The 43,746-nt window shown below is 70.3% G+C and carries 36 protein-coding genes, 1 tRNA gene, 1 pseudogene and 2 riboswitches; of the genes and pseudogenes, 21 read left to right on the plus strand and 17 right to left on the minus strand.

All coding sequences use genetic code 11. The features are described from left to right. Window positions 1-1,571: DUF6600 domain-containing protein (locus MBSD_RS01905; RefSeq protein ID WP_148667790.1), on the minus strand; the 1,571-nt coding region annotated here is incomplete at its 3' end. Between the two features lie 1,042 nt (window positions 1,572-2,613). Between MBSD_RS01905 and MBSD_RS01910 the strand changes: the two genes are divergently transcribed. The 10 genes from MBSD_RS01910 (at window position 2,614) to MBSD_RS01950 (ending at window position 11,297) form a co-directional block, all read left to right on the plus strand. Then, a tRNA-Gly gene (locus MBSD_RS01910) sits at window positions 2,614-2,687 on the plus strand. Between the two features lie 16 nt (window positions 2,688-2,703). Then, window positions 2,704-3,087 carry a reverse transcriptase N-terminal domain-containing protein gene (locus tag MBSD_RS15695; protein WP_237071722.1) on the plus strand — a complete coding sequence of 128 codons (384 nt, stop codon included), beginning with the start codon at window positions 2,704-2,706 and terminating at the stop codon, window positions 3,085-3,087. Then, complete coding sequence (locus MBSD_RS01915; protein ID WP_237071723.1) at window positions 3,084-4,328, plus strand: group II intron reverse transcriptase; 1,245 nt, start codon at window positions 3,084-3,086, stop codon at window positions 4,326-4,328. The genes MBSD_RS15695 and MBSD_RS01915 overlap by 4 nt, the downstream gene beginning before the upstream one ends. 220 nt (window positions 4,329-4,548) lie before the next feature. Then, window positions 4,549-5,430 carry a 30S ribosomal protein S6--L-glutamate ligase gene (rimK, locus tag MBSD_RS01920; RefSeq protein ID WP_062534545.1) on the plus strand — a complete coding sequence of 294 codons (882 nt, stop codon included), beginning with the start codon at window positions 4,549-4,551 and terminating at the stop codon, window positions 5,428-5,430. Window positions 5,431-5,558: 128 nt separating this feature from the next. Then, the gene (locus tag MBSD_RS01925; RefSeq protein ID WP_062534547.1) at window positions 5,559-6,047 is read left to right on the plus strand and encodes a hypothetical protein; all 489 of its coding nucleotides are present in this window, start codon (window positions 5,559-5,561) and stop codon (window positions 6,045-6,047) included. Between the two features lie 2 nt (window positions 6,048-6,049). Then, on the plus strand, window positions 6,050-6,574 hold the full coding sequence (locus MBSD_RS01930; protein ID WP_187300535.1) for a hypothetical protein: 525 nt from the start codon (window positions 6,050-6,052) through the stop codon (window positions 6,572-6,574). Window positions 6,575-6,736: 162 nt separating this feature from the next. Continuing rightward, the gene (locus MBSD_RS01935) at window positions 6,737-7,135 is read left to right on the plus strand and encodes a BlaI/MecI/CopY family transcriptional regulator (RefSeq protein ID WP_062534551.1); all 399 of its coding nucleotides are present in this window, start codon (window positions 6,737-6,739) and stop codon (window positions 7,133-7,135) included. Continuing rightward, on the plus strand, window positions 7,135-8,943 hold the full coding sequence (locus MBSD_RS01940; protein ID WP_062534553.1) for a M56 family metallopeptidase: 1,809 nt from the start codon (window positions 7,135-7,137) through the stop codon (window positions 8,941-8,943). The genes MBSD_RS01935 and MBSD_RS01940 overlap by 1 nt, the downstream gene beginning before the upstream one ends. A 385-nt stretch (window positions 8,944-9,328) precedes the next feature. Further along, window positions 9,329-10,018, plus strand: coding sequence for a response regulator transcription factor (locus tag MBSD_RS01945; protein WP_062534555.1), 690 nt, complete (start codon window positions 9,329-9,331; stop codon window positions 10,016-10,018). Next, entirely contained in the window at window positions 9,999-11,297 is a 1,299-nt protein-coding gene (locus MBSD_RS01950) for a sensor histidine kinase (RefSeq protein ID WP_062534557.1), read from the plus strand. Before MBSD_RS01945 ends, MBSD_RS01950 begins: the two co-directional genes overlap by 20 nt. Window positions 11,298-11,323: 26 nt before the next feature. On the opposite strand, the gene MBSD_RS01955 is transcribed toward MBSD_RS01950, so the two are convergent. The 5 genes from MBSD_RS01955 to ahcY all read right to left on the minus strand — a co-directional run bounded on the left by MBSD_RS01955 (window position 11,324) and on the right by ahcY (window position 15,589). Continuing rightward, on the minus strand, window positions 11,324-12,247 hold the full coding sequence (locus MBSD_RS01955; RefSeq protein ID WP_062534559.1) for a branched-chain amino acid transaminase: 924 nt from the start codon (window positions 12,245-12,247) through the stop codon (window positions 11,324-11,326). A gap of 63 nt (window positions 12,248-12,310) precedes the next feature. Continuing rightward, window positions 12,311-12,871: a hypothetical protein gene (locus MBSD_RS01960; protein ID WP_062534561.1), complete on the minus strand. Its 561-nt coding sequence runs from the start codon at window positions 12,869-12,871 to the stop codon at window positions 12,311-12,313. Between the two features lie 36 nt (window positions 12,872-12,907). Beyond that, window positions 12,908-13,759 (minus strand): methylenetetrahydrofolate reductase [NAD(P)H], encoded by an 852-nt coding sequence (gene metF, locus MBSD_RS01965; protein WP_062534563.1) that lies wholly within the window; start codon window positions 13,757-13,759, stop codon window positions 12,908-12,910. After that, window positions 13,756-14,127, minus strand: coding sequence for a four helix bundle protein (locus tag MBSD_RS01970; protein ID WP_062534564.1), 372 nt, complete (start codon window positions 14,125-14,127; stop codon window positions 13,756-13,758). The genes metF and MBSD_RS01970 overlap by 4 nt, the downstream gene beginning before the upstream one ends. A gap of 34 nt (window positions 14,128-14,161) precedes the next feature. Next, window positions 14,162-15,589 (minus strand): adenosylhomocysteinase, encoded by a 1,428-nt coding sequence (gene ahcY / locus MBSD_RS01975; protein ID WP_062534565.1) that lies wholly within the window; start codon window positions 15,587-15,589, stop codon window positions 14,162-14,164. Between the two features lie 19 nt (window positions 15,590-15,608). Further along, window positions 15,609-15,688, minus strand: a riboswitch (S-adenosyl-L-homocysteine riboswitch). A gap of 103 nt (window positions 15,689-15,791) precedes the next feature. Here ahcY and ppc point away from each other — a divergent pair. Beyond that, window positions 15,792-18,497: a phosphoenolpyruvate carboxylase gene (ppc, locus tag MBSD_RS01980; protein WP_062534566.1), complete on the plus strand. Its 2,706-nt coding sequence runs from the start codon at window positions 15,792-15,794 to the stop codon at window positions 18,495-18,497. A 185-nt stretch (window positions 18,498-18,682) separates the two neighbouring features. On the opposite strand, the gene MBSD_RS01985 is transcribed toward ppc, so the two are convergent. After that, entirely contained in the window at window positions 18,683-20,596 is a 1,914-nt protein-coding gene (locus tag MBSD_RS01985) for an ATP-binding cassette domain-containing protein (protein ID WP_062534568.1), read from the minus strand. Between the two features lie 206 nt (window positions 20,597-20,802). Here MBSD_RS01985 and MBSD_RS01990 point away from each other — a divergent pair, with 206 nt between their 5' ends. The 5 genes from MBSD_RS01990 to MBSD_RS02010 all read left to right on the plus strand — a co-directional run bounded on the left by MBSD_RS01990 (window position 20,803) and on the right by MBSD_RS02010 (window position 27,891). Continuing rightward, window positions 20,803-21,888 (plus strand): Fic family protein, encoded by a 1,086-nt coding sequence (locus MBSD_RS01990; RefSeq protein ID WP_237071724.1) that lies wholly within the window; start codon window positions 20,803-20,805, stop codon window positions 21,886-21,888. A 14-nt stretch (window positions 21,889-21,902) separates the two neighbouring features. Next, window positions 21,903-23,420 carry a site-specific DNA-methyltransferase gene (locus tag MBSD_RS01995; RefSeq protein ID WP_062534571.1) on the plus strand — a complete coding sequence of 506 codons (1,518 nt, stop codon included), beginning with the start codon at window positions 21,903-21,905 and terminating at the stop codon, window positions 23,418-23,420. A 1-nt stretch (window position 23,421) separates the two neighbouring features. Next, entirely contained in the window at window positions 23,422-26,091 is a 2,670-nt protein-coding gene (locus MBSD_RS02000) for a DEAD/DEAH box helicase (protein ID WP_062534573.1), read from the plus strand. A 16-nt stretch (window positions 26,092-26,107) separates the two neighbouring features. Then, a complete protein-coding gene (locus MBSD_RS02005) occupies window positions 26,108-26,656 on the plus strand; it encodes a DUF6933 domain-containing protein (RefSeq protein ID WP_062534575.1) in 549 nt (182 codons plus the stop codon). A 485-nt stretch (window positions 26,657-27,141) separates the two neighbouring features. After that, the gene (locus tag MBSD_RS02010; protein WP_201797441.1) at window positions 27,142-27,891 is read left to right on the plus strand and encodes a GSU2403 family nucleotidyltransferase fold protein; all 750 of its coding nucleotides are present in this window, start codon (window positions 27,142-27,144) and stop codon (window positions 27,889-27,891) included. Window positions 27,892-27,951: 60 nt separating this feature from the next. Here MBSD_RS02010 and metK read toward each other — a convergent pair whose 3' ends face one another. From metK to dusB, 3 genes are all read right to left on the minus strand, one after another. Further along, window positions 27,952-29,151 (minus strand): methionine adenosyltransferase, encoded by a 1,200-nt coding sequence (gene metK, locus MBSD_RS02015; protein ID WP_062534577.1) that lies wholly within the window; start codon window positions 29,149-29,151, stop codon window positions 27,952-27,954. A 118-nt stretch (window positions 29,152-29,269) separates the two neighbouring features. Next, entirely contained in the window at window positions 29,270-30,511 is a 1,242-nt protein-coding gene (locus MBSD_RS02020) for an acyltransferase family protein (RefSeq protein WP_082306422.1), read from the minus strand. Then, window positions 30,511-31,497 (minus strand): tRNA dihydrouridine synthase DusB, encoded by a 987-nt coding sequence (dusB, locus tag MBSD_RS02025; protein ID WP_062534582.1) that lies wholly within the window; start codon window positions 31,495-31,497, stop codon window positions 30,511-30,513. The genes MBSD_RS02020 and dusB overlap by 1 nt, the downstream gene beginning before the upstream one ends. 63 nt (window positions 31,498-31,560) lie before the next feature. Here dusB and MBSD_RS02030 point away from each other — a divergent pair, with 63 nt between their 5' ends. Both MBSD_RS02030 and MBSD_RS02035 read left to right on the plus strand, forming a co-directional pair. After that, window positions 31,561-32,931: an NfeD family protein gene (locus tag MBSD_RS02030; RefSeq protein WP_062534584.1), complete on the plus strand. Its 1,371-nt coding sequence runs from the start codon at window positions 31,561-31,563 to the stop codon at window positions 32,929-32,931. Continuing rightward, the gene (locus MBSD_RS02035; RefSeq protein WP_062534586.1) at window positions 32,931-33,683 is read left to right on the plus strand and encodes a slipin family protein; all 753 of its coding nucleotides are present in this window, start codon (window positions 32,931-32,933) and stop codon (window positions 33,681-33,683) included. Before MBSD_RS02030 ends, MBSD_RS02035 begins: the two co-directional genes overlap by 1 nt. A gap of 93 nt (window positions 33,684-33,776) precedes the next feature. On the opposite strand, the gene MBSD_RS02040 is transcribed toward MBSD_RS02035, so the two are convergent. The 5 genes from MBSD_RS02040 to MBSD_RS02060 all read right to left on the minus strand — a co-directional run bounded on the left by MBSD_RS02040 (window position 33,777) and on the right by MBSD_RS02060 (window position 40,113). Next, the gene (locus tag MBSD_RS02040; protein ID WP_062534588.1) at window positions 33,777-34,919 is read right to left on the minus strand and encodes a PepSY-associated TM helix domain-containing protein; all 1,143 of its coding nucleotides are present in this window, start codon (window positions 34,917-34,919) and stop codon (window positions 33,777-33,779) included. Continuing rightward, on the minus strand, window positions 34,919-37,027 hold the full coding sequence (locus MBSD_RS02045) for a TonB-dependent receptor (RefSeq protein WP_062534590.1): 2,109 nt from the start codon (window positions 37,025-37,027) through the stop codon (window positions 34,919-34,921). Before MBSD_RS02045 ends, MBSD_RS02040 begins: the two co-directional genes overlap by 1 nt. Window positions 37,028-37,117: 90 nt before the next feature. Next, entirely contained in the window at window positions 37,118-38,098 is a 981-nt protein-coding gene (locus tag MBSD_RS02050; protein ID WP_062534592.1) for a ribokinase, read from the minus strand. A 13-nt stretch (window positions 38,099-38,111) separates the two neighbouring features. Then, window positions 38,112-39,386, minus strand: a complete 1,275-nt coding sequence (locus MBSD_RS02055) for a nucleoside permease (protein WP_062534594.1) — start codon at window positions 39,384-39,386, stop codon at window positions 38,112-38,114. A gap of 169 nt (window positions 39,387-39,555) precedes the next feature. Further along, window positions 39,556-40,113, minus strand: a complete 558-nt coding sequence (locus tag MBSD_RS02060; protein WP_062534596.1) for a TMEM165/GDT1 family protein — start codon at window positions 40,111-40,113, stop codon at window positions 39,556-39,558. 70 nt (window positions 40,114-40,183) lie between these two features. Then, window positions 40,184-40,289: riboswitch (yybP-ykoY riboswitch) on the minus strand. A 104-nt stretch (window positions 40,290-40,393) separates the two neighbouring features. On the opposite strand from MBSD_RS02060, the gene MBSD_RS02065 reads away from it, so the two are divergent. The 3 genes from MBSD_RS02065 (at window position 40,394) to MBSD_RS02075 (ending at window position 42,265) form a co-directional block, all read left to right on the plus strand. Then, entirely contained in the window at window positions 40,394-41,365 is a 972-nt protein-coding gene (locus tag MBSD_RS02065; RefSeq protein WP_062534598.1) for an aldo/keto reductase, read from the plus strand. A 72-nt stretch (window positions 41,366-41,437) separates the two neighbouring features. After that, on the plus strand, window positions 41,438-41,641 hold the full coding sequence (hemP, locus tag MBSD_RS02070) for a hemin uptake protein HemP (protein ID WP_062534599.1): 204 nt from the start codon (window positions 41,438-41,440) through the stop codon (window positions 41,639-41,641). A gap of 60 nt (window positions 41,642-41,701) precedes the next feature. Continuing rightward, window positions 41,702-42,265, plus strand: coding sequence for a ChuX/HutX family heme-like substrate-binding protein (locus MBSD_RS02075; RefSeq protein WP_062534600.1), 564 nt, complete (start codon window positions 41,702-41,704; stop codon window positions 42,263-42,265). A gap of 2 nt (window positions 42,266-42,267) precedes the next feature. Here MBSD_RS02075 and MBSD_RS02080 read toward each other — a convergent pair whose 3' ends face one another. Together MBSD_RS02080 and MBSD_RS15300 are read right to left on the minus strand one after the other, a co-directional pair. Further along, window positions 42,268-43,392 carry a PDZ domain-containing protein gene (locus tag MBSD_RS02080; RefSeq protein WP_062534602.1) on the minus strand — a complete coding sequence of 375 codons (1,125 nt, stop codon included), beginning with the start codon at window positions 43,390-43,392 and terminating at the stop codon, window positions 42,268-42,270. Window positions 43,393-43,403: 11 nt separating this feature from the next. Further along, a pseudogene (locus MBSD_RS15300) lies at window positions 43,404-43,746 on the minus strand (hypothetical protein); the annotation flags it as partial.

The following is a 43,746-nucleotide window of genomic DNA, read 5'->3' on the forward strand; positions in this document are numbered from 1 at the left end:
ACGACGCGCGGGGCGGCGTCGGGCGCGGCGGCGCCCGGCGCCTGCGTGCGGATCTGCCGCAGTTGCGCGCGGTCCAGCGGCGCGCCGCCGTTGCGCTCGATGGCGGCGCGGCGCTCGGCGAAGGCCGGCGGCGCCGGCGGCGGTGCGTGGCGCGCCACCACCGGGCGCTCGAACACCTGGCGCGGCGGCAGGCTGCCGCCGACCATGCGCTCGCGCACGCCGAGACTGGCCTCGGTCGGCATCAGGCGCGGGCCGCGCAGCAGCGGCGCGCGCGCGATGTCGGCGGGATTCACGTCGCGCACCCGCGCCGCGCCCACCGGACGCGCGCCGACGAAGGTGTCGCGCGAGACCACGGTGACGGCGTGCGGCGCGCGCAGGTTGGGCGAGCGCGCGTAGTCGTTGCGGCGGTCGGCCTGCAGGTTGACGTAGGTGTTGTTGATCACGGTCTTGTTGATGACCGTGACGTTGGTGACGTTGACGTTGGTGAAGTAGCGGCGCCCGCAGCGGTAAGGCGGCACGTAGACGTCGCGCGGACCGAGCGGGAACCAGCCGATCGGGCCGTCGCCGAAGCCGATCGACAGGCTCCAGCCCGAGCCGCCGACGAAGGCGACCAGCGCCGGCGCGTACACCGGCCGCACGTACACCGGCCCCGGCAACCAGCCCCAGCGCCCGCCGACGTAGACCCAGCGGCCGTAGTGGAACGGCGCGAAGCCCCACGGCGCGTCGTCCACCCAGGTCCAGCCCCACGGATCGATCCAGGTCCAGTGGCCGTAGCGGTAGGGCGCCCAGTCGGCGACCACGGTGGCGGGGAACCAGACGTGGCCGTACTCGCGCACCTCGGTCCAGGTGCCGTAGTCGTCGAGGTCGTCGGCGCCGATGACGTCGGCGGCGACGTAGCGCCGCGACAGGCTTTCGCCGCTGCGGCGGTCGCGGTCGAAGCACCAGCGGTCGAAGGCGTCCGGCGCGGGCACGCCGGCGACGTCGACCTGCCGCAGTTGCGGGTCGTCGAAGCGGCAGGAGCGTCCCGCCTGCACCGGATAGTCGACGCCGCCCTCGCCGTAGACGGTGGCGTCGCCGTCGAACACGGTCACCATCGAGCCTTTGCCGTCCGGAGCGATGTCGACGCGGTATTCGCCCGGCCGCGTCACCACCAGGGCCAGCGTCGGCGTGTCGACCTCGTAGCGCTGGCCGGCGTCGAGGCGGCTGACGCGCAGATTCAGCGTGCCGCTGGACAGCTCGGCCTGGGCGACGTCGTCGTCCAGGGCGAGGAAATTGAACGCGCTGCGCTGGCCGAGGCGGATCTGCGCGCCGCCCAGCTCCAGCACCGCCCGCGAGGCGTCGCCGCTGAGCAGGCGGTCGCCCTGCACGACCGGGCGGTTGATGCTGACCTGGCCCCAGTCGTCGCTGCCGGCCGGCGCGAAGCTGACGTCGCCGTCGAGGTAGCTCAGGCGCGCCACGCGGTCCGGCGGATCGACGTCGGCGTCGGCCGTCTGCGCGCGCGCCGGCAGCGCCAGCGCGCATGCGCACAGCACTCCGCACCACGCGGCACGCAGCAGGGACATCGCACTCATAACGCCTCCCGAAGGTCGCCGGCACGCGGGCCGGGCGACAGGCCGGGGCGGACGCGGTCGCGCCGGGGTCCGGCAAGCCCATCACAGCGCAGCGGCGCTGAATGCGGACTGGATGGCGGCAGCCCCGCAACCCGCCGTTCAGCGCGCGGTGGCCGCGTTGCCAGCCGCCGGCCCTGTGGCTAACATCCCCGGGCCGGGCGGGTGTAGCTCAATGGTAGAGCTGTAGCTTCCCAAGCGTGCGACACGAGCCGCGTGTCCCACGCTCCAGCCGCGAAAGCGGCCGACTCTCCGTCGTAAACTGGAGCGACTGTCGGATCGATCTCCGACTTAACCGGACCTGTCCGGAAAGGGTGGCCCTGAACCTGTTAAACGGTACAGGGTCCACGCGGCGAAGGCCGCGCGAGTAATTGCCTGCTTTCCCCACAAGGGATTGCGCAGGCCCGGTGTTCAGCCACCGGTAGCCTAGGAGCAGCGCGGGATTGGCAACAATCCTGTGCCGAGCGCTCTGACAATGTAGCCACCTCTCGGGGTACGCTGAACCCCGTGAGGGGTCGGCGTGATTCTGGAAGATGCATCCGGATGAGGCGCTAGGCTGGGTTGAAGGGTTAGTGCAAACGAACTGTCGCTCCATCGTCGTCAAGCTATGAAGGGCTTAGGCATCTGACAAGCCCTGCCCAAAACGGGATAAGACCGGATGCGCCGCTGCTTGGTCGGCGCACGCTGACACCACGGTCTTCGGCGAAAAGACAGAACCCTCCCAACTCTGTTACTTGTGCGGAACGTGGTAACTCCGTTGGTGCGTTGCCCCGCACTTGGGCAACTAGGCGACCCGCGAGGATCGCTGATGCGCCAGCGGAAAGAGGAACGCGGAGAAAGCGAATGCCCGACGGTAATAGTCGGGATAGGGGATGAAACGATCGCCCCGACCCGAAAGGGTGCAGACTTCCGCGTGGTGGCCTGTCGCTAGACAGGTCTGACAACCGACTCCCGATGGGGTGACGAATCCCCACCGGGGGAGGCGTCCATCCCCAAAGGGTCATGGGCGGGCGTAGCTCAATGGTAGAGCTGCAGGTTCCCAACCTGCTGACGAGGGTTCGATTCCCTTCGCCCGCTCCAACTTTGGAGGACTGATATGGACGCCATTTCGAGTGGCGATGTCGCCTCCACGCGCTGGACCGACTGGCACACGATCCCGTGGGCCGAGGCGTTCCAGCACGTCAGGAGGTTGCAGGCACGCATAGCGAAGGCAGCGGAGGACGAGAACTGGCGCAGCGTCAAACGGCTGCAAAAGTTGCTCGTCCGCTCGACCACCGCACGAGCAGTCGCGGTGCGCCGAGTGACGGAGAACCAAGGCCGAAAGACCCCCGGTGTGGATGGCATTACCTGGTCCACGCCCGCGGAGAAGTGGAAAGCGGTATCGACGCTGGAATCGCGGCGGTACCGCCCTAAGCACTTCGCAGGATCCACATCCCGAAGGCCAGTGGCGGAAAGCGGCCCCTCGGCATACCGACGATGAAAGATCGAGCCATGCAGGCGCTGTACTGGCTTGCGCTCGATCCCGTCGCGGAAACCCGAGGCGACCCGAACTCGTACGGCTTTCGTTCCGGACGCTCAACAGCGGATGCCATCGCTCAGTGCCACAACGCACTGAGCAGGAAGCACTCGCCAAAGTGGGTGCTGGAAGGCGACATCAAAGGTTGCTTTGACAACATCGGTCATGACTGGCTGGTGGGCAACGTGCCGATGGACCGGCGCGTGCTGTCTAAGTGGCTCAAAGCCGGATTCGTGGAGGGTCACAAGCTCTTTCCGACGGACGCAGGCACGCCGCAAGGCGGGATCGTCTCCCCGTGTTTGGCGAACCTGGCGTTGGACGGCATGGAGGGGCTGTTGAAAGACAGCCTTCCACGCCGGGCCAAGATCAACTTCATCCGATACGCGGACGACTTTGTCGTGACTGGTGCCTCGAAAGAGGTGTTGGAAACGCAGGTCAAGCCGATGCTCGTGGGGTTTCTCGCCGAGCGTGGTCTGCAACTCTCGGCGACGAAAACGAAGATCACCCATGTGACGGAGGGGTTCGACTTCCTTGGCTGGCATGTGCGGAAACACAAGGCGTTTCTGCGCATCGTCCCGTCAAAGCGAAACGCGACGACGCTCTACGCGAAAGTCAGAGACCGACTGCGCGAGCTGCGTGGTGCAAAGCAGGATGACGTGGTAGGAGCCCTTAACCCGATCCTTCGGGGGTGGGGCAACTATCATCGAGTCGTGCACGCATCGCGTCCGTTCGCAAAGATGGATTACCTGATCACGCGCGCGTTGTGGCGCTGGGCGGTACGTCGGCATCCCATGAAGGGCAAGCGTTGGATCAAACGCCGCTACTTTCGGGCGAACGGCTCACGCGACTGGCTCTTTCAGACGGATCGTTTCAGTTTGGTGCGGCTGGCCAGCATTTCCGTGGACAAGCACATCAAGGTGAGGGCCGACGCCAATCCCTATGACCCCAAGGACGAGGCCTACTTCGACGAGCGTTTAACTCGGCGGATGCGGTCTACGCTGCAAGGACGCAGGCGGTTGTATTGGCTTTGGGACAGGCAGGAAGGGCTTTGCCCGGTCTGTGCTGCCAAGATCACGAAGGCAACGGGGTGGCACGTCCACCATGTGGTCTGGCGGGTCTATGGTGGTCCGGATCGGCTGTCCAACTTGCAATTGCTCCACCCGACGTGTCACGTGCAGTTGCACGCACGCGCCACGAAAGGATAGGCTGCCGCTCGACTGGGTGACCGGATCGAGTCCAAGGCTGCTTGAGCCGTATGAGGCGAAAGTCTCGCGTACGGTTCTGAGGGGGGAGGGTGGCCGCGAGGCCACCTTCCCACCCGACTACTGACGAGGGTTCGATTCCCTTCACCCGCTCCATCTCCCTCCTGTCACGCATCGGCGACCGGCGGCAGCGGCGCGACGGCACGCCGTTACCGGAGCGCGCATGAAGATCGCCATCCTCTCGCGCAACCCGCGCCTGCACTCCACCGTGCGCCTGGTCGAGGCGGCGCGCGCGCGCGGCCACGTCGCCCGCGTGCTGGACCCGCTGCGTTGCTACATGCGCATAGCGCCGGGCGCGTTCGCGGTGCACTACAAAGGGCGCGAGCTCGCCGGCTTCGACGCGGTGATCCCGCGCATCGGCGCCTCGATCACCTTCTACGGCACCGCGGTGGTGCGTCAGTTCGAGCTGATGGGCGTGTACACGCCGAACGGTTCGGACGCGATCCTGCGCGCGCGCGACAAGCTGCGCTGTCTGCAGCTGCTGGCCGGCGAAGGCCTCGGCATGCCGACCACGGTATTCGGCGACAACCCCGACGACACCGCCGACCTGCTGGCCATGCTGGGCGAACCGCCGCACGTGATCAAGCTGAACGAGGGCGCGCAGGGGCAGGGCGTGGTGCTGGCCGAGAAGCGCGCCGCCGCGCAGAGCGTGATCGAGGCGTTCCGCGGCATGTACGCCAATTTCCTCGTGCAGGAGTTCATCCGCGAAGCGCAAGGCCGCGACCTGCGCTGCTTCGTGGTCGGCGGCAAGGTGGTGGCGGCGATGCAGCGCGAGGCCTCGCCCGGCGACTTCCGCTCCAACCTGCACCGCGGCGGCAGCGGCACGCGGGTGCGCCTGAGCGCGGCCGAACGCGCCGTGGCGCTGCGCGCGGCCGAAGTGCTGGGGCTGGAGGTGGCGGGCGTGGATCTGCTGCGTTCGGCGCGCGGCCCGCTGGTGCTCGAGGTCAACGCCTCGCCCGGCCTGGAGGGCATCGAGGCCGTCACCGGGGTGGACGTGGCGGCGGAGATCGTCGCCTACCTCGAGCGGCGGGTCGGTCGGCGCTGAACGACGAAGTGGTTAGTACGAAAGTCGTCGTTGACAAGCCCCGTGACCCGTGTCTAGGATCGGCCGGTCGGCGCTGGCGATGGGCGCGGCGGCCGGTGGATCCATAACGTCAAACGGGGGAAATTCCCATGAAGTTCGGCAAAGGTTGGGTGGTCGCCGGCGTGCTGGCGGCGCTGTACGTCGGCAGCGCGTTCGCGGCGGACAAGATCGATGTGGTGACCAAGGGCGACACCAAGGACAACTTCGAGGCGGTCGCCGCCGCCGTCCGCAAGCAGATGGGGCCGGGCGGCTACTATCAGTACGTGCAGAACGACGAGCGCCAGGCCGTGGAAGCCCGACTGGACGACATGCAGGCGCTGTTCAACCGCCGCGGCACCGTCGGCCAGATGACCGCGGACGAGAAGGTCCAGCTCGCCAACGACCAGGAAGCGATCAACGCGATCCTGGCCAAGCGCGACAGCCGCCGCGTGATCTGCGAGCGCGTCCAGGCGACCGGCTCGCATCTGACCAAATCGGTCTGCAAGACCTACGGCGAGATCGAGCGCGAGCGCCGCGATTCCGTGCAGTACTTGCAGGATCGCCAGAAGCAGGCGACCCAGAACATCAGCGGCGGTTGAGCGTGGCCGGCACGGATACGGGGCCCGAAGGTGCGATCATGAACATTGCCAAATGCGTTGCGTGGATGCTGGCGGCGGTGCTGGCCGCGATGGCCGGTGCAAGCCGGGCGGACGAACCCAAGCAGATCGTCAAGGCGGACAATGCCCAGGATTTCGCCGTGGTCGTCGCCGCCGTGCGCCAGGAAATGCAGACGGGCGGCCGTTACGAGTTCGTCCCGGAGGCGGAGCGCAGCACCATCGACACGCGGTTGGCCGACATGAGCGCGCTGTTCCAGAAGCGCGGCACCGTCGAGGCGATGACCGCCGACGAGAAGGTGCGGCTGATGAACGACCAGTCGGAGATCAACGCGATCCTGACGCGGCGCGACAGCGAACGCCTGATCTGCAAGCGCGAGGCGCCGACCGGGTCGCACCTGACGCGCTCCGTCTGCCGCACCTATGGGGAGATCGAACGCGCGCAGCACGACAGTTGGAGATACCTCGAGGACCGCAGGATGCAGGCGACCCAGAACAGGGGCGGCGGCTGAACGACAGCGCCGGCGCGCCCGGACCGGCACGGGCCGATGCGGAAGGCCGTACAGGAGGCCTTCCGCTCCGCCCGGCCGGCGAATGAGGTACACGCGATCATCCGCGATGGGCCTAGATATGCCACAGTCGCCGCAGGGCGGCGTGGTCCGGAGTGAGACGACATGAGTCCGCGTCGAGTCAGCGAAACGCCGAAGCCCACCGAGGCCGAGCTGGACATCCTGCGCGTGCTGTGGGAGCGCGGTCCGTGCACGGTGCGCGAGGTGCACGAGGCGCTCTACCGCGACGAAGGCGCCGGCTACACGACCGCCCTGAAGCTGTTGCAGGTGATGCACGGCAAGGGACTGGTCGCACGCGACGACTCGCAGCGCGCGCACGTCTTCCGCGCCGCCGTCAGCAAGGAACGCACGCAGAAGCGCTTCCTCGCCGATATCGTGCAGCGCGTGTTCGACGGCTCGCCCTCGCAGCTGGTGCTGCATGCCCTGGGCAGCCAGCGTGCGACGCGGGCGGAGCTCGAAGAGATCCGCGATCTGCTGGATCGGTTGAACGAGGAGGCGAAGTGATGGAGACCTTGCCTGCACCGTTCCTCGACACCGTGCACGTGCTCGGCTGGACGCTGCTGCATTTTCTCTGGCAGGGCGCCGCCGTCGGCGCGCTGTATGCGCTGGTGCGCATGCGCGTGCCGCGCGGACGCGCGCGCTACGCGCTCGGCATGGCCGCGCTCGCCGTATTGGCATGCTGCCCGCTGCTGACCGGTTGGCGCCTGCTGGACGGCATGGCCGCTGCGGTGGATGCCGACGCGACGGTGCTGGCCGCGATGGCCGTCACGCCGGCGGCAGGCGATGCCGCGCAGCCGGCGTGGCGCGAGCTGGTGAACGCCGCGCTGCCTTGGCTGGTGGCCTTGTGGGCGATCGGCGTGCTGCTGCTGACGTTGCGCGCCTGGCGCCACTGGCGCCAGATCAAGCGCCTGCTGCGCGAGGCTTCGCCGCTGCCCGAGTGGGAAGCGCGCTTGCGCGAACTCGGCCGGCGGCTGGGGCTGCGGCGCCGCGTGCGCCTGCTTTGGTCGCAGCGCGTCGCCACCCCCACCCTGATCGGCTGGCTGCGGCCGGTGATCCTGCTCCCGGCCGCGGTCGCGCTCGGCTTTCCGGTCGCCCAGGTCGAACTGATCCTGGCCCACGAGCTCGGCCACATCCGCCGCTGGGATCACCTCGCCAACCTGCTGCAGCTCGTGCTGGAGACGGTGCTGTTCTATCACCCGGTGGTGCACTGGATTTCGCGCGACGTGCGCAACGAGCGCGAGATCTGCTGCGACGAACTGGTGCTGGAAGTCACCGGCGGCAGCCCGCGCGTCTACGTCGAGGCGCTGGCCGATCTCGAGGACCTGCGCGACGGCCATCACGGCCTGGCGCTGGCGGCGAGCGGAGGCGTGCTGGTCGAGCGCGTGCGCCGTATCGCCGGCATGCCGCTGGTCGGACGTTCGGCGCGGCCGCAGGCACGTTTCGTCGTCGGTTTGCTGCTCGCCATGCTGGCCGCGGCGGCGGCCCATTACCAGCTTGCCCGCCTCGACCAGGCGCGCATGGCCGGCCTGACCGCCGCCCTCGCCCGTGTCAGCGCCGTACTGGCGCCGCAACTGCGGCTGGCACCGCCGGCATCCGGCGTCGGCGAGCGTCTCGCCGACCTGGTGCCGAAAGCGCTGCCGTTGCCGCACCTGCGGTTGCCGGCGGCCGCAGCCGAGGCATCGCCATCCGTGACGTCGCCGTCGCCGCGGTCGATGCCCGACGCGGCACGTCCGGCGGCCGCGCCGGCTGCCGTCGAGCCGATGGCGGCGCGGCCGGCGGACGCACCTGTCGCGGCGCCCGCCGCTCCGGTTTCGGCGACCGCCCAGCCGCAGCCGACGGCCCGACCCGAGGGGGCGTCGCTCACGGCCGGGCACACGGCGCCGACCATCCTGTTCCTGGTGCGCCCCGTCTATCCGGAAGGCGCGATCGCCAAGGGCATCGAGGGCGAGGTCGAATTCGAATTCGCGCTGGCCGGCGACGGCACCGTGCGCGACGTGCGCGTGGTCGAGTCGAACCCGGTCGGCGAATTCGAGGTGGCCGCCCGTCGCGCCCTGGACCGTTCGCGGTTCTCGCCGCCGACCTCGGCGGATGCGGACAGGCGGTATCGCCAGACCTTCGTCTTCAGCCTGCGGCCGCAGACGGCGCCGGAGCCGAGCGAGGACGTGCGCGCCGCCGGCGATGTGGCCGCGCAGACGGGATGCCGCATCGTCACCGGCTCGCACATCTGCCGGCGACCCGACGAGTTCGGCCCGGCGTTCCAGCCGGAGATCTACGGAGCCGCGCGCGGCATGCCCGCGCCTTCGGTGCCCTGACGCGCTCGATCGCGACCGATGATCGGCCCGCCGCACGCGCGGGGGCCGCCGCGCCCTCGTCGCAGCGCGCGCGATTAACGATTCGGTGAACGGCGTTTAACGAGCTTTTAAAGGCTCCCTCCCTATAACGACCCATACTGTAGTTCTGCTCGACACTCCTAGGTCAGGTCAGGTGACAGGCAGATTTACGGTAATCGGGGCAGTAGCTTTAGGCCCGAGCGAGGTGGGTTCCCCCAATGGCACCTCCTCGGGCCTTTTTCTTTGCCCGCCGCTGCGTCATCTCCCCGTCTGAATTGCGGCTGGCCGCGGCGCGACGCCGCCGGCCACGGCCGACCCGAATCCCGTTAAGCTTTCGTCCCGGGCAGCGTCCCAAGGGAGCGCAGCGATGCGAGTGCTGGTAATCGAGGACAACAACGACATCGCCACCAACATCGGCGACTACCTCGAGGACCGCGGGCATGTGGTGGACTTCGCCGGCGACGGCGTCACCGGCCTGCACCTCGCGGTGGTGCACGACTTCGACGTGATCGTGCTGGACCTGACCCTGCCCGGCATGGACGGGCTCGAGGTTTGCCGCAAGCTGCGCCAGGAGGCGCACAAGCAGACCCCGGTGCTGATGCTGACCGCGCGCGACGCGCTGGAGCAGAAGCTGACCGGCTTCGAATCCGGCGCCGACGACTACATGACCAAGCCGTTCGCGCTGCAGGAGCTGGGCGCGCGCCTGGAAGTGCTGGCGCGCCGTGGCAAGGGGCCGCAAAGCCGCGTGCTCAAGGTCGCCGACCTCACCTACAACCTCGACACCCTCACCGTCACGCGCGCCGGCAAGCCGATCCAGTTGAACCCCATCGGCCTGAAGCTGCTGCAGGCGCTGATGGAGTCCAGCCCGTCGGTGGTCACGCGCCAGGAACTGGAACAGCGCGTGTGGGGCGAGGAGCTGCCGGACAGCGACTCGCTGCGCGTGCACATCCACGGCCTGCGCGCGGCGATCGACAAGCCGTTCGACAAGCCGCTGATCCACACGCGCCACGGCATCGGATACCGCATGGTCGACCCGGATGCTGCAGTCCCGGCGTAGGCTCCGCAGCCGCATCTTCGTCTCCTTCGCGCTGTTCGGTCTGGCGCTGACCTCGCTGTTCGCGGCGGCGACGATCTACATGCGCGCGCGGCTGGAAGACCAGCTGATCAACAACACCCTGCAGCGCGAGGTGGAGAACTTCGTGCAGTTCAAGCAGGCGCATCCCGAGCCGGACGCGCCGTGGAAGCTGTCGACGTTCGACGCGCAGATCTACAGCGCGCGCAAGTTCGCCAACGTGCCGTTCGCCTGGCAGCGCTACGGCACCGGCGTCTACGACATCCGTGATTTCGACGAGAACGGCAAGCTGCGCCCGTACAAGCTCGCCGTGTACAAGGACGATCGCTACTGGGCGTTCCTGCGCCTGGACGTCAGCACGCAGCGCCTCAGCGAGCGCCAGCTGATCACCGCGCTCGGCTTCGCCGTGTTGATCTTCGCCGGGCTGTCGATGCTTATCGGCCGCTGGCTGTCGTCGCGGGTGATGAGCCCGGTCAGCGACCTCGCGCGACGTCTGCGTTCGCTGCGCCGCACCGGCCAGTTCGAACCGCTGGCGCCGAACTTCGCCGACGACGAGGTCGGCGAGCTGGCGGCGGCGCTGGACGACTACGCCCAGCGCCTGACCGAGCTGGTGCAGCGCGACCGCGAGTTCAACGCCGACGTCAGCCACGAGCTGCGCACGCCGTTGGCGGTGATCGCCACCACCACCGAGTTGCTGCTGAACGCGCCGGACCTCAGCGACAAGATGCGCGACCGCTTGAAGCGCATGGAGCGCGCCTCGCGGCAGTCCACCGAACTGATCGAGGCGCTGCTGCTGCTGTCGCGCGCCGAGCGCTCCGGCCCGATCGATGGCGAGACCACCGACATCGCCCGCGTCTGCGCCGACGTGATCGATGCCAACCGTCCGCACCTCGGCGGCCGCCCGGTCGAGGTGAGCCTGCGCGTGGAGTCGCCGCTGGCGGTGAACGCGCCGTCGTCGGTGGTGGCGGTGGCGCTGAACAACCTGATCGGCAACGCCATCAAGTACACGCCGCAGGGCGAGGTGGTGGTGCGCGTGCAGGACGGCCGCGTGCTGGTCGAGGACACCGGCCCCGGCATCAAGGCCGAGGACGCGGAGAAGCTGTTCCAGCGCGGCGTGCGCGGCGAGGGCGCCGTCGGCAAGGGCGCCGGGCTCGGCCTCGCCATCGTGCGGCGGCTGTGCGAGCTGTACGGCTGGGGCGTCGGCCTGCGTCCGCGCGAGGGCGGCGGTGCGGTGGCGACGCTGGATTTCCAGCCGCGGCGCTGACGGGCGGCCGCGCCGGGCCTCCGCGCTCAGGCGTCCAGCGGTTCCAGCCAGCCGTGGCGGTCGGGCGTGCGGCCGTCGAACAGGCCGAAGAACAGCTCCTGCATGCGCCGCGTCAGCGGGCCCGCCTTGCCGGCGCCGACCGGCTTGCCGTCCACCGAGCGGATCGGCGTGATCTCGGCGGCGGTGCCGCACATGAACACTTCGTCGGCGAAGTAGAGATACTCGCGCGGCATGTCGCGCTCGACCACGGGAATGCCGGCGTCGCGCGCCAGCGTCATCAGCGAGTGCCGCGTGATGCCGTGCAGGATCGCGCTGGCCACGGGCGTGGTGTGCAGCGCGCCGTCGAACACCAGGAACAGGTTCTCGCCGGCGCCCTCGCTGAGCAGGCCGGTGGAAGCCAGCGCGATGCCTTCGCCGAAGCCGAGGCGGCGCGCCTCGCGCGCGATCAGCTGCCCGGAGAGATAGTTGCCGCCGGCCTTGGCGCCGGCCGGGATGGTGTTGGGCGCGAAGCGCTGCCAGCTCGACACGCAGGCGTCGATGCCCAGTTCCAGCACGCCGTCGCCGAGATAGGCGCCCATCGCCCACGCCGCCACCGCGACATCGGTGGGCGTCTCCGCCGACAGGCCGAAGCCGCCGAGGCCGCGGAACGCGACCGGGCGCAGATAGGCCTTGTCGAGGCCGTTCTTCTTCACCACCGCGCGGCAGGCGGCGGCGAGCTGCTCGAGCGTGTACGGCATGGCGATGTCGTACACCTTGGCCGAGTGGAACAGGCGCTTGAGGTGATCGGTCAGGCGGAAGATCGCCGCCCCCTTCGGCGTGGCGTAGCTGCGGATGCCCTCGAACACCGAGGAGCCGTAGTGCAGCGCATGCGCCATCACGTGCACGGTGGCGTCGCGCCACGGCTTGATCTCGCCGTTGTGCCAGATCCAATCGGGGTACGTCTGCGCCATCGCGGTTTCTCCAGGCCAAACCCGCGCATGATAGCAGCCGGCGGCGCCGCGCCGCCGCACGGTTCAGAAGCGCAGCCACCAGCAGCCGTCGCGCTGCACCAGCGGATAGCGCGCTTCTTCCGCGGCGACCGCGTTCCAGGGGTCGATGGCGCGGCGGACCAGCAGCGCGGCCGCGCTGCCGTCGGAAGGCGCGGCCGCGCTGGCGGCGGGCGCCGACGTTGCGCCCTCGAGCTGCAGGCCGAGCACCGGGCCGTCGACGATCGCGGCCAGTTCGTGCAGACGCGCCAGTGCGGCCGCGCCGTCCATGCCCTGCCACAGGAACAGCGCGGCGAGGCGGTTGGCGTCATGCGCGTCGATGGCCGCGGCGGCGCGTTCGCGCAGCTCCTCGGCGTCGGCCGCGCAGAAGCCGTGGTTCTGCGGTGCGGCCGGCGTTTCCGCCGCCGCCGCGCTGGCGCTGCCGGAAGGCAGCCGCAGCGCGCTGCAGGGCTGGCCGGAGAACACCGGCTCGCCGTTGGCGCCCACGCAGCGGTAGACCGGCGTGTCCTGCGCCGGCGCCGCCGGCGCGGCGAGCGCGCCTGCCATCGCGCCGGCGGTCAGCAACAGGAAGGAAAGCGCGCGCCGCATGCGCCGAGCGTAGTGCGCGGGCGCGCAGCGCGCCAGTCAGGCCAGGCGCGCCAGCACCGCCTGCGTCGGCTTCGCCAGGTTCAGCGTGTAGAAATGCAGCGCCGGCGCGCCGCCCTCGACCAGGCGGCGGCACATCGCCGCGACCACGTCGGCGCCGAATTCACGGATCGCCTCGGCGTCGTCCGCGAAGGCCGCCATGCTCTTGGCGATCCATCGCGGGATCTCGGCGCCGCACTGCTCGGAGAAGCGCCTGAGCTGGGCGAAGTTCGCGATCGGCATGATGCCCGGCACGATCGGCACCGCGACGCCGATGCGACGCGCGGCGTCGACGAAGCGGAAATAGGCATCGGCGTTGAAGAAGTACTGCGTGATCGCGCCGTCGGCGCCGGCGTCGATCTTGGCCTTGAAGTGGGCGAGGTCGGCCTGCGCGTGCTCCGCCTGCGGATGGCATTCCGGATAGCAGCCCACCTCGATATGGAACCAGCCGTCGTGCTCGGCGCGGATGAAGGCGACCAGCTCGGAGGCGTAGTGGAAGTCGCCGCTGCGCGCCATGCCCGACGGCAGATCGCCGCGCAGCGCGACGATGCGCCGGCAGCCCATCGCCTTGTAGCGCTCCAGCAGCGCGCCCAGTTCGGCGCGCGTGCCGCCGACGCAGGACAGGTGCGGCGCCGCCTCCATCCCGTGCACGTCGCGCAGCCGCTGCACCGTCTCCGGCGTGTAGGAGAGCGTCGAGCCGCCCGCGCCGAACGTCACGCTGACGTATTCCGGCGCATGCGCCCGCAGCTTCGCCGCGGTGCGATCGAGCTGCGCGCGCTGCTCGTCGGTCTTGGGCGGGAAGAATTCGAAGGAGATGGGAGTGGGAGGTGGGGAGTAGGAAGTGGAGTTCACGCGCGTTTGCCCCCGGTTTGCTTCGAACTTATGAGGCCATTGAGCTTGACGAGAACCGACTCCATCGCAGACCGGAGTCCATCGTCATAGCCCAAGTAACCCAAGTCCTGGCCGAGCAAGAGTTGCGTATCCAGTTCCATCAGGGAACCACGGGCGATCTGCAGGAAGCGCATGTACTCTGCCTTGCTGCCGCGTGCAGCACCTTCGGCAATATTCGAAGGGATGCTGGTCACCGCGCGTCGGATCTGACTTTGCAAACCGTACCGCTCCTTTCCCGGCATTCCGTCGGTGACCAGATAAACCTGCCGGACGAGCCGCATGGCTTCCTGCCAGACCAGCAACCGGTAATGCCCAGGCTTCAATGCCATGCGGCTCTCCCACTCCCTACTCCCTACTCTCGGGTCAGTAGCGGTAATGCTCCGGCTTGTACGGCCCCTCCACCGGCACGCCGAGGTAGGCGGCCTGTTCCGGCGTCAGCCGGGTCAGCTTCACGCCGATCTTCTCGAGGTGCAGGCGCGCGACTTCCTCGTCGAGCCGCTTCGGCAGGCGGTACACCTTCTTCTCGTAGACGTCCCTGTGCTGCCACAGGTCGATCTGCGCGAGCGTCTGGTTGGAGAACGAGTTGGACATCACGAAGCTCGGGTGGCCGGTGGCGCAGCCGAGGTTGACCAGGCGGCCTTCGGCAAGCAGGAAGATCTCGCGGCCGTCGGCGAACTTGTAGCGGTCGACCTGCGGCTTGATGTTGGTCTTGGTCACGCCCGGCGCCTTGTTCAGGCGGTCGACCTGGATCTCGTTGTCGAAGTGGCCGATGTTGCAGACGATGGCCTGGTCCTTCATCTTCGCCATGTGCTCGAGCGTGATCACGTCCTTGTTGCCGGTCGTGGTCACGTAGATGTCGCCGCGGCCGAGCGTCTCCTCGACCGTGGTCACCTCGAAGCCTTCCATCGCCGCCTGCAGGGCGTTGATCGGATCGATCTCGGTGACGATCACGCGCGCGCCGAAGCCGCGCAGCGACTGCGCGCAGCCCTTGCCGACGTCGCCGTAGCCGCACACCACCGCGACCTTGCCGGCGACCATCACGTCCATCGCGCGCTTCAGGCCGTCGGCCAGCGACTCGCGGCAGCCGTACAGGTTGTCGAACTTCGACTTCGTCACCGAGTCGTTGACGTTGATCGCCGGCACCAGCAGCTTGCCGGCCTCGGCCAGCTGGTAGAGGCGGTGCACGCCGGTGGTGGTCTCCTCGGAGACGCCGCGCCAGTCCCTGACCACGCGCGTCCAGAAGCCCGGGCGCTCCTTGGCGACACGCTTCAGCAGGTTCTTGATGATCTGCTCTTCCTCGGAGGAAGCAGGCTCGTCGACCCACTTCGAACCCTGCTCGAGTTCGTAACCTTTGTGGATCAGCAGGGTGACGTCGCCGCCGTCGTCGACCACCAGCTCGGGGCCGGTGTCGCCGTGGGTGACCGCGTCCAGCGTGCAGTCCCAATACTCTTCCAGCGTTTCGCCCTTCCAGGCGAACACCGGCACGCCGGCCTTGGCGATCGCCGCCGCGGCGTGGTCCTGGGTGGAGAAGATGTTGCACGAGGCCCAGCGCACCGAAGCGCCGAGATCGACCAGCGTCTCGATCAGCACCGCGGTCTGGATGGTCATGTGCAACGAGCCGGTGACGCGCACGCCTTTCAGCGGCTTCGCGGCGGCGTACTTGCGGCGGATCGACATCAGGCCCGGCATCTCGTGCTCGGCGATCTCGATCTCCTTGCGGCCGAACTCGGCGAGGCCGAGGTCGCGGACCTTGAAGTCCTGGCCGGGGGTCTGCTTGACGACTGCGTTCATGGCGTTTGCTCCGTGGGATTGGCAGCGGGCGCCGTTGTGGGGGTTGGCCGCGCCGAGCCTGGCTCCGGTTCGCACGGAGTCGCAGCGCCCCTCGGCGGGAATGGGAGGGGCGAAGTATATCGTTCCTTCCGGATGAAGAGATAGATGGCCGCCCGGGCGCCGCCGGGCTTGCTAGCCTAGGCATCCCGACCCTGGAGCGCCCATGGACGAGTCCCGCGACCCCGGCTTCCTGCCGCACGACGCGCCGCTGCGCGCCGACGTGCACCGCCTCGGTGCGATGGTCGGCGACATGCTCGCCGAGCAGATCGACCAGGCCTTCCTCGACGAGGTCGAAGCGGTGCGCCGCGCCGCGATCCGCCGCCGCGAGGCCGGCGAGCCGCCGGAGATACTGGCGACCCGCCTGCGCGATCTCGCCCCGCAGCACGCCACCGCGCTGACCCGCGCGTTCTCCGCCTACTTCCAGATGGTCAACATCGCCGAGCGCGTGCACCGCATCCGCCGCCGCCGCGACTACCAGCGCGCCGGCGCGGCGCCTCAGCCGGACGGTCTGCACGACGTGCTGCTGCGCCTGCGCGAGGCCGGCGTCGGCCTCGACGAACTGCGCGCCTGGCTGCCGCGCATCGCCGTCGAGCCGGTGTTCACCGCGCATCCCACCGAGGCGGTGCGCCGCTCGCTGCTGGAGAAGGAGCAGGTGATGGTGCGCTGCCTGGTCGCCGACCTCGACGGCCAGCTGACACCCGGCGAGCGCGCCGTGCAGCTCGCGCACCTGCGCACCGCGCTGACCGCGAGCTGGCAGACCGCCGAGGCCTCGCCGGTGCGTCCGGACGTGCAGGACGAGATCGACCACCTCGGCTTCTATCTCGCCGACGTGCTGTACCGCGTGCTGCCGGTGTTCTACGAAACGCTGGAGACCGCGCTGCGCGAGGTCTACGGCGACGGCCTCGAGCTGCCGGTGCTGCTGCGCTTCGGCTCGTGGGTGGGCGGCGACATGGACGGCAATCCCAACGTCGATGCCGGCACCATCGCCGCCACGCTGCGCGCGCAACGCGCGCTGGTGCTGGAGCGCTACGCCGCCGACCTCGCCGCGCTGGGGCGGCTGCTCAGCCAGTCGCGCGGGCGCGCCGAGGTCGACGCGGCGATCGACGCCCGCATCGCCGACTACCGCGCGCGCCTGCCGGAAGCGTTCGAGGCGATCCGCCCGCGCCATCGCGACATGCCCTACCGCGTGCTGCTGGCGCTGATGCAGGCGCGGCTGCGCGCCACCGCCGCCGGCGAGCTGCGCGGCTACGCGTGCGCCGACGATTTCGTCGCCGACCTCGCGCTGATCGCCGCCAGCCTGCGCGCGCACAAGGGTGTGCACGCCGGCTGGTTCGGCGTGCGCAGGCTGCTGTGGCGCGCGCGCACCTTCGGTTTCCATCTCGCCTGCCTGGACGTGCGCCAGGACGCGCGCGTGCACGCCCAGGCGCTGGCCGTGGCGCTGGACGATGCCGACTGGGAGATGCGCGACGCCGCGGAACAGGCGCACCGGCTGGCGCCGTTCGCCGCCGGCGCAGCGACGCTGCCGGCGGCGCAGGACGCGGTCGGCGCGCGGCTCGACGCGGTGTTCACTACGCTCGGCGAAGCGCGCGCCGCGCACGGCGACGCGGGGCAGGGGCTGTACATCATCAGCATGGCGCACAGCGCCGCCGACGTGCTGGCGGTGCTGGCGCTGGCGCGCCGCGCCGGCCTCGGCGCCGGCGGCGCGGTGCCGCTGGACGTGGCGCCGCTGCTGGAGACCATCGACGACCTCGAGCGCGGCCCGGCGATCCTCGGCGCGCTGCTGGCCGATCCGGTCTACCGCGCGCACCTCGCCGCGCGCGGCGACGTGCAGACGGTGATGCTCGGCTACTCCGACAGCGGCAAGGACGGCGGCATCGTCGCCTCGCGCTGGGCGTTGCAGCGCGCGCAGGTGGAATTGCTGGAGGTGGCGCGCGCCGCCGGCGTGCGGCTGGCGTTCTTCCACGGCCGCGGCGGCTCGATCAGCCGGGGCGGCGGCAAGACATCGCGCGCCGTGCTGGCCTCGCCGCGCGGCAGCGTCGGCGGCCGGCTGCGCGTGACCGAACAGGGCGAGGTGATCCACCGCAAGTACGGCATCCGCGCGCTGGCGCTGCGCACGCTGGAGCAGACCGTCGGCGCGGTGTTGCTGGCGAGCCTGCGCCCGCGCGCAGCGGACGCGCGCGAGGGCGGCTGGCGCGAGGCGATGCGCGTCGCCGCCGGGGCCGGCCGCGAAGCCTACCGCGCGCTGCTGGAGGACGACGGCTTCGTCGCCTACTTCCGTGCCGCCACGCCGATCGACGTGATCGAGCGCATGACGCTGGGCTCGCGCCCGCCGCGTCGCGGCGCCGCCGACGGCGGCATCGACAGCCTGCGCGCGATCCCGTGGGTGTTCGCCTGGACGCAGAACCGCGCCGGCCTGACCGGCTGGTACGGCGTCGGCCGCGCGCTCGAGCGCGCCGCCGCCGCGGTCGGCGAGGCGCGGCTGCAGGAGATGGCGCGCGCCTGGCCGTTCTTCCGCACGCTGCTGGACGACGTCGAGATGATGCTGGCGAAGAGCGACCTCGCCATCGCCGAGCGCTTCTCGCAGCTGGCCGGCGACCTGCACGCGCGCTTCTTCCCGCGCATTGCCGAGGAGTTCGCCCGCACCGTCGACTGGATCGCGCGCCTGAAGGGCACGCGCACGTTGCTGGCCGAGGACCCGCGCCTCGCGTTGTCGATCCGCCTGCGCAATCCCTACGTCGATCCGATGAGCCTGATCCAGGCCGACCTGCTGGCGCGCTGGCGCGCCACGCAGCGCCGGGACGAGGCGCTGTTCGCCGCGCTGGTCGCCACCGTCAACGGCATTGCGCAAGGTCTGCAGAACACCGGTTGAGGTGCCCGCATCGCCGCGCGCTTCTCGTCTCCCTCTGCCCCGCGGGAGAGGCTGGGGCGAGGGGGCGTCCGCAGGACGGCCGTCTCTTCGCGGCAAGCCCGAAGCGCATGCCGCGGTCGTCTGCACGCAGGCTCCTGCAAAACACGCTTGGCGGGGGCGTGCGTACAGGCGACTTCGCCCGCGGCTCAGGCCTCGAGTTCTTCCCAGCGCCGATAGCAGGCGTCCAGTTCCGCCTGCAGCGCGGCCAGCGCCTCGTTGGCGGCGACGATCGCCGAGGCGTCCTGGCGGAAGAACGCGGGATCGTGCATTGCCGCGCTGCGCGCGGCGAGCTCCGTTTCCAGCGCCTCGATGCGCACCGGCAACTGTTCCAGCTCGCGCGCGTCCTTGTAGCTCAGCTTGCGGCGCGCGGGCGCGGAAACCGCGGCGGGTGCGGCCGACGCGACCGTCCCTCTCTCGCCGTCATTGCGGCGAACGCCGGCATCCGGCGCCTTCGCGGACGGCGATTCGCGAACCGGCGTCGCCGCCGCCGGCCGCTGCCGCAGCCAGTCGCTGTAGCCGCCGACGTATTCGCCGACCTGGCCGTCGCCCTCCAGCGCCAGCGTGCCGGTCGCCACGTTGTCGAGGAACTCGCGGTCGTGCGAGACCAGCAGCAGCGTGCCGCGATAGGCGCCGAGCAGTTCCTCCAGCAGTTCCAGCGTCTCCACGTCGAGGTCGTTGGTCGGCTCGTCCATCACCAGCAGGTTGGACGGCCTGGCGAACAGCCGCGCCAGCAGCAGGCGGTTGCGCTCGCCGCCGGACAGGCGCGTGATCGGCGCGCGCGCGCGTTCCGGCGTGAACAGGAAATCCTGCAGGTAGCCCATGATGTGCTTGCGCTGGCCGTCCAGCTCGATGTACTCGCGGCCCTCGGCGACGTTGTCCAGCGCGCTGCGCGTGTCGTCGAGCTGCGCGCGGTGCTGGTCGAAGTAGGCGATCTCCAGCCCCGTGCCGAGCTTCACCTCGCCCGTTTGCGGCGCCAGTTCGCCCAGCAGCAGCCGCAGCAGCGTGGTCTTGCCGGCGCCGTTCGGGCCGATGATGCCGATGCGGTCGCCGCGCAGGATGGTGGTGGAGAAATTCCGCACCAGCGTGCGCCCGCCCACCGCGTAAGTCACGTCGCGCGCTTCGATCACCTTGCGGCCGGAGGCCTGCGCGTCGGCCAGCGTCATGCGCGCGGTGCCTTCCTGCTCGCGGCGCGCGGCGCGCTCGCGGCGCAGCGCTTCCAGCGCGCGCACGCGGCCCTCGTTGCGCGTGCGCCGCGCCTTGATGCCCTGGCGGATCCACACCTCTTCCTGCGCCAGCTTCTTGTCGAACAGCGCGTTGGCCTGCGCCTCGGCGTGCGCCCGCTCCTCGCGCCGGCGCAGGTAGTTGGCGTAGTCGCCGGGCCAACTGGTCAGCGCGCCGCGGTCGATCTCGACGATGCGCGTGGCGAGCTGGCGCAGGAAGCGGCGGTCGTGGGTGACGAACACCAGGCTGCCCTCGTACTGGCGCAGGAATTCCTGCAGCCAGTCGATCGCCTCGATGTCGAGATGGTTGGTCGGCTCGTCCAGCAGCAGCAGGTCGGGCGCGCACGCCAGCGCCTGCGCCAGCAGCACGCGGCGCTTCATGCCGCCGGACAGCTTCGCGAAATCGGCGTCGCCGTCCAGCTCGAGGCGCGCCAGCACCTGCGTCACGCTCCGGTCGAGATCCCAGCCGTGGCCGGCCTCGATGCGCGCCTGCGTCGCGGCCATCGCCGCGGTGTCGCCGTGCGCGATCGCGCGGTGGTAGGCGGCGAGCAGCGCGCCGGCGTCGCCGAGGCCGGCCGCGACCACCTCGAACACGCTGCCGGCGACGTCGTGCGGCACCTCCTGCGCCAGCCGCGCGATGCGCACGCCCGCGCCGACGCGGCGCTCGCCGTCGTCCGGCGCGATCTCGCCGGCGAGCAGGCGCAGCAGCGTCGACTTGCCGGCGCCGTTGCGGCCGACCACGCAGACGCGCTCGTTCGGCTCGATCGTCAGATCGACGCCGTCGAGCAGCGGCGGACCGCCGACGCCGAGGTCGACGTTGAGGAGCTGGATCAGGGGCATCCGGCCATTCTAGCGGGCGAGGCTTTGAAAGCCCTTTTTCGGAAGGCGGGAAGGTTTTGAAAGATTCATTGCCAATTCTTTCAAAGCTGACTAGAGTCGGCACCCGGGCGACGGCCGCGTGGGGACAGATGCTGGTGGATGCAGCGGACTTTCGATCAGCCGAAGCCGGTCGTTTGGTACGCACGCCACAGGGGGTGCTGGCTTTCGTGCCGGCACCGCTGCCGCCAGCGCTCTCTTTCGACCAAGCGCTGGTGCTGGCGCTGTCGCGTGCCGATACGGCGCTCAGCGAGCTTTCCGGCATCGGGCGGCAGTTGCCGAATCCGCATCTGCTCATCGCGCCCTATCTGCGCCGCGAGGCTGTGTTGTCCTCGCGCATCGAAGGCACCCAGGCCAGCATCAGCGACCTGCTCGCCGACGAGGCGGGGCAGGCGCCGCAGGCGCCCGCGGACGACGTGCTGGAAGTGCGCAACTACGTGACCGCGCTGGAGTACGGTGTCGAACGCTTGCGGAGCCTGCCGCTCTCGCTGCGCCTCGTGCGCGAACTGCACGCCAAGCTGATGCACGGCGTGCGCGGGGAGCGCGCCACGCCCGGGGAGTTCCGCCGCAGCCAGAACTGGATCGGCCCGCCCGGCAGCACGCTGGCGACGGCCACTTACGTGCCGCCGCCGCCCGAAGAGATGAAGCAGGCGCTGGGCGAATGGGAGCGCTTCCTGCATCGCCGCGACGACCTGCCCGACCTGGTGCAGTGCGCGCTGATGCACGAGCACTTCGAGGCCATCCATCCCTTTCTCGACGGCAACGGCCGCGTCGGTCGCCTGCTGATCACGCTGTTCCTGATCGAACGCGAGCGGCTGAGCCAGCCGTTGCTGTACCTGTCCGAATACATCGAGCGCGAGCGCAGCGACTACTACGCCTGTCTGCAGCGCATCCGCACGCATGGCGACTGGGCCGGCTGGCTGCACTATTTCCTCGCCGGCGTGCGCTGGAGCGCGCGGCGCGCGACACGCCAGGCGCGCGACCTGATGGATCTGCGCGAGCGCATGCGGCGCAAGGTGGCGCAATCGCCCCGTGCGCTGGCGCTGGTGGACGAGCTGTTCGTCAACCCGCACATCAACGCGGCGCGGGTGAAAGCGTTGCTGCGCGTATCCGACCCCACCGCGCGCGCCGCGCTGGCCGACCTGGAAAAGGCCGGCTTGATCCACGAGACCAGCGGCCGGCAGTGGGGCCGACAGTACCTCGCGCGCGGCGTCCTGCGCGCCATCGAGAAGCCGGCCGAAGACGAACATGACTGACAGGAACACCCCGCATGCCTGAACTGAACTGGCTGGGCGACGCCAAGGCGCGCAAGGCCGCCGCGCGCGTGCCGTACCGGCTGCTGGAGCCGGTGGCGCAGATCGGCGACCCGGCGGCGGAGAACCTGCTGGTGCAGGGCGACAACCTCGATGCGCTGAAGAGCCTGCTGCCGCTGTACGCCGGCCGCGTGAAGTGTGTCTTCATCGACCCGCCGTACAACACGAAAAGCGCGTTCGAGCATTACGACGACAACCTCGAACACAGCCAGTGGCTGTCGATGATGTATCCGCGCCTGGTGCTGCTGCGCGACCTGCTGGCCGAGGACGGCTCGATCTGGGTGACCATCGACGACAACGAGGCGCACTACCTCAAGGTGTTGATGGACGAGGTGTTCGGGCGAAGAAACTTCATCGGCAACGTGGTCTGGCAGAAAAAATACACGATTTCAAATGACGCAACGCTCATCTCTGATACACACGATCACGTATTAATTTTTGCGAAGGCTAAGGAGCATGCGTCGTTCAACCTTCTGCCTAGAACTGAGAGGATGAATGCGAGGTTCCGTAATCCGGACAACCACCCCAAGGGGCCTTGGAAGGCAACACCTTTGCATGCACGAAGTGGCACTAGCCGAGAGTCTTATCGGTTTCGCAATGGTGTCGTGTGGGAGCCGCCGGTTGGAACTTTTCGCCGATATTCTGATGCCACTATGGCGAAACTTGAAGACGACAACGCCATCTGGTTTGGCAGGGATGGCCGCGCCACACCTGCACGGAAGACGTTTCTGTCAGAGTTGACTCGCTCGGGGACCGTTCCGAGTACCGTTTGGTTGCACGATGATGTAGGCAGTAATCATGAGGCACGCGACGAAGTTCGCCGCTTGAATCCTAATGATCCATTTACCTCGCCAAAACCAGAGCGGCTTTTGCACAGAATCATTCACATCGCCACCAATCCCGGCGACCTCGTCCTCGACAGCTTCCTCGGCTCCGGCACCACCGCCGCCGTTGCGCACAAGATGGGCCGGCGCTGGATCGGCATCGAGATGGGCGAGCATGCGCGCACGCACTGCCTGCCGCGCCTGACCAAGGTGGTCGAAGGGGAGCAGGGCGGCATCTCGCAGGCGGTCGGCTGGCAGGGCGGCGGCGGCTTCCGCTTCGCGCGCCTCGGCGAGCCGGTGTTCGATGCCGACGGCCGCATCAACCCGGCCGTGCGTTTCGCGCCGCTGGCGGCGTACCTGTGGTTCGCCGAGACGCGCGAGCCGCACGCCAGCGGCATGTTCGACTCGCCGCTGCTCGGCGTGCATGGCGATACCGCGATCGCGCTGCTCTACAACGGCATCCTCGGCGACCGCCGGCCGCAGGGCGGCAACGTGCTGACGCGCGCGGTGTGGGACGGCCTGCGTGCGCTGCGGCCCGATCACGCCGGGCCGTGGATCGTCTACGGCGAGGCCTGCCGGCTCGCTCCGGCCACGCTGAAGCGCTGCGGCATCGCGTTCAAGCAGATTCCCTACGACATCCGGGTGCGCTGACATGGCGTTGGAGCTGAAGAAGTACCAGGACGACGCGCTCGGCGCGCTGGACGCCTTCCTCGCCGCCGCGCGCGGCCAGCGCACGCGCGAGGACATGCAGGCCGCATTCGACGCCGCGCGCCGCGCGGCGCTGGGCGAGCACGCGCCGGTGCTGCCCTACCGGCCGTTCAGCGACGAGGCACCGGAGATTCCCATCGCCTGCCTGCGCGTACCCACCGGCGGCGGCAAGACGCTGATGGCGGCGCACGCCATCGAGCGCGCGGCGCGCGGCTACGTCGGCAGCGCCGCGCCGCTGGCGCTGTGGCTGGTGCCGAGCAACGCCATCCGCACGCAGACCCTGCAGGCGCTGAAGACGCCCGGCCATCCGTACCGCGAGGCGCTGCTGGGCTACTGGCCGGCCGATCGCCTGACCGTGCTCGACATTGCCGACTGCGAGCAGCTGCGCGCACAGGACTTCGGCAGCCGCGCCATCGTCGTGGTCGGCACGCTGCAGACGCTGCGCGTGGAGAACACCACCGGCCGCGAGGTCTATGCCTACAAGGAGGCGTTCGAGCCGCACTTCGCCACGGCGCCGGATGCGGATTTCTTCGAGCGCGTGAACGAACGCGATCTGGAGGCGCAGCCGTATCTCTCGCGCGCCGATCTCGGCAAGGTCAAGCGCAGCTTCGCCAACCTGCTGGCCTGGCACCGCCCCATCGTGATCATGGACGAGGCGCACAACGCGCAGTCGGCGCTGTCGGTGGAGGTGCTCAAGCGCATCCGTCCGGCCTGCGTGATCGAGTGGACGGCCACACCGGCGCGCGACCAGAACCTGCTGTACCACGTCTCGGCGCAGGAGCTTAAGTCCGAGCACATGATCAAACTGCCGATCGTGCTGGCGCCGCACCCGAACTGGCGGGAGGCCGTGCGCGATGCGGTACTGACGCGCCAAAAACTCGCCGAAGAGGCGCAGGCCGAGCGGGATTACCTGCGCCCGATCGTGCTGTTCCAGGCCGACCAGCGCGGCAGCGAGGTTGGCGTCGAAGTGCTCAAGGCCCACCTGATGGAATCGCTGCACATCGAGGAGCGGCGCATCGCTCTCGCCACCGGCAGCCAGCGCGAACTGGATGGTGTGGACCTGTTCGACCGCAATTGCCCCGTCGATTTCGTCATCACGGTGGAGGCCCTGAAGGAAGGTTGGGACTGCTCCTTCGCCTACGTGTTCTGCACCGTGCAGAACATCCGCTCGGCCAGGGACATGGAACAGTTGCTGGGCCGAGTGCTGCGCATGCCGTATGCGCAGCGCCGGCAGTCCGAAAAATTGAACCGCGCCTACGCGCACGTGGTCGGCGCAGGGACCGCGCAGGTCGCCAACCGGCTGGCCGACCGGCTGGTGGCGATGGGCTTCGAGGAAATGGAAGTCGCGCAGTTCGTGCGGCCTTCGCTGGACGCCGACCTGTTCGCGCCGCGACCGGCGACGCCGCGCGTGGTCGAATCGGTGTTCGAGCTGGCGCCCGAGGCTGCGCGCGCGGTGGCGGCCGTTCTGCCCACGCACGCGAGGGTGGAGGAGGTCGGTGCCGTCGCCCAGGTGACGCTCAGCGGACCGATCGCGCCAGAGGTCATCGCACAGGCCGTCGCTGCGGTGCCGAAGCGCGAACGCGAACAGCTCGAACGTGAGCTGGAGCGCCACCGGGTGCGCGCGCTGGTCGCCGCCGCGCCCAGCGAACGCGGCGAGGCGTTCGCGCCGATCCCGCAGTTGATCGTGCCGCTGCAGGGCGATCTGGTGCTGTACGAACCGGAACTGCTGGCGGAGTTCGCCGATTTCTCGCTGGCCGAACTGCCCGCCGATCTGCCCGATTTCCGGCGTGCCGAATCGCGGCATCCGTACCTGATCGACGTGGAGCGCGGACATCTGCGCATCCGCGAGGACGAGGCGCAGTATGCGCTCGACATCGACTCGGCCAGCGAAGGCATCCGCCGCGAGGACCTGATGCGCGCGCTGGACCGCCGTCTGCGCAGCGCAGCGGTCCTGCAGCCGGACATGATCGCCTGGTTGGGGCGCATGCTGGATGGTCTCGCTGCGCGCGGTTTCGAGCTGGCCTATCTGGCGCGCCATTTCAACGACCTGGCCGATGCGGCGGCGCGCCGCGTCGCGGATCTGCTGAAAGGGCAGCGGCGCGCGGCGTTCCAGCAGTCGTTGTTGCCGGGATCGGGCCAGGCTCGTCTGGACGCCCATTTCGTGTTCCGCTTCGATCCCGGCAACTATCCTGCGCGCTGGTGGTACGAGCATGGCCGCTACGAGTTCCGCAAGCACTACTATCCGGTGCCCGGCGAGTTGAAGTCCGACATCGACGCCGAGGAGACCGCCTGTGCGGTGGAACTCGACCGGCTGGAACAGGTGAAGGTTTGGGTGCGCAATCTGGACAGGCAGCCGCAGGCCTCGTTCTGGCTGCCGACCTCGACCGATCGCTTCTATCCGGATTTCGTCGCGGAACTGACCGATGGCCGTCTGTTCGCCATCGAGTACAAGGGCGAGCATCTCGAGAGCAACGACGACTCACGCGAGAAGCGCGATATCGGCAAGGTGTGGGCGGCGGCCAGCAATGGGCGTTGCGTGTTCGCCATGGTGACCGACGCGGCCACGGCGGGGAAGTCGGTAAAGGCGCAGTTGTTGGAGGCCATGGGCGCATGAGGCCCCAAGGACAGGCATGACTGCATTCCGCTGCACCGCGAAGCTGTTGAAGGCGATGAAGGCCAGGCCCGAACCGCGGCCGCGGCCGGCAGGCAATCGACTGGGTGAATGGACGGCCAACCTGATCCGCGTGTCGCGCATCCAGTTGGTGATCGCCGTGAACGAGCCGACCCGCCTCGGCGTCGTGCTCGACGCCGCGCCCTATGCCGCGATACCCGAGCGCTTCGGTCATGCGCTGTTCCAAGCGCTGATCGAGATCGGCATCCACCCGGATGCGGCCGCGGAGGAAGTCGAGGCGATGTGGCCGATGGAGATCGCGGCGAGTTCTTCACGGTCGGTACTGGGCACGCTGAACCAGTACGCCGTCGAGGTGGATTGCGATTTGCGCTACCGCAAGGCGAATTCGGCGGCGGGATTGACGCGCAGGCTGGCGGAAACCATCGTGCTCAGCCCGAAAGACATCGTTTTTCCGGCGGATCGCGCACGCGAAGCATTCGGGTTGCCGCCGCTCGACCGGCGCCGGTTGCCGATGAGTACGCCGCCGCCTGTAGTATCGCTGCACTGAGGCACGCGAAAGATGGAGCCGGCGGTGCGGCTCGTATTCGACTCCGCTGGAGCGTCGATGGCGGACGGTTGCCTTTCGCGCCACCGCTACGGCCCTAGTTATACGCAATACATACTTGATTGCGTATAACTCGGCTTTCAACGTCGGCTGCGGACCCGCACAACCAGCGACATCGGTCATGCAGCGATCTTTCCCATTGTCCGCCTCCGCCCAGGCGGCCTACGCACAGTTGCTGGACGCCGCGCATGGGGCAGAACTGGCGCGCTCGGTAGCCGATCTGCCCGGCACGTTTGCCCGCAAACAGGTGAAGGGACGCACTTACTGGTACTACCAGTATCTGGACGTGTCAGGCCGCAAGCGCCAGATCTATGTCGGCCCGGAAAGCGAACGGGTGCGGGCGCTGGTGGAGGCACGCGCGGGGAGGGGGGGCGAAACCCGCGTTGCAGGCGCTAGCGCGGTCGGCAGTGGCGTTGGGCAATGCGCCGATGCTGCAGCGGCATTTCAAGGTAGTACAACGCTTGGCGGACTACGGCTTCTTTCGTGCGGGCGGCATGCTGATCGGTACGCACGCATTCCTGACGTTCGGCAACATGCTCGGAGTGCGGTGGAGAGATGCGCAACGCACGCAAGACGTGGATTTCGCACACGCGGGCGAGGCGCTCACGATCGCACTGCCGGCGGACATCGCGATCGACGTCCACGCCGCATTGGAGTCGCTGCAGATGGGATTGCTTCCGATCGAACACGCCGATGGCGGGACCGGCGGCACTTACCTGGATCCACGCGATCCGGAATTCCAGATTGACTTCCTGACGCCCCTGCATCGCGGCGGCAGCAAGCCGTTCCTGCATCCGCAGCTTGGAATCAAACTGCAGCCGCTCGAGTTCATGGAGTACTTGCTGCAGGAGGCGCAGCAGGCGGTCGCGTTTACGGCCGGCGGCGCGGCGGTGGTGAACGTCCCGGATCCGGCGCGTTACGCGCTGCACAAGCTGGTGGTGGCGGGTGAGCGCCCGGCCTCGCGCAGCGCCAAGTCGAGCAAGGACGTACAGCAGGCGGCTGCGTTGCTGGAGCTTCTGCAGGAACAGGCGCCGGCGCAGATCGAGGCCGCATGGGCCGACATCAGCAACCGCGGTCCCGGCTGGACTGCTCGACTCAAGAGTGGGCGCGCAGCGCTGGCTCGCACGGCGCCGGAGCTCAAGCCGCCGCGGTTGCTGCTACTTCCTGGAGAGCGGTGAACCAAAACACGACGGGCCGCGCGAGGCGGCCCGTCGTCGTTGCGAGTCGGTGTTGGCCGATTACTTCAGGCCGGCATCCTTGCGCAGCGCCTCGGCGCGATCGGTCTTCTCCCAGGAGAACGCGGTGAAGCGCTCGCCGTTGGGCAGTTCGACCTCGTACGGCTGACGGCCGAAATGGCCGTAGGCGGCGGTGGCCTGGTACATCGGGTGGATCAGGTCGAGCATCTTGATGATGCCGTACGGACGCAGGTCGAAGTGGCGGCGGATCAGCTTCTCGATCTTGTCGTCGCTCAGCTTGCCGGTGCCGAAGGTGGTGACCGAGATCGAGGTCGGCTCGGCCACGCCGATGGCGTAGCTCACCTGCACCTCGCAGCGGTCGGCGATGCCGGCGGCGACGATGTTCTTCGCCACGTAGCGCGCCGCGTAGGCCGCCGAGCGGTCGACCTTGGACGGATCCTTGCCGGAGAACGCGCCGCCGCCGTGGCGGGCCCAGCCGCCGTAGGTGTCGACGATGATCTTGCGGCCGGTCAGGCCGCAGTCGCCCACCGGACCGCCGATCACGAACTTGCCGGTCGGGTTGATGTGGTACTTGGTGCCCTTGTGCAGCCACTTCGCCGGCAGCACCGGCTTGACGATCTCCTCCATCACGCCTTCGATCAGGTCCTTGTGCTTGACCGAGGGGTCGTGCTGCGTCGACAGCACCACGGCGTCGATGGCGACCGCCTTGCCGTTCTCGTAGCGCAGCGTGACCTGGCTCTTCGCGTCCGGGCGCAGCCACGGCAGCGGCGAGTTCTTCTTCTTGCGCACCTTGGCCTGGCGTTCGACCAGCCTGTGCGAGTAGTAGATCGCCGCCGGCATGAAGTCCTTGGTCTCGCTGGTGGCGTAGCCGAACATCAGGCCCTGGTCGCCGGCGCCCTGCTCCTCGGGTTTCTTGCGATCGACGCCCTGGTTGATGTCGGGCGACTGCTTGCCGATCAGGTTCAGCACGCCGCAGGTCTCGCCGTCGAAGCCGACGGTGGAGCTGTTGTAGCCGATGTCGAGGATCACCTTGCGGGTCAGCGCCTCCAGGTCCACCCAGGCGCTGGTGGTGACTTCGCCGGCGACGATCGCCACGCCGGTCTTCACCAGCGTCTCGCAGGCCACACGCGCGCGCTTGTCCTGCGTGAGGATGGCGTCCAGCACGGCGTCGGAAATCTGGTCGGCGACCTTGTCCGGATGGCCTTCGGAGACCGATTCGGAGGTGAAGAGGTAGCTGCTCATCGGCGGTTATATCCTTCGATCCGGATAGATGGATGAAAAACGAAGGGCGCATGATACCGGGAACGCGCCGGCGCTGCAGCAGACCGGGGCAGGCGACGCAGGCTGGCGGGCCTGCGGTTCAGGAACGCGACACCCCGCGTCGCGGCGAGCGCGCCAGCAGGCGCCGCTCGACCAGCGCATACAGCAGCCAGGCCGCGGCCAGGCTGAGCGCGGCGGACAGCGGGATGCGCTGCCAGGCCGGCAGGTCGGTGCCCAGCAACGCGCGCACGATCGGCCAGTGCACCAGGTACAGGCTGTAGGACAGCCGCCCCAGCCACACCGCCGGTGGCCATGCGAACAGACGCTCGAGCGGATGCGCACCCGGCGCCAGCAGGCCGGCGATCAGCAACGTGCCGGCCAGCTCGGCGAGGGTCAGGCCGACGCCGTAGGTCCAGGGGGCCTGGCTGGACAGCTTGTGCGCCGCCAGCAGCAGGGCGAACAGGCCCAGCGCCGCCGCCCACGGCGCCGCGCGCCGCGCCGCCTCGCCCTGCAGCAGCGCGGCGCCGCGCCGGCTGGCCGCGGCGATCGCCAGCCCGGCGCCGATCAGGAAGCCGAAGGCGCAGGTTTCCGTCGCGTAGTAGAGGTAGTGCTGCGGCTGCGGCTGCGCGCGGTGCATCGCCACCGCGAGCGGCCGCCACGCCGCCGAGGCGAGGATGCCGACGACGGCCAGCGCCGCCAGCCCGCGCCAACGGCCGAGCCGCCAGGCTCCCCACAGCAGCAGCGGCCACAGGAAGTAGAACTGCTCCTCCACCGCCAGCGACCAGGTGTGGCCGAGCGCGCTGGGGCTGTCGAAGGCGATGAGAGTCCAGTTGCTGATGTAGGAGGCGGAGAAGATCACCTCGTACACGCTGGGTTCGAGCTGCGCGAGGCCGCCCAGCGCGACGTTCAGCGCGAGGAACCCCGACAGGGTCAGCAGCAGCGGCGGGAACAGGCGCTCGAAGCGGCGCACGTAGAACGCGCCGAAGCGGATGGTGTCCTCGGCGAGCAGGCGTTCCAGCAGCAGCGAGGTGATCAGGAACCCGCTCAGCACGAAGAACAGGCGCACGCCGACGAAGCCGCCCCAGAAGCCGGGCGTTTCCGCGTTGTAGAGCGCGACCAGCACGATCGCCAGCGCGCGCACGCCGTCCAGCGCCGGCGTGTAGCGCAGCGCGAAGGCGGGCGGCGCGCGGGTGGCGGGCGCGCGCGTGTCGGCGTCGGCAGGAGCCCCCATCCGCGCAGCATACGCCGGCGGCGTTGCGGCGGGCAGCGGGGCGTCGCCGCGCGCGCCGCACAGCGTCGTTTCCTTGGCAGCAGCCTGCGTGCAGGCGACCCGAGCGCGCATCAGGCCGCGCGCGCACAGCCCGCTTCCAGCGCGTCGAAATAATCGCGGGTCAGGCGCAACTGCTCGGCCGCGCTCTCGGCGCGGTTGACCACCGCGCGGAAGGCGGCGTTCTCGGCGCGGTCCTTGGCGTACCAGCCGAGGTGCTTGCGCGCGATGCGCACGCCCTGGTGCTCGCCGTAGAACGCGTACAGGTGTTCCAGGTGGCCGAGCAGGATGTCGCGCACCTCGGCGGGACCGGGCTCGGGCAGCAGTTCGCCGGTGGCGAGGTAGTGGGCGATCTCGCGGAAGATCCACGGCCGGCCCTGCGCGGCGCGGCCGATCAGCAGCGCGTCGGCGCGCGTGTGCGCGAGCACCTGCCGCGCCTTCTGCGGCGTGTCGACGTCGCCGTTGGCGCAGACCGGAATGCGCACCGCCGCCTTCACCGCGGCGATGGTGTCGTACTCGGCCTCGCCCTCGTAGCGGTCGGCGCGCGTGCGCCCGTGCACCGCCAGCGCGGCGATGCCGGCGTCCTCGGCGATGTGCGCGATGGCGAGCGCGTTGCGGTGCTCGCGGTCCCAGCCGGTGCGGATCTTCAGCGTCACCGGCACGTCCACCGCCTTCACCACCGCGGCGAGGATGCGCGCCACCAGCGGCTCGTCCTGCAGCAGCGCCGAGCCGGCCCAGACGTTGCACACCTTCTTCGCCGGGCAGCCCATGTTGATGTCGACGATCTGCGCGCCGTGGTCGACGTTGTAGCGCGCCGCCTCGGCCAGCATCGCCGGGTCGTAGCCGGCGATCTGCACGCTGACCGGCGCCGGTTCGTCGACGTGGTCCATGCGCCGCAGCGACTTCGCCGTGCGCCACAGGCGCGGGTCGGCGGTGGTCATCTCGGACACGGCCCAGCCGGCGCCCAGCCGCTTGCACAGCAGGCGGAACGGCTTGTCGGTGACGCCGGCCATCGGGGCCAGCGCCAGCGGCGGGTCGAGCGTGTACGGGCCGATGCGCATCCGGCCATTGTAGCGGCGCCATGTTCGCTTGCCGGGCAGGAAGGGTTCTGCTGTGATGCCGGCATGGGCCGCATCCTGCTCGCGCTGGCGGCGCTGCTCGGGACGCTGCCGTGGACTTCCGCGGCGGCGAGGGCCGGCGGCGTGCTGCTGCTGCGCGTCGACGGCCCGATCAGCCCGGCCAGCGCCGACTACGTGCGCCGCGGCCTGGACGAAGCCGCGGAAACCAACGCGGCGGCGGTGGTGCTGGAACTCGACACGCCGGGCGGGCTCGACGCCGCCATGCGGCGGATCATCAAGGCGATCCTCGCCTCGCCGGTGCCGGTGATCGGCTACGTCGCACCGTCCGGTTCGCGCGCCGCCAGCGCCGGCACCTACATCCTCTACGCCTGCCACGTCGCCGCGATGGCGCCGGCTACCAACCTCGGCGCGGCGACGCCGGTGTCGCTGTTCGGCGGCGGCCCACGGCCCGGCGAGGACGCCGGCAAACCCGCAAAACCGTCCAGCGCGGGCGCGGAGGCCGCCACCCCCGCGGACGCCGAGTCGCGCAAGGTGCTGAACGACGCGGTGGCCTACATCCGCGCGCTCGCCCTGCAGCGTGGGCGCAACGCCGACTGGGCCGAGCAGGCGGTGCGCGGCGCCGCCAGCCTGCCGGCTGAAGAAGCGTTGCGGTTGCACGTGATCGACTTCGTCGCCGCCGACCTGGCCGCGCTGCTGGACCGCGTCGACGGCCGCCGCGTGCAGACCGCGGCGGGCGAGCGCGTGCTGCATACGCGCGGCGTCACGCCGGTCGAGCGCGCGCCGGACTGGCGCACGCGCTTCCTCGACGTGATCGCCAATCCTTCCGTCGCCTACATCCTGCTGCTGGTCGGCATCTACGGCCTGCTGCTGGAAGGCTACAACCCCGGCGCGGTGCTGCCGGGCGTGGTCGGCGCGATCGCCCTGTTGCTGGCGCTGTACGCGCTGCAGCTGCTGCCGGTCAATTTCGCCGGACTGGGGCTGATCGCGCTGGGCGTGCTGCTGATCGTCGCCGAGACCTTCGTGCCGGCGTATGGTTCGCTCGGCATCGGCGGCGTGGTCGCCTTCGTGATCGGATCGGTGGTGCTGATGGACACGGGCGTACCCGGTTACGGCATTCCGCTGCATCTGCTGGTCGGCGTCAGCCTGGCCGCGGCGCTGGTCGTCGCCGGGATCGGCTGGCTGGCGCTGCGCACGCGTCGCCGTCCGGTGGTCAGCGGCCGCGAGCAGATGGTCGGCAGCGTCGGCGAAGCGGTGGAGGCGTTCGCCGAACGCGGTCTGGTGCACGTGCACGGCGAACGTTGGCAGGCGCTGACCGACGCACCGCTGCAGGCCGGCCAGGCGGTGCGCGTGCTCGGCATCGAGGGCCTGACGCTGCGCGTCACGCCGCTCGAACGAACCCCGGAAGGAGGTGCGTGATGTTCTCCACGTTTGCTGTCGTCGTCGTCATCCTGCTCGCGCTCGTGCTCGGCTCGCTGAAGGTGCTGCGCGAATACGAACGCGCGGTGGTGTTCACCTTCGGCCGTTTCCACGGCGTCAAGGGCCCGGGCATCGTCGTGATCGTGCCGGTGGCGCAGCAGATGGTGCGCGTCTCGCTGCGCACGGTGGTGCACGACGTGCCGCCGCAGGACGTGATCTCGCGCGACAACGTCTCGGTCAAGGTCAATGCGGTGATCTACTTCCGCATCATCGACCCTGAAAAGGCGGTGATCCAGGTCGAGAACGCGCACGAGGCCACCAGCCAGATCGCGCAGACCACGCTGCGCTCGGTGCTCGGCCAGCACGAGCTGGACGAGATGCTGGCCGAGCGCGACAAGCTCAACCGCGACATCCAGCGCATCCTCGACCAGCACACCGATGCCTGGGGCATCAAGGTCGCCAACGTCGAGATCAAGCAGGTCGACCTCGACGAGGGCATGATCCGCGCGATCGCCAAGCAGGCCGAAGCCGAGCGCCAGCGCCGCGCCAAGGTGATCAACGCCGAAGGCGAACTGCAGGCGTCGGAGAAGCTGATGCAGGCGGCGCGGGTGATGCAGCAGCAGCCGCAGACGCTGCAATTGCGCTACCTGCAGACCCTGGTCGAGGTGGCCGGCGACCGCGCCTCGACGATCGTCTTCCCGCTGCCGATGGACCTGATCGAGCCGCTGCTGCGCAAGCCCAAGGCCGACTAGCCACCGCGCCGCCGGCGCGTGCCAGCCGGCAGGGCGGAATCCGCGCAGCGGCTTCCGCCGGAGTGCGTCGCCGGATTCGGTGCGCAGATCGCCTCAGCGGCGGCAGCGCCGCTGCGCGGCGATTCCGCCCCGCGCGGCACGCTTGCGTGCGCGCCAGAACAGGAAGCCGCTGACCAGCAGCAGCGACGGCAACAGGCCGGCGAGCGCGACCAGCGCGCGCCAGGCGCCGCCGCCGGCTGCGCCCATGTGCAGCGGATAGATGTTGTCGCTCATGCGCGCGCCGGCACCCTGGCGCGTCGCGTCGCGCACGCCGAGCACGCGGCCGCGGTACGGGTCCAGCCAGATCACGCTGCGGCCGACCGGATGCCGTTCGCCCGCCGCCTGCGCGCGGATCGCCACTTTCGCATCGCGCGCGCCCGGCAGGACGAGACGGCGCAGTGCGGCGCCGGGCAGCGCCGCTTCCGCGGCGGCCAGCGTTGCGTTCCAGTCGAAGGGACGCGCCTGCGGCACCAGCAGCGGCGGTGGTGCGGGCTCCGGCGCATCGGCGAACGCAGCGCGCAGCGCGGCGCGCGTCGGCGCGTGGTAGACCATCGCCGTGCCGGTGGCGGTGACGGTGAGCAGCAGCGGCAGCGCCAGTGCACCAAGGCTGCGGTGCCAGCTCAGCCAGCGTCGCGTCGGCGGCTGCGCGTGCGGGCGCAGGCTGGAGAGCAGCGCGCCGCGCCGCGGCCACCACAGCCACAGCCCCGACAGCAGCAGGAACAGCGCGAGCAGCCCGACTCCACCCAGCACCTGCTCGCCGCGCGCGCCGGCGAGCAGGTGCGTATGCAGTTCGCGCAGCCACAGCAGCGCATCGTTCGACGGCGTGCGCGTCAGCAGCAGCGCGCCGGTCTGCGGGTCGAGGTAGCGGCGCGCGCCGTCGGCGAAGTAGAGCTGCCAGACCGGCAGCGCGGGCGTCGGCAGGTCGAGCGCGGTCAATCCCGCCGGACGCGCGGCACCGCCCAGCGTGTCCAGCACGGCGGCGAGCTGCGCGCGATCGGGCAGCGGCCTGCGCAGTTCCGGGTGCTGCCACAGCAGCAGTTCGCGCTGGAACGCCAGCGCCGTGCCGGACAGCGCGACCAGCGCGAACGCCAGTCCCGCGCTCAGCCCGAACCACAGGTGCAGGCGTTTCAGCCACGCGCGCGCGCGGACCGGCCGTGCGGCCGGCGCTGCCTGCGCGCGCAGCGGCGCAGCGGCCATCAGAAGCCCAGTTGCCAGGTCAGCGAGACCACGCGGCCGCGGCCGGCGAAGTAGGAGAGGTCGTCGCCCAGCGTCTGCGCGAAGTAGGTGATGTACTTGCGGTTCGCCAGGTTCTCGACGCCGAGCGTCCAGTCGCCGATCGCGCCGCGCAGCCGCGCGTAGGCGTCGGCGGTGGTGTAGCCGCGGAAGCGCGCGTCGGGCTTGCCGAGGAAGTCGAAGCCGCGGCCGAAGTAGTGCGAGAGCTGCAGATAGCTGGCGAAGTCCTCGCGCCACGCCTGCGTCCAGCCCAGGTTGAGGCGGTCCGGAGCGACGTTGGCGGCGTCGAGGTCGGAATCGACCTTGCCGTCGCCGTTGCTGTCGGTGCGCCCGCGCGTGTGCGCATACGCCAGCGTGAACTGCCCGCCGCTCCACGGCTTGACGCCGCCGCGCGCTTCCCAGCCGCGCAGCGAGGTGCGCTGGCGCGCGACGTTGTAGACGTCGTTGGCGGCGTCGTAGACCAGCAGCGCGCCCAGCGCGGAGCGCGAGGTCCAGGTGCTGACGCGCGCGTTCCAGACGTCGTCGTCGTACTCGGCGCCGAACTCGCGGTTGTCGGAGACCACCGGCTGCAGGTCGAGGAAGCTCTCGACGCTGAGGCCGGGCTGGTCGATCGCGCGCAGCACGCGGCCGACGTCGGGCAGCGTGTAGCCCTGCGCGTAGCTGGCGAACACGTTGAGGTGGTCGCCGGCGTACCAGACCGCGCCGAGATTCGGCAGCGTTCGGGTGAACTCGCGCGTGCCGCCTTCGACGGTGACGCCGTGGTAGAACGCCAGCGTGCGGTAGGTCGGCACGTCCAGCGCGCCGTGCTCCCGGCGCAGGCCGGCGGACAGCGACAACCGCGGCAGCGGCCACAGCTCGGTCTGCAGGAACGGCGCCCAGCCGGTGAAGGTGGTGTCCGGCACCCACTTGCGGCCGGTCAGCGCGAGTTCCTGGTAGGTGGCGTCGCGGTAGCCGTCGACGCCGCCGAGCACGCCGAGCTTGCCGTCGAGCAGGCCGCGGCGCGTCCACGACAGGCGCGCACCGTCCTTGTCCGACACGTTCTGCGACTGGTCGAACACGCTGGGGCCGAGCGCCGGATCCTGGAAGGTGGCGAACGTGCCGCCGCCGAACAGCTCGCGGTTCTGCTGATGGTAGAGCTGCGCGCGCAGCTCGCCGCCGGCGAGCGCGCCGTCGCGGTAGTCGAGGCTGGCGGTGAGCACGCGGTTGCGCGGCGCCTCGCCTTGCTGCGTGCCGCGCCGCGAGGTGGTGGGGACGCCGGCGTCGGCGTCGCCCGCTACGACGACGAAGTCGCCGTCGCCTTGCAACTGGAAGCGGTTGACGGTGAGTTGCAGGCGGCGCGCGTCGCCGAAGGCGTAGCCGAGCTTGGCGAACAGATCCCAGTTGCGCGAATCCATCAGGTCGCCCTGCGTGCCGTCGACGCCGATAAGGCGGCCGTCGGCGTCGCTGTACATGCCGCGCGTGCGCTGCGAGACGCCGGCGACGATGTCGAACGCACCGCTGCGCGCGCCCAGCGTGTAGGCGCCGCCGTAGCCGGTGCCGTCGCCGCCGCGCGTCGGTGCGCTGGCGTTCAGCGTGATCTGCTGCTGCACGCCTTCGGCCTTCGGCGCCTGCCGGGTGACGATGTTGATGATGCCGCCGGCGGCGCCGAGGCCCTGCAGCGAGTTGGCGCCCTCGACGATCTCGATGCGCTCGATCATCGCCGGATCGATGGTGTAGCCGTCGCGCGAGCCGTCGCGCAGCGGGCTCGACTGCGGCACGCCGTCGATCATGTACAGCGGACTGCGCCCGCGCAGCGTCTCGCCGAAACCGGACAGCTTCTGCCGCGACGGCGAGAACGCCGGCACCAGATTGCCGAGGATGGTCGAGAGGTCGGGCGTGATGGCGAGTTGCCGGGCCAGATCCGCGGAGGTGATCACCGTGATCGTCATCGGCAGCGCGCCCTGGCTCTGCGGCATGCGCAGGGTGGAGGCGGAGACCTCGATGCCGTCGAGGGTGGTGGCCGGTTCGGCGTGGGCGGCGGCGGCAAGCGCCAGCGCGACGGCGCCGGCGAGGGTGCGGACGGAGCAACGCATGCGGATCCCCGGTTCGAAGTCTGGTCGCGCATGCTAATGCGAGTAATTCGCATTTACAACGGATGCAGGCCGAGCACGCCGGCGCGGCGCTCAGCCCGGAAAGCGCGCGCGTACCTCCTCCCAGTGCGGCATCGCCCGCGCCGCGCCGACGCGCTCGGTCGACAGCGCCGCGGCGCGGTTGGCGTGGCGCACCGCCTCGATCAGCGGCCGCCCGGCAAGGCGCACCAGCGCCGCGGCCAGCGCGCCGCTGAAGGCGTCGCCCGCGGCGGTGGTATCGATTGCGCGCACCGCTTCGGCCGGCAAGCGGTAGCGCGCCACCGCGTCGCCCAGGCGGTCGCCGTCTTCGGCGTGCGAGACGAAGCAGCCGTGGCGGCCGAGCGTGATCACCACGCAGGGCACGGGCAGCCGCCGCGCCAGCGCGTGCAGTTCGGCGTCGGGCAGGGTGGCGAGCGCGTCCGCGTCGACCTCGGTGCCGGCGAAGCGCGCCAGCAGCAGCGCCAACTCGGTCTCGTTGGGCGTGACGAGGTCGCAACGGCGCAGCGTGTCCGCCGCCAGATCCGCGTGCACCGGTGCCGGATTGAGCACGCAGGTCGCGCCCGCGACACCGGCGAGGTCGAGCGCCGCGTCGACCGCGTCGAGATTGTTCTCGAGCTGCACCAGCAGCACGCGCGCGTCGGCGAAGGCGCCGCGCTGCGCGCGCACGAAAGCCGGATCGAGCCGCTCGTTGGCGCCCAGCGCGACGACGATCTGGTTCTGCCCGGCGGCGTCGACCAGGATGCCGGCGGCGCCGGTCGGCGCGTCGTCGCGGATCTGCCAGCGGCCGTGCAGGCCCTCGGCGTCGGCCAGCGCGCGCGCCGTGGTGCCGAGCGGGTCGTCGCCGATCGCGCCGACGAAGGTGGTGGCGACGCCTTGGCGCACGCAGGCCACCGCCTGGTTGAAGCCCTTGCCGCCGGGACCGGCGACGAAGCCGTGCGCGCGGCGCGTCTCGCCGGGGCGGCAGAAGCGGTCGACCTGCCAGACGTGGTCGTGGTTGTAGCTGCCGACCACGACCACCTGCGCGGGAGCGGACATCGCCGGCGTCCGCTCAGGTGCCGATGCGGCCTGCGGCGTGCAGGTCGCGCGTGCCGCCCGCCGCGTGGCGATGCTTGAACAGCGGCACGAAGAACGCCGCCATCGCCAGCGCGTACAGCGCGAACGTCAACCAGATGCCATGCCAATCCTTGCTCTGGTCCGGCGCCGTGAACCAGCGCTCGATCAGCACGCCGCTGACGGCGCTGCCGAGCACGGCGCCGACGCCGTTGGTCATCACCATGAACAGGCCCTGCGCGCTGGCGCGGAACTTCGGGTCGCTCTGCTGCTCCATGAACAGCGAGCCGGAGATGTTGAAGAAGTCGAACGCCATGCCGTAGACGATGCAGGACAGCACGATCATCCACAGCCCGCCGCCCGGGTTGCCGTAGGCGAACAGGCCGAAGCGCAGGAACCAGGCGAGCATGCTCATCACCATCACCGCCTTGATGCCATAGCGGCCGAGGAAGAACGGGATGGTCAGGATGAACAGCGTTTCCGACACCTGCGAGATCGACATGATGATCGCCGGGTAGCGCACCGCCAGCGTGTCCTTGTAGATGTCTACGCGTGCGAAGTCGTGCAGGAAGGTGTCGCCATAGGCGTTGGTCAGCTGCAGCGCCGCGCCGAGCAGCATGGCGAAGATCAGGAACACGGCGATGTTGCGTTGCCTGAACAGGGTGAACGCGGTCAGTCCGAGCGCGTCGACCAGCGATCGGCCGGCGGCCTTGCCCAGCTTCGGCGGGCACGGCGGCAGGGTGAACGCGTACACGCCGAGCACCGCCGCCGCGGCTGCGGCGACGCGGAACTGGCCGGCGGAGGTCTCGAGGCCGAGCAGGCTGACCGTCCACAGCGCGGCGATGAAGCCGATCGTGCCCCACACGCGGATCGGCGGGTAGTCGCGCACCACATCCAGGTCGGCGCTCTTCAGCGCGTTGTACGACACCGTGATCGCCAATGCGATCGTCGGCATGTAGAAGACCATGTTCAGCAGCATCACCCAGAACAGCACGGACGGGCTGTCCACCGTCGGCACCACCAGCAGCATAACGGCGCCGGCGAGGTGCAGGATGCCGTACAGGCGCTCGGCGTTGAGCCACTTGTCCGCGACGATGCCGGCAAGCGCGGGCATGAACAGCGCGGCGATGCCCATCGTCGAGAAAATCGCGCCGAACGACGAGGCCGACCAGTGCCTGTTCTGGAACCAGTAGGCGCCGATGGTCAGCAGCCACGCCCCCCACACGAAGAACTGCAGGAAGTTCATCACCACGAGGCGAAGCTTGAGGCTCATCGGTCACCTTCGGAAGCGGGTGGGCCGGGGTGCCGGAGCGACGCGCACCTGGCCACGCCTGCGGTACCGGCGCGGCAGCGTGTCGGGTCGCCCTGCAGGTGCGCCGAATCCCCCGGAGCGCGCACGGCCGGGGCAGCGTAGGGCATGCCCGCCGGGGCGACAAGCGGGCTCAGCGCAGCACGATCCACAGCGCCAGCGTCGCGAACAGCAGCGCCGTGCCGATGCGCGCCGCGCGCAGCGGCAGCCGCGCGGCGAAGCGCACGCCCAGCCAGACCACCGGCACGTTGGCGGCGAGCATGCCGAGCGTGGTGCCGGCGACCACCTGCCACAGCGGGCGGTACTCGGCGGCGAGGATCACGGTCGCCACCTGCGTCTTGTCGCCCATCTCGGCGAGGAAGAACGCGATCAGCGTCGCCAGCAGCACGCCGTGGCCGGCGCGCTTCGCCGTCGGATCGTCGTCGGCGCGGTCCGGTACCAGCGTCCACGCGGCGACGGCGAGGAAGCTGCCGGCGACGATCCACTTCAACAGCATCGGCGACAGCCAAGCCGCGACCAGCGCGCCGACGCTGCCGGCCAGCGCGTGGTTGACCAGGGTGGCGCCGAGGATGCCGAGGCAGATCGGCCAGGGGCGGCGGTATTTCGTCGCGAGGATCAGCGACAGCAATTGGGTCTTGTCGCCGATTTCCGCCAGCGCGACGGCGGCGGTGGAAACGAGGAGGGCCTGCACGCATGCTCCGATGGCTGGGGACTGTCGAGACGATGGCGCGCGCGCCGCCCCAGCCGGGTTCGGCGCGTGCAGCCAAAGGTCTCGCCGGGCTTCTCGCCGTCCGCGCCATGGCCGGTGGGCCAAGCGTGTTGACGCGGACACCGCGGCGTCTCGCCGCGGCAGGCTACTCCCCGATGGAGCGCGCGCAGTCTAGCGACCGTCCCTGCCGCGGGCAATCGCGGCTGCACGCGGCGCGCACGCGTGGCAGTCTTGGAGGTCGCCGCGTTCGAGGAGAAGATCGATGGAATACCGCCGACTGGGATCGTCCGGTCTCAAGCTGTCCGCGCTGTCGTTCGGCGCGTGGATCACCTTCGGCCGCCAGCTCGGCCGCAAGGAGGCGCGCGAGCTGATCGCCTGCGCCTGGGACCACGGCGTCAACTTCTTCGACAACGCCGAGACCTATGCTGCCGGCGAGGCCGAGCGCGTGATGGGCGATGCGCTGACCGACCTGCGCCTGCCGCGCGACGCCTACTGCGTCTCCAGCAAGGTCTATTTCGGTGCGTCCGCCGAACCGCGGCCCACCCAGCGCGGGCTGTCGCGCAAGCACGTGATCGAGGCCTGCCACCAGGCGCTGGCGCGGCTGCGCGTCGACTATCTCGATCTCTATTTCTGCCATCGCCCCGATCCGGAAACGCCGATCGAGGAAACCGTGCGTGCGATGGACGACCTGATCCGCAACGGCAAGGTGCTGTACTGGGGCACCTCGGAGTGGCCAGCCGAACTGATCCTGCGCGCGCATGCCTTCGCGCGCGCCGAGCATCTGCATCCGCCGCAGATGGAGCAGCCGGAATACAACTTGCTGCGCCGCGCGCGTGTCGAAGTGGAGTACGCGCCGCTGTACCGCGAGATCGGGCTCGGCACCACCACCTGGTCGCCGCTCGCCTCGGGGGTGCTGAGCGGCAAGTACGCCGACGGCGTGCCGGCGGGCTCGCGCCTGGCCACGCCCGGCTTCGAATGGCTGCGCGAGCGCCTGCAGGGCGCGGAGGGCGAGGCGCGGCTGGCGCGGGCGCGGCGGCTGGCGGAACTGGCGCGTGAACTGGGCGTCACGTCCGCGCAACTGGCGATCGCCTGGTGCCTCAACAACGCGCACGTCAGCTCGGTGATCCTCGGCGCCAGCCGGCGCGCGCAGCTCGAGGAAAACCTCGGCGCGCTGCCGTTGGCCAAGCGCCTGGACGCGGCGACCATGGCACGCATCGAGGCGGCGGCCGCCTGATGCGGCGGGCGCTTGACGATCAAATGCGAATCATTATCATTTGATCGTCGTCCGCCGGATGCAGGTGCCGCCATGCCGCCGAACAGCCCGCCGTCTTCTCCCTCCAGCACGTCTCCGCTTGCGCCTTCGCCAAGCGTCCGACCGGCGCGCGCGGCCACCCGCCGCATCGAGAGCGCGCAGCTGCTGCAGGGCGCGCGCGAGCTGGTGATCGAGCACCTCGGCGGCGAGTACCACCTGCGCCTCACGCGCAACGACAAGCTGATCCTCACCAAGTAATCCGAACCGGACGCCAGCCGCCCCGCGCGGGCGCGCCAGCCCGTATTCCACGGAGGCGGCATGCTGGCCCGTTATCGTTTCCATGCGCATTGTTCGCCGCCGCTGCCGGGCGCCGTGCGTCCGTTGCGCCACGGCCTCGCGCATCTGGCGGCGCGTCTGCCGTCGCTGGGCTGCGTACTCTGCTGCGCCCGCGCCGACGCATCCGCCACGCGGGTCGTGCGCGGCGCCGGCGGCGTGCTGCTGCTCGACGACCCCAGGCTGTGCTGGCTGGGCGCGACGGCGCGCGTGGAGGCGCGCAGCGCGGTGACGCGTTCCGGACCACGCGAATGGCTGCGCTTCGAGGATGCCGGCGGCGACGCGCTGGCTTGCCTGTACCTGCTGCCCGACACCGACTGGCTCGCCTGGGACGCCTTGCTGGACGCGTGCGGCGTCGGCGCCGCGACGGAGGAGCCTTGCGCGCGCGCGGCGCGCATCGCGCCGCGTCGCGCCGAGCTGCTGCGCTTCCGCTGCCTGCACGTCGGCCGGCTGACCGCGCTCGGCTGCGAGACGGCCGAGCGGGTCTCGCCGCTGGGCCGCGCCGTCGCCGCCGAGATCGCCGGCAACCGCCGCGGCGTGCCGGCGTGAGCTCAGTCGATCGCGTCGACGGGCGGTGCCGGCGGCGCCGGTGGCGCGGCGGGGTGGATCTGCGGATGGGTCGGCGGCGCGGGCGGCGCCGGCGGTGCCGGCGGCGCGGGCGGAGGCGGCAGCAGCCAGCCGCGCGCCTCGGGGAGCTTGAGCCGCAGCGTCTCGCGCTTGCCATGGCGCAGCACCTCGACGGCGACGGTCGTGCCGGCCTTGGCATCGTCGTCGCGTTCGCGCAGCGCGCGCATCGCATCCTCCGGACGTCGCACCGGCGCGCCGGCCACGCTCACGATCACGTCGCCGGCCTTGAGGCCGGGGAACTGCTCCGGCTGCGCCGACAGCACCAGGGCGCCCTCGCGGGTGCCGAAATAGCTGCCGAGGTCGGCGTCCAGCGAGGCGAGGTTCAGGCCCCACCACGGCGCCATCACGCGCAGCATCGCCACGTTGCGGCCGGCCTGCTCGGCGGCACGTCGCGCCTGCTCGGTGATGCGCGCGACGTCGATGTCGTGGCCGGCGCGTTCGGCGGCGGCGTGCGCCTGCTCGGCGATGCGCCGCGCGTCGATGTGGTCGAGCTGCGCCTGCGCGGCGTCCAGCGCCGGCTGCACGTCCAGCAGCAGCGGCCAGCTGTAGGCTTCGCGGCGCTCCGCCTTGACGCCGAGGGTGAGCGGCTTGCCGTTGCGCTCGATGCCCAGGGCGACGGTTTCGCCGGCCTTGAACGTGCCGAGCAGGCGCTGCGCCGGCGCGCCGCGCTCGCCCTCCGTGCGCAGCGGCTTGCCGTCGACGCTGACGATCACGTCGCCGATGGCGACGCCGGCGCGTTCCGCCGGGCCGCCCGGCGTGACGGCGCTGACGCGCGCGCCCCTGGCGTCGGGGGTCAGCACCACGCCGAGCATGCCGCGGTCGGGGTCGGCGACGTAGTCGAGCGCATCGGCGCCCGGCGCGGCTTCGCCGAGGCGCGCGGACAGCTCGGCCATGCGCCCCGCCAGCGCGCGCATTTCGCCGCGCATCTGTTCGAGTTCGCGGCGCGCCGCGGCCGTGTCGGCGGCGCTGCTCGCGGGCGCCGGCGGGGTCGCCGCCCAGGCGCTGCCGCAGGCCAGCGCCAGCGCGGCTGCAAGGAGTTTCGTGCGCATATCGGGCCTCTCTAGTTGATCCACACGGTGGGGGTGCCGGCGTCGGCCATGGCGTAGCTATCCAGGCGCAGCGCGGCGAGCTGTTCGAGCAGGCCGACGCGCTGCCGCCACAGCGGCAGCTGGCTGCGCGCGTCGCCGCCGGCGGCGAGCTGCACGTCGACCAGGCCGATCATGTCCTCGAGCTCGGTGACGCCGGCGAGCGCGCGGCCGCCGAGCGGCGCGCCGCCCGCGCCCAGCGCGCGCACCCAGCGCTCCAGCCGCTGCGAGCGCGCGCGCAGCGCGGCCAGTTCCTCGGCGGGCGCGGGATTCGCCGCGCCGGCGGCGCCGGCATGCGCCGGGGCGGGCGCGGCCGCG

This window comes from Mizugakiibacter sediminis, assembly GCF_000953855.2.
GTDB classification, from domain to species: Bacteria; Pseudomonadota; Gammaproteobacteria; order Xanthomonadales; family Rhodanobacteraceae; genus Mizugakiibacter; species Mizugakiibacter sediminis.

Bases quoted from the DNA above. Each gene is read 5' to 3' on its own strand.
- MBSD_RS15695 (WP_237071722.1), top strand. From the start codon at position 2,704: ATGGACGCCATTTCGAGTGGCGATGTCGCCTCCACGCGCTGGACCGAC.
- MBSD_RS01915 (WP_237071723.1), top strand. From the start codon at position 3,084: ATGAAAGATCGAGCCATGCAGGCGCTGTACTGGCTTGCGCTCGATCCC.
- rimK (WP_062534545.1), top strand. From the start codon at position 4,549: ATGAAGATCGCCATCCTCTCGCGCAACCCGCGCCTGCACTCCACCGTG.
- MBSD_RS01925 (WP_062534547.1), top strand. From the start codon at position 5,559: ATGAAGTTCGGCAAAGGTTGGGTGGTCGCCGGCGTGCTGGCGGCGCTG.
- MBSD_RS01935 (WP_062534551.1), top strand. From the start codon at position 6,737: ATGAGTCCGCGTCGAGTCAGCGAAACGCCGAAGCCCACCGAGGCCGAG.
- MBSD_RS01940 (WP_062534553.1), top strand. From the start codon at position 7,135: ATGGAGACCTTGCCTGCACCGTTCCTCGACACCGTGCACGTGCTCGGC.
- MBSD_RS01945 (WP_062534555.1), top strand. From the start codon at position 9,329: ATGCGAGTGCTGGTAATCGAGGACAACAACGACATCGCCACCAACATC.
- MBSD_RS01950 (WP_062534557.1), top strand. From the start codon at position 9,999: ATGCTGCAGTCCCGGCGTAGGCTCCGCAGCCGCATCTTCGTCTCCTTC.
- MBSD_RS01955 (WP_062534559.1), bottom strand. From the start codon at position 12,247: ATGGCGCAGACGTACCCCGATTGGATCTGGCACAACGGCGAGATCAAG.
- MBSD_RS01960 (WP_062534561.1), bottom strand. From the start codon at position 12,871: ATGCGGCGCGCGCTTTCCTTCCTGTTGCTGACCGCCGGCGCGATGGCA.
- MBSD_RS01970 (WP_062534564.1), bottom strand. From the start codon at position 14,127: ATGGCATTGAAGCCTGGGCATTACCGGTTGCTGGTCTGGCAGGAAGCC.
- ahcY (WP_062534565.1), bottom strand. From the start codon at position 15,589: ATGAACGCAGTCGTCAAGCAGACCCCCGGCCAGGACTTCAAGGTCCGC.
- ppc (WP_062534566.1), top strand. From the start codon at position 15,792: ATGGACGAGTCCCGCGACCCCGGCTTCCTGCCGCACGACGCGCCGCTG.
- MBSD_RS01985 (WP_062534568.1), bottom strand. From the start codon at position 20,596: ATGCCCCTGATCCAGCTCCTCAACGTCGACCTCGGCGTCGGCGGTCCG.
- MBSD_RS01995 (WP_062534571.1), top strand. From the start codon at position 21,903: ATGCCTGAACTGAACTGGCTGGGCGACGCCAAGGCGCGCAAGGCCGCC.
- MBSD_RS02000 (WP_062534573.1), top strand. From the start codon at position 23,422: ATGGCGTTGGAGCTGAAGAAGTACCAGGACGACGCGCTCGGCGCGCTG.
- MBSD_RS02005 (WP_062534575.1), top strand. From the start codon at position 26,108: ATGACTGCATTCCGCTGCACCGCGAAGCTGTTGAAGGCGATGAAGGCC.
- MBSD_RS02010 (WP_201797441.1), top strand. From the start codon at position 27,142: ATGCTGCAGCGGCATTTCAAGGTAGTACAACGCTTGGCGGACTACGGC.
- metK (WP_062534577.1), bottom strand. From the start codon at position 29,151: ATGAGCAGCTACCTCTTCACCTCCGAATCGGTCTCCGAAGGCCATCCG.
- MBSD_RS02020 (WP_082306422.1), bottom strand. From the start codon at position 30,511: ATGCGCGCTCGGGTCGCCTGCACGCAGGCTGCTGCCAAGGAAACGACG.
- dusB (WP_062534582.1), bottom strand. From the start codon at position 31,497: ATGCGCATCGGCCCGTACACGCTCGACCCGCCGCTGGCGCTGGCCCCG.
- MBSD_RS02030 (WP_062534584.1), top strand. From the start codon at position 31,561: ATGGGCCGCATCCTGCTCGCGCTGGCGGCGCTGCTCGGGACGCTGCCG.
- MBSD_RS02035 (WP_062534586.1), top strand. From the start codon at position 32,931: ATGTTCTCCACGTTTGCTGTCGTCGTCGTCATCCTGCTCGCGCTCGTG.
- MBSD_RS02040 (WP_062534588.1), bottom strand. From the start codon at position 34,919: ATGGCCGCTGCGCCGCTGCGCGCGCAGGCAGCGCCGGCCGCACGGCCG.
- MBSD_RS02045 (WP_062534590.1), bottom strand. From the start codon at position 37,027: ATGCGTTGCTCCGTCCGCACCCTCGCCGGCGCCGTCGCGCTGGCGCTT.
- MBSD_RS02050 (WP_062534592.1), bottom strand. From the start codon at position 38,098: ATGTCCGCTCCCGCGCAGGTGGTCGTGGTCGGCAGCTACAACCACGAC.
- MBSD_RS02055 (WP_062534594.1), bottom strand. From the start codon at position 39,386: ATGAGCCTCAAGCTTCGCCTCGTGGTGATGAACTTCCTGCAGTTCTTC.
- MBSD_RS02065 (WP_062534598.1), top strand. From the start codon at position 40,394: ATGGAATACCGCCGACTGGGATCGTCCGGTCTCAAGCTGTCCGCGCTG.
- hemP (WP_062534599.1), top strand. From the start codon at position 41,438: ATGCCGCCGAACAGCCCGCCGTCTTCTCCCTCCAGCACGTCTCCGCTT.
- MBSD_RS02075 (WP_062534600.1), top strand. From the start codon at position 41,702: ATGCTGGCCCGTTATCGTTTCCATGCGCATTGTTCGCCGCCGCTGCCG.
- MBSD_RS02080 (WP_062534602.1), bottom strand. From the start codon at position 43,392: ATGCGCACGAAACTCCTTGCAGCCGCGCTGGCGCTGGCCTGCGGCAGC.